The sequence below is a fragment of the Paenibacillus whitsoniae genome (assembly GCF_003955665.1).
Taxonomy (GTDB): Bacteria; Bacillota; Bacilli; order Paenibacillales; family NBRC-103111; genus Paenibacillus_E; species Paenibacillus_E whitsoniae.
In genome coordinates this window covers 1-57,671 of the sequence record NZ_RXHU01000017.1, presented here as the reverse complement: position 1 = coordinate 57,671, position 57,671 = coordinate 1, and the positions used below count along the sequence as shown (strand labels likewise).

At 50.1% G+C, this 57,671-nt stretch carries 41 protein-coding genes and 2 pseudogenes (1 of these 43 running past the window's edge); 38 read left to right on the top strand and 5 right to left on the bottom strand.

The genetic code is table 11. The features are described from left to right. The 8 genes from EJQ19_RS06765 to EJQ19_RS06730 all read left to right on the top strand — a co-directional run. Positions 1-239: the 3' portion of a VWA domain-containing protein gene (locus EJQ19_RS06765; RefSeq protein ID WP_126140442.1), read on the top strand. 973 nt of this gene lie to the left of the window's left edge; 239 of the gene's 1,212 nt are visible here — the last part of the coding sequence; its start codon lies beyond the left edge, outside the window; the stop codon is at positions 237-239. 147 nt (positions 240-386) lie between these two features. Beyond that, positions 387-1,613 (top strand): macrolide family glycosyltransferase, encoded by a 1,227-nt coding sequence (locus EJQ19_RS06760; protein ID WP_126140441.1) that lies wholly within the window; start codon positions 387-389, stop codon positions 1,611-1,613. Between the two features lie 70 nt (positions 1,614-1,683). Then, positions 1,684-2,763 carry an acyltransferase domain-containing protein gene (locus EJQ19_RS06755; RefSeq protein WP_126140440.1) on the top strand — a complete coding sequence of 360 codons (1,080 nt, stop codon included), beginning with the start codon at positions 1,684-1,686 and terminating at the stop codon, positions 2,761-2,763. A gap of 294 nt (positions 2,764-3,057) precedes the next feature. Beyond that, the gene (locus EJQ19_RS06750) at positions 3,058-4,062 is read left to right on the top strand and encodes a helveticin J family class III bacteriocin (protein ID WP_126140439.1); all 1,005 of its coding nucleotides are present in this window, start codon (positions 3,058-3,060) and stop codon (positions 4,060-4,062) included. Between the two features lie 88 nt (positions 4,063-4,150). Further along, positions 4,151-5,065, top strand: a complete 915-nt coding sequence (locus EJQ19_RS06745) for a DMT family transporter (RefSeq protein ID WP_126140438.1) — start codon at positions 4,151-4,153, stop codon at positions 5,063-5,065. Between the two features lie 165 nt (positions 5,066-5,230). Then, positions 5,231-5,518 carry a hypothetical protein gene (locus EJQ19_RS06740; RefSeq protein ID WP_126140437.1) on the top strand — a complete coding sequence of 96 codons (288 nt, stop codon included), beginning with the start codon at positions 5,231-5,233 and terminating at the stop codon, positions 5,516-5,518. Then, positions 5,515-5,946, top strand: a complete 432-nt coding sequence (locus EJQ19_RS06735; RefSeq protein ID WP_126140436.1) for a hypothetical protein — start codon at positions 5,515-5,517, stop codon at positions 5,944-5,946. Before EJQ19_RS06740 ends, EJQ19_RS06735 begins: the two co-directional genes overlap by 4 nt. Before the next feature lie 81 nt (positions 5,947-6,027). Continuing rightward, on the top strand, positions 6,028-8,283 hold the full coding sequence (locus tag EJQ19_RS06730) for an ATP-binding cassette domain-containing protein (RefSeq protein ID WP_126140435.1): 2,256 nt from the start codon (positions 6,028-6,030) through the stop codon (positions 8,281-8,283). Between the two features lie 166 nt (positions 8,284-8,449). Here EJQ19_RS06730 and EJQ19_RS06725 read toward each other — a convergent pair whose 3' ends face one another. Further along, positions 8,450-9,271 carry a helix-turn-helix transcriptional regulator gene (locus EJQ19_RS06725; RefSeq protein ID WP_241242771.1) on the bottom strand — a complete coding sequence of 274 codons (822 nt, stop codon included), beginning with the start codon at positions 9,269-9,271 and terminating at the stop codon, positions 8,450-8,452. 158 nt (positions 9,272-9,429) lie between these two features. Between EJQ19_RS06725 and EJQ19_RS06720 the strand changes: the two genes are divergently transcribed. The 17 genes and pseudogenes from EJQ19_RS06720 to EJQ19_RS06645 form a co-directional block, all read left to right on the top strand. Continuing rightward, on the top strand, positions 9,430-10,716 hold the full coding sequence (locus EJQ19_RS06720; RefSeq protein ID WP_126140434.1) for a Gfo/Idh/MocA family oxidoreductase: 1,287 nt from the start codon (positions 9,430-9,432) through the stop codon (positions 10,714-10,716). 92 nt (positions 10,717-10,808) lie between these two features. Beyond that, the gene (locus EJQ19_RS06715; protein WP_126140433.1) at positions 10,809-11,783 is read left to right on the top strand and encodes a LacI family DNA-binding transcriptional regulator; all 975 of its coding nucleotides are present in this window, start codon (positions 10,809-10,811) and stop codon (positions 11,781-11,783) included. 77 nt (positions 11,784-11,860) lie between these two features. Continuing rightward, the gene (locus EJQ19_RS06710; protein WP_126140432.1) at positions 11,861-13,189 is read left to right on the top strand and encodes an ABC transporter substrate-binding protein; all 1,329 of its coding nucleotides are present in this window, start codon (positions 11,861-11,863) and stop codon (positions 13,187-13,189) included. Between the two features lie 39 nt (positions 13,190-13,228). Then, on the top strand, positions 13,229-14,116 hold the full coding sequence (locus EJQ19_RS06705) for a carbohydrate ABC transporter permease (protein ID WP_126140431.1): 888 nt from the start codon (positions 13,229-13,231) through the stop codon (positions 14,114-14,116). After that, a complete protein-coding gene (locus tag EJQ19_RS06700; protein WP_126140430.1) occupies positions 14,109-14,939 on the top strand; it encodes a carbohydrate ABC transporter permease in 831 nt (276 codons plus the stop codon). Before EJQ19_RS06705 ends, EJQ19_RS06700 begins: the two co-directional genes overlap by 8 nt. Before the next feature lie 18 nt (positions 14,940-14,957). Beyond that, positions 14,958-16,757: an amylo-alpha-1,6-glucosidase gene (locus EJQ19_RS06695; protein WP_126140429.1), complete on the top strand. Its 1,800-nt coding sequence runs from the start codon at positions 14,958-14,960 to the stop codon at positions 16,755-16,757. Positions 16,758-16,768: 11 nt separating this feature from the next. Next, positions 16,769-18,601, top strand: a complete 1,833-nt coding sequence (locus tag EJQ19_RS06690) for a right-handed parallel beta-helix repeat-containing protein (protein WP_164716359.1) — start codon at positions 16,769-16,771, stop codon at positions 18,599-18,601. 43 nt (positions 18,602-18,644) lie between these two features. Then, positions 18,645-20,600 (top strand): right-handed parallel beta-helix repeat-containing protein, encoded by a 1,956-nt coding sequence (locus EJQ19_RS06685; RefSeq protein WP_126140427.1) that lies wholly within the window; start codon positions 18,645-18,647, stop codon positions 20,598-20,600. Positions 20,601-20,668: 68 nt separating this feature from the next. Then, positions 20,669-22,216, top strand: a complete 1,548-nt coding sequence (locus EJQ19_RS06680; protein ID WP_126140426.1) for an FAD-dependent oxidoreductase — start codon at positions 20,669-20,671, stop codon at positions 22,214-22,216. A 75-nt stretch (positions 22,217-22,291) separates the two neighbouring features. Continuing rightward, the gene (locus EJQ19_RS06675) at positions 22,292-23,398 is read left to right on the top strand and encodes an alanine racemase (protein ID WP_126140425.1); all 1,107 of its coding nucleotides are present in this window, start codon (positions 22,292-22,294) and stop codon (positions 23,396-23,398) included. Positions 23,399-23,423: 25 nt separating this feature from the next. Beyond that, positions 23,424-23,816, top strand: a complete 393-nt coding sequence (locus tag EJQ19_RS06670; RefSeq protein ID WP_126140424.1) for a RidA family protein — start codon at positions 23,424-23,426, stop codon at positions 23,814-23,816. A 25-nt stretch (positions 23,817-23,841) separates the two neighbouring features. Next, positions 23,842-25,164, top strand: a complete 1,323-nt coding sequence (locus tag EJQ19_RS06665; RefSeq protein WP_126140423.1) for a M20/M25/M40 family metallo-hydrolase — start codon at positions 23,842-23,844, stop codon at positions 25,162-25,164. Then, positions 25,161-26,648, top strand: a complete 1,488-nt coding sequence (locus tag EJQ19_RS06660) for a M81 family metallopeptidase (protein ID WP_126140422.1) — start codon at positions 25,161-25,163, stop codon at positions 26,646-26,648. The genes EJQ19_RS06665 and EJQ19_RS06660 overlap by 4 nt, the downstream gene beginning before the upstream one ends. Then, positions 26,635-27,945: an aspartate aminotransferase family protein gene (locus EJQ19_RS06655; RefSeq protein ID WP_126140421.1), complete on the top strand. Its 1,311-nt coding sequence runs from the start codon at positions 26,635-26,637 to the stop codon at positions 27,943-27,945. The genes EJQ19_RS06660 and EJQ19_RS06655 overlap by 14 nt, the downstream gene beginning before the upstream one ends. A gap of 15 nt (positions 27,946-27,960) precedes the next feature. Then, positions 27,961-28,719 carry an SDR family NAD(P)-dependent oxidoreductase gene (locus EJQ19_RS06650; protein ID WP_126140420.1) on the top strand — a complete coding sequence of 253 codons (759 nt, stop codon included), beginning with the start codon at positions 27,961-27,963 and terminating at the stop codon, positions 28,717-28,719. A gap of 540 nt (positions 28,720-29,259) precedes the next feature. Then, positions 29,260-29,418, top strand: a pseudogene (locus tag EJQ19_RS32440) (zinc ABC transporter ATP-binding protein); the annotation flags it as partial. A gap of 3 nt (positions 29,419-29,421) precedes the next feature. Next, positions 29,422-29,921, top strand: a pseudogene (locus tag EJQ19_RS06645) (metal ABC transporter solute-binding protein, Zn/Mn family); the annotation flags it as partial. 86 nt (positions 29,922-30,007) lie between these two features. On the opposite strand, the gene EJQ19_RS06640 reads toward EJQ19_RS06645, so the two are convergent. After that, positions 30,008-31,420, bottom strand: a complete 1,413-nt coding sequence (locus tag EJQ19_RS06640; RefSeq protein WP_241242770.1) for an MFS transporter — start codon at positions 31,418-31,420, stop codon at positions 30,008-30,010. 140 nt (positions 31,421-31,560) lie between these two features. Here EJQ19_RS06640 and EJQ19_RS06635 point away from each other — a divergent pair, with 140 nt between their 5' ends. After that, complete coding sequence (locus EJQ19_RS06635) at positions 31,561-32,529, top strand: AraC family transcriptional regulator (protein WP_126140419.1); 969 nt, start codon at positions 31,561-31,563, stop codon at positions 32,527-32,529. Between the two features lie 109 nt (positions 32,530-32,638). Continuing rightward, a complete protein-coding gene (locus EJQ19_RS06630) occupies positions 32,639-32,860 on the top strand; it encodes a hypothetical protein (protein WP_126140418.1) in 222 nt (73 codons plus the stop codon). 62 nt (positions 32,861-32,922) lie between these two features. Here the strand turns inward: EJQ19_RS06630 and EJQ19_RS06625 are convergent, their stop codons facing one another. From EJQ19_RS06625 to EJQ19_RS06615, 3 genes are read right to left on the bottom strand one after another with little or no spacing between them, the layout of a single operon-like run. After that, positions 32,923-33,900: a sugar ABC transporter substrate-binding protein gene (locus EJQ19_RS06625; RefSeq protein WP_126140417.1), complete on the bottom strand. Its 978-nt coding sequence runs from the start codon at positions 33,898-33,900 to the stop codon at positions 32,923-32,925. Then, positions 33,887-35,530 (bottom strand): response regulator, encoded by a 1,644-nt coding sequence (locus tag EJQ19_RS06620; protein WP_126140416.1) that lies wholly within the window; start codon positions 35,528-35,530, stop codon positions 33,887-33,889. The genes EJQ19_RS06625 and EJQ19_RS06620 overlap by 14 nt, the downstream gene beginning before the upstream one ends. Before the next feature lie 5 nt (positions 35,531-35,535). Next, positions 35,536-37,341 carry a sensor histidine kinase gene (locus EJQ19_RS06615; protein ID WP_241242769.1) on the bottom strand — a complete coding sequence of 602 codons (1,806 nt, stop codon included), beginning with the start codon at positions 37,339-37,341 and terminating at the stop codon, positions 35,536-35,538. Between the two features lie 256 nt (positions 37,342-37,597). Between EJQ19_RS06615 and EJQ19_RS06610 the strand changes: the two genes are divergently transcribed. From EJQ19_RS06610 to EJQ19_RS06560, 11 genes are all read left to right on the top strand, one after another. Continuing rightward, positions 37,598-38,629, top strand: a complete 1,032-nt coding sequence (locus EJQ19_RS06610; RefSeq protein ID WP_241242768.1) for an ABC transporter substrate-binding protein — start codon at positions 37,598-37,600, stop codon at positions 38,627-38,629. Positions 38,630-38,712: 83 nt separating this feature from the next. Beyond that, positions 38,713-40,221, top strand: a complete 1,509-nt coding sequence (locus tag EJQ19_RS06605) for a sugar ABC transporter ATP-binding protein (protein WP_126140415.1) — start codon at positions 38,713-38,715, stop codon at positions 40,219-40,221. 5 nt (positions 40,222-40,226) lie between these two features. Then, entirely contained in the window at positions 40,227-41,252 is a 1,026-nt protein-coding gene (locus EJQ19_RS06600; protein WP_241242767.1) for an ABC transporter permease, read from the top strand. After that, positions 41,245-42,207, top strand: coding sequence for a galactofuranose ABC transporter, permease protein YjfF (gene yjfF / locus EJQ19_RS06595; protein ID WP_126140414.1), 963 nt, complete (start codon positions 41,245-41,247; stop codon positions 42,205-42,207). The genes EJQ19_RS06600 and yjfF overlap by 8 nt, the downstream gene beginning before the upstream one ends. A 149-nt stretch (positions 42,208-42,356) precedes the next feature. Then, a complete protein-coding gene (locus EJQ19_RS06590; protein WP_126140452.1) occupies positions 42,357-43,400 on the top strand; it encodes an ABC transporter substrate-binding protein in 1,044 nt (347 codons plus the stop codon). Positions 43,401-43,730: 330 nt separating this feature from the next. Further along, positions 43,731-44,720 (top strand): S-layer homology domain-containing protein, encoded by a 990-nt coding sequence (locus EJQ19_RS06585; protein ID WP_164716358.1) that lies wholly within the window; start codon positions 43,731-43,733, stop codon positions 44,718-44,720. 98 nt (positions 44,721-44,818) lie between these two features. Beyond that, positions 44,819-48,298: a carbohydrate-binding protein gene (locus EJQ19_RS32795; protein WP_126140412.1), complete on the top strand. Its 3,480-nt coding sequence runs from the start codon at positions 44,819-44,821 to the stop codon at positions 48,296-48,298. A 75-nt stretch (positions 48,299-48,373) separates the two neighbouring features. Beyond that, positions 48,374-50,050 (top strand): S-layer homology domain-containing protein, encoded by a 1,677-nt coding sequence (locus EJQ19_RS06575; protein ID WP_126140411.1) that lies wholly within the window; start codon positions 48,374-48,376, stop codon positions 50,048-50,050. A 114-nt stretch (positions 50,051-50,164) separates the two neighbouring features. Beyond that, positions 50,165-54,754, top strand: coding sequence for a family 43 glycosylhydrolase (locus EJQ19_RS32950; RefSeq protein WP_126140410.1), 4,590 nt, complete (start codon positions 50,165-50,167; stop codon positions 54,752-54,754). 253 nt (positions 54,755-55,007) lie between these two features. Beyond that, positions 55,008-56,666 carry a spore germination protein gene (locus EJQ19_RS06565; RefSeq protein WP_126140451.1) on the top strand — a complete coding sequence of 553 codons (1,659 nt, stop codon included), beginning with the start codon at positions 55,008-55,010 and terminating at the stop codon, positions 56,664-56,666. Beyond that, the coding region (locus EJQ19_RS06560; RefSeq protein ID WP_126140409.1) for a GerAB/ArcD/ProY family transporter at positions 56,614-57,671 on the top strand (1,058 nt) is incomplete at its 3' end. The genes EJQ19_RS06565 and EJQ19_RS06560, both read left to right, overlap by 53 nt.

Below are 57,671 nucleotides of genomic sequence, written 5' to 3'. Positions count from 1 at the left end.
CGATGATTCAACGACTGGTCGACATGCATCAAGCCGGTGTAAAAACGCTTTGCTTGCTCGCTTTATCCGATCAAGGCGTTCCATCGTATGATGATGCGATTGCCAAACGGTTGGCGGGGCATGGCATTCCTTGCTTCGGCTGCTCACCGGATAAATTGCCGGAATTGATCGAGGGCGCATTGAAGGGATATGATCTCGTTCACTTGGCAGACAGGGTGAAGCATGGCAGTAGGGCGTAGCGGCTTGTAAGCGTGTGGCATGGCTTTGACAGTTAAACGATTCGATGATTTTGTATTGCCGCGTCTATTGCGGCTTTTTTTATTTTGAGATTTTCAAGTCTTGTACTATGATACGAAGTAGAAAAAGTTACTAAAGGAGCGATCGCATTGGCGCGTGTATTATTTATTAACGGCGGATCGGAAGGACATATCAATCCAACAATTGGCGTTGTGCAAGAGCTTGTTTCGCGCGGCGAAGAGGTTGTGTATTTTTGCATCGAGGCGTATCGCGAGCGCTTGGAGCAGGCGGGGGCTTTCGTCCGAACCTTTGATGATCAGAAATTTATCAAAGCGTTTATCTCAGGCGGCAGAAATTATGTGCTCGAAAGAGTCAACGGGCTTTTGCTTACAGCTGACATTGTAATCCCAAGCGTGCTTGAACAGATTGAAGGTGAGCATTTTGATTATATCATTCATGATGCCATGTTTGGCTGCGGACGGTTGTTGGCTCAAATCCTGAAACTTCCTGCCATTAATTCTTGTACGTCTTTTGCGCAGACGGAGGTATCCTTCGATCGTATGTTGGCATCGTTTTATTCACAGGTACCGGCAGACATTGTAAAACCGATAACTGATACTTTTCAAAGCTTGAAAATGATGGTCAAAGAGAAATACGAGGTGGAGATTCGCTCTCCGTATGAGGTGTTTTGCAATCCTGCCCCGCTTACCATCGTGTATACGACAAAAGCTTTTCAACCGGAAGGGGAGACATTCGACGCTTCCTACCACTTTGTAGGGCCATCTCTCTCGCAGCGCTCGGTGGCAGGCGCTTTCGACTTTACAGCCATCGAGGGAAAAAAACCTATTTACATTTCGCTCGGGACCGTCTTTAACCATTCCCTTGATTTTTATAAGCTTTGTTTCGAGGCTTTTGGGAACACGGATCATACGGTTGTCATGTCGATCGGAGATAAAGTTCGCCTTGCGGATATAGGGGACATACCCGAGAATTTTATCGTCCACAATTATGTTCCGCAAATTAAAATCCTCCAATCTGCTAAATTATTTATTACGCACGGCGGCATGAATAGCACCCATGAAGGACTTTATTACGGTGTTCCGCTTCTAATCCTCCCGCAAAGCGCGGACCAGCCAGTGATAGCGCGGCAGGTTGCCGATCTTGGCGCAGGTATCGTTTTGCAAATGAACGGCTTGACTGCTAATCAATTGCGTGAAGCTGCAGACCATGTACTGGGCTGCGCTACTTTTGAGCAATCCGCCACCCGACTGCAAGCGTCCTTGCAACAATCAGGCGGGGCTCGTCAAGCGGCTGACCAGATTATCGAGTTTTGTAAATCGAACCTGTACAACAAGGGCACCGGCAAATTCATTTGACGAGCCTCTGATTATCCTGTATGTTCGAATAGAGCTACCTATCAAGTAAGATCAACAGGAGGAATCACGCATGGATCGGGCCTATATCATCAAAATCAACGAATATTTGCAGATTGATCCATATAATTTGGATTTGATTCTCCAGTGTTTTGATGAGATTCAGAACTCGGAGTTTTTGAAAGAGCAGCTGGCTATTGCTCGGCATCAAATTTTTGTAGAGAATCTCTATGATTTATCCGATGAGGTGAAAGCGAATGTGGCAAGTCACCTGCAAGGAGCCAACTTTTTCCCGCTAATTGTGCTGCTGGACAAATTCGATGACGTTCTCGCGTTTTACGAGAAACATCAGCTGCCTAGGGAAATCCTGGTTCATACGTTCCTCGACGTGAACTTGTGGATTCGCGGGTATAACGATCGAAACCACAAGGATGGATTTGAAGAACTTCGCTGGTTGAAAATCCATTTCAAAAATGAAATTTTCAGAGTGGGGCGTCTGCAATTTATTTATAAGAAGAATTATTTGAAAGCCAACGTGTATACCCATAAATTAACCGGTGAAACGGTCATTATTCCGCATGATCTCTCGGCATTTGACGAGGAAGGGTTTGCCGCTTCATCCAGCACTGTGCAGTTTACGGCTCAGGTAAAGGAAACGGACGAGGCGATTTTTTCAAATTGCGTACTGCAAGACGGTGTGATGATCAAGCAGGATGTGGCGCTTGCCAAATCGGACTACGATCTCTTTTTGGGTGAAAACGATTATGTATTGGATGTCCATATACCGGGCTACGAACCGCTAGACGTGGAGAAATGCAAGGAGTCGCTGGAACAGGCTTTGACGTTCTATCAAACCTATTTCAGCGATTATACGTACAAAGCTTTCGTATGCGATTCATGGCTGCTCGCCCCGCAATTCAAAGAAATGTTGAGTGCCGACAGCAATATCAATAAATTCGCTTCCCTGTTTACACTCGTCACCGGAGCAGTGAGAAGCTCATCATTCTTGTTCTTCGTATTCAGAACGACAGACCCCGATTTGGAGAAATTGCCGAGAAAAAGCAGCCTTCAAGAATCGGTTTATCAGTATCTCAAAAATAACAAAAGTCTATCTGTGATGAATGGATTTATTCCAATCTACCCATCCAAGTAGACCGCCAAATATTCCTTGACTTCCGCAAAATGAACTGTTAGCATGAACATGTAAACGCGTGATAAGCGCTTACATATTTGCTTTAACTGAATACAATGTGACGGTTGGAGTCCATGAGATCACCCGAACAATGAGATGCGCTCGCTTACGAGCCTGTCCGTTGGTTCGGGTTTTTGTTTTGTTCGCGTGGACGCTTCCGCCATGGGAGGGAGGCGCCGGCTCGGCTGTAAGGCCAGCAGCAACGAACGTATTGGATCAAGATGAACATCTTTGCATGACAAAGGAGGAATCGATATGGTTCAAGTTCAAGCATTGCGTACTGTTAAGTCTGTTAAGAGAAGAAACTTGAAATGGCTTGCATCCGTTTCCCTTGCGCTTCTCCTGTTTCTATTGGCAGCTTTGCCCGCATTTGCGGCAACGCCCGAGAAGACGGTGAATGCCTCTGCAACGCTCGCCTATAACCTCAAAGGGCTCAATCACAACGCCGCCGTTCAGAAAGCGTACATTGCCTCCACGTATGTATACGTAACCCAGCGATCCGGGGGGACGTGCTATCTGTCGAGACTGCTGATCAACGGGAGCGATGCCACCTATGTGGACGAGATGACCATTACCAATGCCGGCCACTGCCAAACGCTGGATATGTACACTTACAATGGGATCAATTACTTTTATTTTAGTTCAAAAGCGGATGACACAACGTCCTATTACTGGTCGCTTCAAGTGGCAAGGCTGCAATACTCGGCTGGCGCGACCTATGATTATACTGATCTGCATAGGTTCACCTACTTGAACTATGCGAACCAGACCGGCACAAGCTTAGGGAAGACATACCGTGTCGATGGCGGCGGCAACAGTGAGTATACCATTTTTCGCGTACAGACCGAAGAAGGCACGGTTACTTGGTCCATTTACGATACGGTTGCTTTGAACCAACTGCTGGACAGTAACGAGCTGGTTCAGCTGAACAGTACAGCGGCCAAAAGCGCATGCGTCTACACCTTCACCCAGTCGGGCACCGACATTATCAGGCCGAACGGATCGTTCCAAGGTCTTGATATGCTTAGCAGCACGAATATCTATACGTCCGGCGGCGCGGAAGGCAATACACCGCAGATTGCCAAGATGTCCAATACAGGAGCTTACAAAGCTCTTGTCAGTATTACGAATGTCGGGACCCACGAGATTGAAGGCGTACAAACCAAAAACAGTAACGTTTACTTTACCATCGTGACAGACCCCGTGAATAAAACGAATACGCAAAAAATATATTATGTACCGGACAGCGTCTTTGAATAAAGAGGAAAAAAGATCAGCTTGTCTCTGAACGTGACTGGCTTTACAATAAGGAGATTATAAAGCCAGACATCAAGGAGAACACAAGGAAATGTTAGATCGAAGCGTCATGTTTAAATTATGGGGTGTCTCCCTCCTCTGGGGAGGCAACTACGTGGCGAGCGCGTACATGCTGCGCGATTTCTCGCCGATTTTTCTTTCTTTTGCGCGATTGGTTGTGATGTCGCTCTTTCTTATCTCGGTAGCGATGATCAATAAATCGATGAGATGGCCGAAGAAACGCGAGTGGGGGCTGCTACTGATGGCCGGCATAACTGGAACGCTGATCAATCAGCTGTTTTATTTCACCGGTCTGAAGGAGTCGACGGCAGGCAACGCGGCATTGATCATCGCCCTGGCGCCAATCGCGACGACTCTTCTGTCACGGATCTTCCTCAAGGAGATGATCACTGGGCAGAAGCTGGTCGGCGCGATTGTCGCGCTCATCGGCGTCATTTGTATTGTCCTGTATGGAGGCAAGCAGCTGGGCATTTCCCACGGCGACGTCTACTTACTTGCGGCCATGCTCGGCATGTCGATCAGCCTGCTGTTCATTCGCAAGCTGACAACGGCGATGACCTCGTACGAGGTGACCATTTACTCTACCGTAATCGGCACCTTGCTCATGTCGCCGGCCGTCGCGGTTGAAGCGATGAATGGCGGTCTGCATGCCAGTCACCGGCTGTTCACCTGGCTGCTCCTCATCTGCGTGGCAGTCATTGGACAGGGGCTTGCCGGCTTTTGGTGGAATCAAGGCATCGCTGTCGCCGGGGCATCCATGAGCGCTATGTTTATGAACATTCCGCCTTTCATTGCCATTATCGTCAGCCATTTTGTGCTTGGCGACCCGATCCTGCTGGCACAGCTTGGCGGGGGGATTCTCATTCTTGCAGGCGTTGCGATTACCAATATGAAGCGGCGGCTGCCGCACGAACCGAAAGCAGGGCTCGGTGTTAAGGGCGCTTAGAATAAGGGAAGCGGATCGGCACTGCATAGACATCGCTGTCTATGCAGTGTTTTTGTTTACTGAATGCAATGAAATCATCCCTGAACATGCGCAACCTTTCCGCTCAATATAGCGTTAAACAAGAGGGAAAGTGATTAAAATATTGACGGGAGGTGCGAGCCGATCATGAAAAAGAAGATTATACTTGTAATAACGCTGGCACTAGGCATAGGAACGATGGGCTGGGGTGAACACTTCGCCTTAGCGATGCCAACGGATGCAAACACCGTGAAAGCCAACACAATTACAATATTTGAAGATACGCCATTGCTCGGCAATGACGGGACTACAGTCGGGATGCTTGGCCCCCAAACCGTTGAAATCCTTAAGACGAGCCAAAGAAGAGTAGGGCATGGGGAAGGATATTTGTACCTATTTATCAGATCTCCTCTTGGCTTGGCAACGTGTGGATGATGCCATTCAATGCGGCTATCGGTCAGCCCGTTGCTGCTCAATCGAATCTGGAATTAATGGGCGTGGAACCGATATATTACGATCCGGGGCTTACAAAGCCAACCTGGATTCAATTGGCTCCACAAACCGTCAAAGTAAAATCAACTTGGGGGAACCGTTATCTGATTGACACGCCGAATGGCGACAGGTGGATCTCTCCCCGTTACGAAGCTCTATATGGCGTAGAGAAAGTGAAGGTAGAGGTACAGCTCCAAAGTGAGACGAAATTGGTTCGTTCTCCTTCGGGTTTGGAAACGGGCGCTTCGTTGAGTCCCCAGAAAGTAACGGCGAATGAGGTATGGCAGTACTGGTATCGTATCGATTCGTGGCTCGGGCCAGTCTGGTTCAAGCATTCTACGTCGGATACGGCTGACAAGCAGTCATACTAACGATGGTGTACGCTTCTAAGCACATGAATGCTATAATGGAAATATATGCAAATATGAACACTTTCGGAAGGATGTTTAAGGATGAGCGAATCGAATCAGGCCTTTATCGTCATATCAGGTGCGCGGGAGAACAATCTTAAGAATGTTTCCCTGCGCATTCCCAAGCGGAAGATCACGATCTTCACGGGGGTATCCGGATCAGGAAAATCATCGATTGTCTTCGATACGATCGCGGCAGAGTCCACCCGCTTGCTGAATGAAAATTTCAGTATGTTCGTCCGCAATTTCCTGCCTCGCTATCCGCAGCCGGATACGGACGCGATTGAGAACTTGAGCATGGCCGTGATTGTTGATCAGAAACGGCTGGGCGGCGGTTCTCACTCCACGATGGGGACGATTACCGATATTTCCCCGATTCTCCGACTTCTCTTTTCCCGCATAGGTCAGCCTGCCATCGGTGGTGCCAACATGTTCTCGTTTAACGATCCGCAGGGGATGTGTCCCGAATGCAACGGGCTCGGCCGCAGACTGGGCGTCGATATGAGCAAGGCAGTGGACAAGTCCAGGTCGTTGAATGAGGGAGCGATCCTGCTGCCGGATTATGCTGTGAACAGCTTCGATTGGACGATGATCGTGCAGTCGGGTTCCTTCGATCCGGATAAGAAGCTGAGTGATTATTCGGATGAGGAGCTGGAACAGCTGCTGTATGGCAAAGCGAGAAAAGTAGAGGTGGAATTCGCCGGTAAGCCCATCAATATCACTGTGGAAGGCATCATCGAAAAGTTCACAAACAAATATATCAAGCGGGATGTGAAGACGATGTCGGAGCGCACACAGCGAGCTGTTGCTCCGTACATCACCGAAGGGCCTTGCTCCAGCTGCCGCGGGGCAAGACTTAGTGCGGCCGCGCTCAATTGCAGGATCCAGGGACGCAACATTGCGGAGCTGTCCTCCATGGAGGTTGGCGAGCTCATCCGCGTCGTTCGGGAGATTGGCGACCCAGTCGCGGCGCCGATTGTGAAGGCACTGACAGAGCGGCTTCAGCATCTGGTGGATATCGGTCTTGACTATTTGACGCTGGACCGCGAGACGGATACTTTATCAGGTGGCGAGTCGCAGCGAGTCAAGATGGTGAAGCATTTGAGCGGCAGTCTGGTGGATGTCACTTACATTTTCGATGAGCCCAGCGTTGGCCTCCACCCCCGTGATGTACACCGGTTGAATGGATTGCTGCAAAAGCTGCGCGACAAGGGCAATACCGTCATCGTCGTCGAGCATGATCCCGATGTGATCAAGGTGGCGGATCATATCGTGGACGTCGGACCTTACGCCGGCAGCCGCGGTGGGACAATCGTGTATGAGGGGAGCTTCGAGGGTTTGCTGGAGTCGGGTACATTGACCGGCACCCATATGAAGCGGCCGCTTCAACTGAAGCCCGTTGGCAGACAGCCGTCCGGCAAGCTGTCCATCAAGGACGCCCAGCTTCATAATCTGCAGAACGTGAGTGTCGATATTCCAACTGGGGTGCTAACTGTCGTGACAGGTGTTGCCGGCTCTGGGAAAAGTACGCTGATTAACGAAGTGTTCCTCAGCCAGCATCCAGATGCGATCGTCATTGATCAATCGGCGATAGGCGTATCCACCCGCTCGAATCCTGCCACCTACACAGGGATTATGGATGATGTGCGCAAGGCGTTTGCTTCCGCAAATAAGGTAAGCCCGGGCTTGTTCAGCTTCAACTCCAAGGGAGCTTGCGACAACTGCCAGGGATTGGGCGTTGTCTATGCCGACCTTGCCTTCCTCGACAGCGTGAAGCTGCCATGCGAAGTATGCGGAGGCAGACGGTTCAAGGAAGAGGTGCTCGCGTACAAGCTGAACGGCAAGTCTATTGCCGAAGTGCTGGAGATGACGGTGGAGCAGGCGTTGGAATTTTTTGAACTGAAAGAGGTTGTACGCAAGCTCCAGGCGATGAGCGATGTAGGGTTGAACTATATTACGCTCGGCCAGCCGCTCAGCACGCTCTCGGGCGGGGAGTGTCAGCGCATCAAGCTGGCGAGCGAGCTGCACAAGAAGGGCAGCATCTACGTGATGGATGAGCCGACGACCGGTCTGCATATGTCCGACATCGGTCATCTTCTTGAAATTATGAACCGCATAGTGGACGCCGGCAACACGGTAATCGTTATTGAGCACAATCTGGAGGTGATCAGCCACGCGGATTGGATCATCGATATGGGACCGGACGGAGGCAGCAAAGGCGGGCAGGTCGTGTTTGAAGGCACGCCTTCGCAGATCATCCATGCGGAACTTTCGATCACAGGGAAGTATTTGAGGTAATGGCAGAGAGCCCACACCTTGTCAAAGGATGTGGGCTTCGCTATGCGGACGTCTTTTGGCAAATAGCCTTTGGGCGCTGAACGGATTGTTGAGTGTATCCAGTATGAGATGGCTGATGCCAAGTGCTTGGGCTTTTCCTTCTAAGCTCCCATCGCCAGGATGACGCCTATTGTCCGATCCGTTTAGCTGTCTTTCGGTAATCGAGCGGGTTCGTTTTGGCGATTTCCTTGAAAACACGCCCGAAGTGGCCGATGTTCTCGTAACCGACGCGTTCGGCGATCAGGGTAACCTTCCAGTCCGTCTCCCGGAGAAGACGCTGCGCTTCGTTGATCCGGATGCTGTTGACATATTCGACGAAGGAGAATCCGGTAACGCGCTTGAACATGCGGCTGAGATGATAAGGGGAGATGAAATGCTGCTTGGCGATGGATTCCAAGGATAGAGGCTCGCTGAAGCTGCCGTTAATGTCCGCGACGATGTCGGCGATTTTTTTATGGGCCGGGCTCTCGTGTTCAAAGTCGGTGCCGCTTCCGCGGTTCAACCGGCGTGCACACCAGATGAGCAGGCTAGCCAGCTGCGCCTGCAGCGCCGTTTCGGAGCCGGGAAGCGCATCATTCGCCTCCTTCAGCATCTCAAACAACAGCGATTGCACCCATATCCGATCTTGAGGGGGGACGGTGAGCAGCCTGATTTTCATCCGAAACGGTTCGAACAACAGCGGTTGATTGAAATGTCGCAGGAAGCCGTCGGCGAAATTGATCAACACACGCTCATGGTTGGGCAGACGCGTGTCGCCCGTTTTGTGGAGCTCGTATTTATCGATGAAAACAAGATCGCCTTCACGAATTCGGTAGGTCAAGTCTTTGATAAAATAGGTCCGTTCCCCATTAATCAAGTAATAGATTTCATATTGCTCGTGAAAGTGGTATTTATGCATCGTGTAGAAGCCGTTTCGTTGATGATGGTGGATGAACATATCCTTCTGCATATGAGCTCCCCTCCTTTTTCCTAACTATAGCACGACCCTCTTTACAAATGCGCAAAAAATGCGAAGAAATTGCCATAGATTCGCAAATATTCAGCAGAAAGGGGGCATTTATTGCGTTACAATGAAGGCGTTACACCAAGTGAAAAGGAGAAGAGGCCATGAGGAAGAAAAAGTATGCACTGGTCGGTACCGGCGGACGCGCCGAATTTTTCTATGGAGCTCTCGCCAGCGGGTTTCGCGATCGTACCGAGCTTGTCGCCTTCTGCGACATTAACGCTGTCCGACTATCCTATGCGAACCGGCTGCTCAGAGAGAAATACGCTCACCCCGAAATTCCTGTCTACGGCGTAAACGAATTTGATGCGATGGTAGAGAAAGAGAAGCCCGACACCATTATCGTGACGACGATAGACAGAGCGCACCACACGTATATTATTCGTGCAATGGAGCTTGGCTGCGATGTCATTAGCGAGAAGCCGATGACCGTTGACGAGGTCAAGTGTCAGGAAATCCTTGATGCTGTGAAGCGGACCGGGCGCAGTCTACGGGTTACCTTTAACTACCGCTATGCGCCGCATAACTCACGAGTTAGGGAGCTTATAGAGGATGGCGTGATCGGCGATGTGCATTCCGTTCATTTTGAATGGTTGCTCAGCACAGAGCATGGTGCAGATTATTTTCGCCGTTGGCACAGGGATAAACGCAACAGCGGAGGGTTGCTCGTTCACAAATCGACGCATCATTTCGATCTGGTTAATTTCTGGCTGGGCACCCGCCCGCAATCGGTATTCGCCTTGGGCGGTCTGATGTTCTACGGTCGCGAAAATGCAGAACGCAGGGGCGTCACGCAGTTTTACCAACGAGCGCATGGCAGCGAGACGGCGAAGAACGACCCGTTCGCGCTTCATTTGGAATCCAACGCACATTTGAAGGCGTTGTATCTGGATGCGGAGACCGCAGACGGCTACCAGCGGGACCAAAGCGTTTTCGGCGACGGAATTAGTATCGAGGATACGCTGGGCGTATTGGTGCGTTACGAGAATCAGGCGATACTCACGTATTCGCTTAACGCCTATCAGCCTTGGGAAGGATTTCAAGTCGTCTTTAACGGCAGCAAAGGGCGAATGGAATTGAAGGTGGTGGAACGCTCCTACATCAACTCGGCAGGGGAAAAGGAAGAGGAGGGCGCACTTTCCTACAAGCAGTTGACGGTTCAGCCCATGTTCCAAAAGGCGTATGAAGTCGAAATTGAGGAACGAAGCGGAGGTCATGGCGGCGGAGATCCGATATTGTTAAATGATCTCTTCGGAGAACCTGAGCCTGATCGCCTGAATCGTGCTGCTTCTCATGTCGACGGAGCCTTATCGATCTTAACTGGGATCGCCGGCAATGTTTCCATGCGAACCGGACGACAGATCGGAATCAAGGATATAGTTAAATTTTAACTTTTTTATGGATTTGTATTCCTATTTACGAACACGTGTAATATACTTAGAAACAGAATAGACATGTGTAGGTTGAAAGGAAGCCGCAATCCATGAAAGTAACCATTAAGGATATCGCCCGTGCAGCTGGCGTGAGCCATCCCACAGTATCGAAGGCTCTCAACGGCTCACCGGGCGTCAGTCAAGCCGTCCGTCAAAGAATTCTCAGCATTGCCGAGCAGATGAACTACATACCGAATCAAGCTGCGAGAAGACTGGCCGACAAGCAGACCCAGACCATCGGGCTGCTGTGGCCGAAGTCGGAAGCGCTGTTCTTCCATCACCTCAGCCTGCAGATTCAGCAGGAAGCCGCAAGACGGGGGCTCGACGTGATGATTTCACTTGCCGATCCGCCACGAGGCTTGCGAGCATTCAATGAGCACTTTGTTGACCGGATCATCTTCTGGAGTCCTCCGGGGTGGCAGCCGGACCTGGCATTCATCCAGCAGAAGGAGCTTTTTCACGGACGAATGCTGCTGATCGGCGGCGGTGCGCTAAAGGGCACACACCGGATCAGTGTGGACCGCAGCGGGGCGATTTATGAAGCCGTGCGCTACTTGGCGGCGAATGGGCACCGCAGAATTACTTTCATCGGAGATTCCCACGAGAAACAGCTAGGCTTTACCAAAGGCATCCTGGAACAGCGGATGGAGTATCATGAGCATTACGTGATTGCCGTGAAGGAGGGGGAACCGTTTCCCGAACAGCGGGTAGCGGCACTGCTCGATAGTTTAGATAAACCGACGGCCTTTATTGTCGATAACCAATCCTTTGCCTTCGGACTGCTTAAGCTTTTCAGAGATCGAGGACTTCGGATGCCGGACGATTATTCGTTAATCGTATATGACGAAATTCCTGAGATGCAGCGATTGGAGATTCCGGTAACGACGGTCGGCCCGCCGATTGGAAAGCTGGCTGCGCTTGCCTTGAGCATCATCGCTGGCAAAGAGCCGCAGGGACAAGACGATATGGCGGATATTGAGATAAAATGCGAGCTCCATGTGCGCAAGTCAACAGGACGCCTCTAAGCATGTTCAATTACGAACACGTGTAACAAACGCAAGATTGCCTTATTTCATTCGAACATTCTAAGGGAGGTTTTTGTATGAAAAGGTTCAAACTTGTTTCCGCTATCGTTTTGATCGCTTTTTCCGCTGCCGCATGCTCCTCGAAAACAGCAACGGATGCGCCTTCGTCCAACCCATCTAACCCTTCCAGTCCAGCTGCTGCAACAGCAGCTCCCGCGAAAGAAGTCACGCTCAAGATCGGCTTGCCTGGCAGCTATGACATCACAAGCAAAAAAATCATCGACGGCTTCCAGGCGAAATATCCCAATATCAAGCTGCAGATTGAAGAAGCGCCTTGGGCGGATTTTACAACGAAAATCGTAACGAATATCGCCGGCAATAACGCGCCGGACATCTGGCTCCAAGAGAATGCCGTGATTATCGGTTACGGGATGCGGGGCGTTGCCGAAAATCTCGAGCCCTACATCAAACGGGATTTGAAGACGGACGATTATATCGAATCCTTGCTGTCCGCCAAAACGCCGGACGGCAAAATTTACGGCATTCCGCACGGCGTCAATCCGAATGCGCTTGTCTATAACAAGAAAATTTTTCAACAGAACAATGTTCCTTTCCCCACAGACAACTGGACCTATCAAGATATGCTCGATGCCGCGAAAAAGTTGACGAAGGACACGGACGGCGACGGAAAGACGGACATCTACGGTTTCCAAACGGCGAGTTCGATTGCCCAAGGCTGGATTCCTTGGATCAAATCGACCGGAGGCTCGGCGCTTGATGCAGGGCTGACGAAGGCCACCTTTACCGACCCCAAAACCATCGAAGGCTTAACGCGCTGGGCCGACACGATCCTGAAGGATAAGATCAGCCCGACACGTGAGATGCAGACGAACCAGAACTATTTTCAAAATGAAAAAACGGCGATGACGTTCCTTCAGTATTCCGGTCAGGTCAACTTAAACAAAAACAAGCCTGATCTCGATTGGGACGTTGTGAAGGTTCCCATTGGCTTTGACGGCAAGCGATTCGTGCCAACGGTCGTCAATCAATGGCTGATCTACTCCAAAGCGAAGCCGGAAGCCAAGGAAGCAGCGTGGACATTTCTCAAATATTATTTGAGCGACGAAGCCCAAACGTTCTTATCCGAAAGCGGGGCCAGCCTGCCGGTGAAGAAAACGGTGCTGGCAGCGCTCGAGAAGTCGACCAGCAAACCGGCGAACAAACAAGCATTTACCAAAGGCGTTGAAGAGGCTGGAGGCACGCTGGATGAGAATCCGTCCTGGAATCAATGGCGCGCAGCGGCAACCCCGATCCTGAACGATATCCTTGACGGTAAGAAATCACCGGCGGATGGCGCGAAGGAAATTCAGCAAAAAGTGCAGTCTGTTTTGGACGAGAATAAATAAGCACGGACCATCGGTGGTCCGATCGAATGAGGTGTTTCGATGCGCAAACAAGGCTGGTGGGGCTTCGGCTTCACTCTTCCCTTTCTCCTGCAGTTGGCCGTCTTCTTCCTGTTTCCGTTCCTCTTCTCGTTTTATTTGACGTTCACGAAATGGGACCTGTTCAACGCGCCGCATTGGATCGGACTGAAGAATTGGTCGTCAATGGTGCAGAACGACGTATTCTGGTTATCCCTGCGTAACGTGTTCTACTTCGCTCTGCTATTCGTGCCGGGGCAGACCTTGGTCGCCTTAGTACTGGCGTATATGCTCAATCTGCAGATTCGAGGAAAGACTATTTTTCGCATGATCTACTTCTTACCGGTCATTACGCCGTGGGTTGCCGGGGGCTTGGTATGGCTCTGGATTTACAATAACGAATTCGGGATTCTGAATTGGATGCTGGAAACGCTGGGACTGGACAGCGTAAATTGGATTCGCAGCGAAAAATGGTGGCTCGTGATCGGTTCGATTGCGATCGTGAATGTTTGGAAGGGAGCCGGCTCTTCCATGGTCCTGCTGCTTGCGGGGATGCAAAACATTTCCAAAGATATTATGGAAGCCGCCCGAATCGACGGCGCCAACGGCTGGAAATATTTCACGAAAATTACGATACCCATCGTATCTCCCATGGTGTATATGGTCATGATTCTGTCGACGATTACGGCGTTTCACGCATTCGATGTATTTCTGGTCATGTTAGGCGAGAAGGGCGACATTAACTCGATTCACGACAGGAATATGGTGCCGAATATTCTTATCTACCGGGATGCATTCCTGAACGCAAAAATGGGCGCAGCTTCCGCATGGGCCTGGGGATTATTCGCAATCATTCTAGCCGTCACACTGTTCCAGAAAAAAATGGAGAAAAGGTGGGTCCACTATGAATAAACCGTCCGTTGGTCTACAGTGGACCGCTTATGTAGTCTTGATCGGCGGCACGCTGTTCATGTTAGTGCCGTTTCTACAGATGATCTCTACCTCTCTCATGAAGCCGGGCGATGAACTGACGCTGCCGCCGAAATTATGGCCAAATCCGTTCGAGTGGAACAATTATTATAAGGTTTGGGTTGAGGTGAATTTCGTCCGGTATACGATGAATAGTGTTTTAGTTACTGTGCTGGATATGATTGGGATGGTCGCCTCCTGTGCTTTGGTCGCATATGGCCTTGCTTTCTTTGAATTTAAAGGACGCAGCTTGATTATTGTGGCGATGCTGGGGACGATGATGCTGCCATCTCAGGTCACGATGATTCCGACCTATTTTATCTGGAAAGAGCTTGGCATGCTGAATACCTTATATCCGCTTTATTTGCGCAGCTTTCTGGGAGGCGCGTTCGGCATCTTTCTGATGCACCAGTTTTTCAAAACGCTGCCAAGAGAGCTGTACGATGCGGCATGGGTGGACGGTGCGAATCCCTGGACCATCTTTTACAAAATCTATATGCCGCTGACCAAACCTGCCTTATCGGCCCTGGCCGTGTTTACCTTTATCAGTTCGTGGAACAGTACCTTGGATCCGCTTATTTATTTACAAGACAAGAAGCTGTACACGCTGCCGCTCGGGCTTCTGTTTCTCCGCAACGAAGTGGAGAACAAAACACCAATGATTATGGCCGGTTCTGTGATTACACTGCTTCCGGTGCTGATTGTGTTTCTCTTCGCTCAGAAGCAGTTCGTGCAAGGTGTTGCATCTGCGGGACTAAAAGGATGAGTGGGAGGGGATAAGATAATGAAAGCTGACACGCGGACATCCAGTAGGAAGACGATGCCGAATATTTGGGGAGAGGGCGTGCTGTTTGCCTTTTCAGGGCTTGACGGAGAAACCGATACACAGTCGCAATTTGTTGCTACAGCAGGCACGGACGGCTATGATTTGCTCATTCATACGCCGACACGCCGGCTGCTGAAGCTTCGGCCAGCTGAGATCGGCCAAGTGCTGATCGCTACAGGGGATGTACTCCTTGCCGATACGGCAGGGGGCGAGATCATGATGACATATGCAGACTGGCATACGCTGATCGGTCGTCTGCCTGAGGACAGACCAGCGTCCTTGGAATTTGTCGACGACGGCGATGCTCACAAGGCTGAGTTGATTGTGCGAATGGAGCCTTGCTCCGACGGAAGCACGCTAACGATCACGGAGGATTGCACGAATGGGGATGTCATCGTATTGCTGCTCGCAGCGGATGAACGAACCTGGTCTCTTGCTTTCGGGAAGCATGCAGCAGAAGCGACGAATCGCGCGATCAGCGCCATCCGGCTCGACTGGCAGCAGGTGATGGAGGACCGCCTTTCCATCTACAACAAGCTGCCTGAGCTAAGCGATCCTGCCAGAGCCAGGTTATTAAAAAAATGCCTGAGTGTCATGAAAGTGAATACGTTGTCTGCCGAGGGTTCTATCGACCACCTATGGTCGACACCGGACCGGGTACCGCACAGAGCGATGTGGTTATGGGATTCCGTCTTTCATTCCTTCGCCATGAACCGGATAGATCCCGACAGCGCTTGGCTGTTCCTGCGGAGCGTGCTGGAAACCCAACGCAGCGACGGCATGATTCCGCACATGAGCAAAGTCGACGGTACGGCTTCTCCGATTACCCAACCGCCGATTCTCGCTTGGGGCGTTTGGGAAAATTACCGGTATACGCAGCATCGGGCCGATTTGGCGTATGCGCTGCCCCGTCTGGAGCGGTATATGACGTGGATCCTGGCGAACCGGGACAGCAATCGGAATGGGCTTCTGGAGTGGATGATCGAGGGCAACCCGCTGTGCCGGTCCGGCGAATCCGGCATGGACAATTCTCCGCGATTCGATGAGGCGATGCTGCTGGATGCTGTAGATTTCTCCTCCTACGCAGCCGCCGATATGACGTATATGTCCTTGATTGCGGAAGAGCTGGGAGACAAAGAGCGTTCGTTGCGGTGGTCTCGTCAATCGGCTGCGATGTCGGTAACGATTCAGCGTCAACTTTGGGATGAGGAAGACGGGTTTTACTATGATCTTGCCATGGATGGAAGCCGATCGAAGGTGATGGCGGTAAGCGGTTTCATGCCCATGCTGCTGGAAAATATGCCTGCAGCGAGGACGGGACGGCTGCTCGCGCTGCTGCACGACCCGCAGTATTTTGGCACACCGCTGCCTGTCCCTAGCACCGCCGTCTCCGAGTCTGCCTTTTGCACGGATATGTGGCGCGGACCGGTATGGATGAGCACGAATTACCTGGTGATAACAGGTCTGCGCAAGCAAGGAAAGGAGGAAGAAGCCAATAAGCTGGCGGAGAGAACCATTACTGCTGTGCAGGGCTGGTATGAGCGGTATGGCGTGATTTTTGAATATTTCGATGCCGAAGACAAAATGCCGCCGCCTGCTTGCAGTCGGAAAGGGCCGCCTTTGAAACGTTATGATCTTCGTAAGAAGATCGCCACGATTCGCGATTTTCACTGGTCGGCCGCATTGATCGCCTGTCTGCTCCTGGATGTTCAAACACCCATGAAACGAACCGCGTATATCCGCAATTCTACCTTGTAGGAGGGATGATGATGAGGGATTCTGAGCTCCACGATGACAAGCTTCAAGAGACGCAAAAGAAGCAGCAGCCCGAAATAATCGCGCAGGAAGAAGAGAGCGGCCAATCCCGTACGATGACTCGAAGAAACTTGCTCGCTGTGTTGGGCGCAGCAGGACTCACGGCAGCAGCCGGCGGGACGCTCATGAGTTTCGTGGGATTGCCTGCAGCAGCGGCAGGAAACTCGGTGAACGCCAATGTTTACGGGCAGCAAGGGCTTAATCTGTTAACCGCAAGCGACCCGGGCTGGGTCAATGTGCTAGACTACGGAGCCGCCGGTGATGGGACGACGGATGATACCGCAGCTTTTCAGTCGGCTGCCGCTGCCGGTAAGCCGATGATCGTGCCTAGAACAGCATCCTACTATAAGCTGAGTGGTCCTGTGTCACTGTTGGACTCGATCATCGGAATTGGTATGCCCGAGCTTCGGATGGACGGCCCCGATGGTACCGATCTTAAACGCATGCTGCTCATCCAGAACTACCAAGGCGGCGGATTGCATGTAACAGGGCTGAACCTGAACGGCGGTTATACGGCCGGCACGGCGAATGAGCAGTCTCATCTGGTTAGAATTGCGAACTCCGTCAATGTCTTCATTCATCATAATGTTTTGCAGGCTCCTTATGGCGACTGCGTTTACGTTGGTTCTGACTATCTTGCACCCAGTGAGAATGTGCATATTCTCGACAACGTGCTTAGCAATCCCAGGCGATGCGCGGTTGCAGTCGTTTCCGGGCGAAAAGTCTGGATTGATGGCAATGTCATCAAGGATCCGTTTCCTTATGTGGCCACGATCGATCTGGAGCCGAACAGCGCTTCTTCAGGTTCGGATATCGTGGAAGATATATGGATTACGAACAATGAGTTCTACAGTGAAATTTATTTTATAAATTCTTACAATCCCAATACTGCCTATTCGAATAAACGCATCACGATCGCCGGTAACAAGGGGAGAGCGAGATATTTCTTCCGTTGCAATAGCGCCCCGTCCATCACTGAGCAGGTGACCATAAAGGGGAACGAATTTTACGGCTCTGTCTCCGATGCCCGCATGATCCAATGCACCAATGTGACGAAGGGACTCGAAATCAGCGGAAATCGCGATTATGCGACAGGCGCCGCAGGCTGGAATATTGGGAACACGGAAGCCCCGGTCGTCTCCAGCAACCGGATTGAGTCGCAGCGTGCCATTGCCGTATCGTTTACCAACTGTTCTTCCGTGCAATTCACTGATAATCTCATCAAGGATATCAACTCCTCCAACGGGGCGGTTCGGTTTGCAGGTCCGCAGGCAACCGGCCGCCATCTCATCGCCGGCAATCAGCTGGTCAATATCGGCAGCGTAGGCTATTGGTTCGGCGGTGTGGTTACGGAGACGTTATTTGACGGCAATGTGACGGAATGTGCTGGAAAATGCGTGCAAATCGATACGGCAGCTGCAGGCTCTGACATTCGAATCACACCTTCCAACCTATTCGCAGGCGCAGGAACTCCTGTGTACGGAGGGTCAAACCTCAAGGCATGGATGACACCAGAAATCCAGACGAAGGACACTGTCATTGGATGGGGGGCAGCCTCGCCTGTCGCGGGTACATGGAAACGCGGCACCATCCTGTGGAACGTTCAGCCTTCTGCGCTGTCCCCGGTCGGCTGGGTATGTGTTGCTGACGGCACCCCAGGTTCATGGGAGCCGATCGGATCGGCGGGAGCGCTCAATGGATCGTCATTGAAACTAAAATCCCCAAATGGCAGCTTATTTATCGTCGCTGTGACCGACGCAGGTCAACTAACTGTCACTCCGGCTTAAGAAATAGGGGCAAGATCAACATATTTCTGGGAGGGTTTAGGGTATGCGAAACCAACAGACGAATCCAAAGGATGAAGTTGCAGAAGTATCCGATAAAGACCTAGCAGGATCAGGAGTGAAGATTAACCGGAGAAAACTGCTTGCTTCCCTTGGAGCGGCGGGGGTCACCTTTGTCGCAGGGGGGCTGCTGAGCAGCCGATTCCAAGGCGTAGCGGAAGCGAATTCGGTTACGGAGAACGTGTACGGTTCACTAGGCGATAAATTAAAGCTGCCCGATTTGCGCAATCTCGATTTTTGTCTAACTGTGTCGATGAACGAGCTTCGAACCACCGCAGATTTGCTCCCTGATGCTGCCTATCTCGTCACGGATGCGGGGAAAGAAGGCTGGTTTCTGCTCGATACGACAGACACGACATCAGCGGATAATTCGGGGACCGTTGTCGTGACTGCGAAAGGGCGAAGATTTAAGCGGATATATGGTGAAACTGTTGTGCTCACATGGTTCGGTGCTGTTGGTGACGGCGTGACGGCAGAAACACAGGCGCTGCAGAATGCGCTGAACGCCGCTGCCGGCAAGCGGCTGTATATTCCGAAACAGCGAGGCCGTTATTATTTGTCCGGTCAACTGTCCGTGCCGAGCAACATCGTCATCGAATTCGAACCCGGCACGGTCATTCAAGCCATCGACACCTTGAATAAAAAGTCGCCTTACGAGCGGCTAATTCGCATTAAGAATGTGAAACAGGTCCGCATCATCGGCAACGGAGCTACGCTCCAGATGAACAAAGCCGCCTATAGTTCGGGAGAACAAGCGCATATTTTTGATATTAGCGGGTCGGAAAACGTCGTCATCGAAGGCATTCATGCGAACGACAGCGGCGGAGACGGATTTTATATCGGCAATTATGAATCGACGCAACCGTTCTGCAAGGATATCGTCCTTCGGCAATGCACAGCAAACAACAACCGCAGGCAGGGACTTTCTGTTATTAGCGTAGACGGTTTGCTGGTCGAGGGCTGCAGATTCACAAATACGACGGGTACCGCTCCGAAAAGCGGCGTCGATCTTGAGCCTAACAACAATTCAGGCCAAGACGTTCTGAAAAAAATCCGGTTCGTCGATTGCACAGCCGAGGGCAACGTCGGGAGAGGCTTTCTCGTGACGCTTCACCGGATGACGGCTGCGAATGAGCGGGTCGACATTACCTTCGAGCGCTGCCGCACGAAAGGCAATTCATTCGGCAGCTCGGTCAATTACGGCGGGGAAGGCACGCAAGCAGTCAAGGGGGAGGTCACTTTTCTAGATTGCATGGCTGAAAATGAACAGTACGCCGGGTTTTCGGTCTTATCCAGCTCCCCGGAAAGTGTGAAAGTGTCCTTCGTACGCTGCAGGGCGGTCAATTGCAATACGGTGAATGCGCCGGAAGACCCGTACGGTTTCGGTTCGTCATTTATAGTAACGACGGTGCCACAATTCCCTAGAACAGCGATCGGCAATGTTGAGTTTGTGGAGTGCGCTTCGATCGATGAGCGGTCGGCTCCCTTAATTGTACGCGGATATTCGGTGAAAAAAAATAGCGCGGAAGCGATTCGAAACATCCGATTTGTCAACTGTACGGCAAAAGGAGGGATGCAGCGTCTGCTGTATGTAGATCCGGCCGCAGACCAGGTGTTCGCAAATCTGTCCCCGCAGCCCGAGCTGGCCTTGGCGTCCGCTGCAGCGATTGATCCGGGTGCAAATGGACATCTGATCACAAATACAGGCGCCTCCGGTGCTTCCGTCTACGCGCTGCCGACGTCCAGAAAGGGACAGCAATTCACGGTTACGGTGGAAACGCCGTATTCGGTTAAGCTGACGCCGCAGCCCGGCTCGTCGATCAGGACGCCGGCCGGTCTCAAGGCCGAACTCGTATCCGCGAATCCCGGCGATTTGGTTACCTTAAAGGGGCGGTCGGACGGCAACTGGGATATCGTCGGGGTTGTCGGCGAATGGTTTTGATGCCGCTAGGCATCGCGGAGCAAGGCATCATACAGCAGGAGATAATGCGAGAAGGAGATAGATAGAAGATGGCTGATTTTAGTAAATTAACGTACTACGCACCGCAATCACCGACAGAGGCACCCAAGCAAATCGAAACGGACCTGTGCATCTACGGCGCCACACCGGCGGGAATCGCCGCCGCCGTTCAAGCCAGCCGGATGGGCCTCCGCTCCCTTATCGCGGAATTTGGCACGCATCTTGGCGGGATGACCGCAAGCGGGCTGGGCCGTACGGATGCCGGAAGCAAGGAGGCGATCGGCGGCATTTCCCGTGAATTTTACCGGACACTTGGCAAGCATTATGGCAGTGAAGAGCCGGACGGAGCCGCCTGGGCCTTTGAGCCGCATATCGCAGAGGCGATTTTTCACGAATGGTTGGAACGTGCGCAAACGCCTGTTTATTACAATCAACATCTGGATTCGGTCGACATGAAGAACGGCAAAATCATCCGTATGCGGATGGAAAACGGCAATACCTTTGCAGCCTCTATCTTTATTGACGCTACGTACGAAGGAGATCTGTTGGCACGGGCGGGCGTGTCCTACCATGTCGGCCGTGAAGCCAACGTGGTTTACAAGGAAACACTAAACGGGATTCATTTCGGGCATCCGAAACATAATTTTTATGCCTGGATCGATCCATACCGCATCGAAGGGAAGCCGGACAGCGGATTGCTTAAGGGCATCAGCGATGAAGCACCGGGTTTTCAGGGGCAAGGCGACCGCAGTGTGCAGGCCTACAATTTCCGTATTTGCCTGACGAATGTTCCGGACAATCGAATCGCTTTCCCGGAACCGCCGAATTACAATCCCGACCGGTTTAAACTGCTGTCCCGATACATCCGTGCCGGCGTGTGGGATGCGATGCAGTTAAACAAAATCATGCCCAGAGGCAAGTCGGACCTTAACAACCGAGGCGCCATCTCCACCGATCATATCGGCGCCAACTACAACTGGCCGGAGGGGAGCTATGCCGCACGCGAGGCGATCTTTCAGGACCATGTCAACTACAATCTGGGCATGCTCTATTTTCTCGCCAATGATGAATCGCTTCCGGCCAAAGTTCGTGCAGACGCACGGCAATGGGGACTGCCTGCCGACGAGTTCGTCGAGACCGGCGGTTGGCCGCACCAGCTCTATATCCGAGAAGGGCGTCGCATGATCTCGGATGTCGTGATGACCGAGCATCACTGCCGGAAGTATGCCGTGACGCAGGATTCCGTCGGTCTGGCCACGTACACGATGGATTCCCATAACTGTCGAAGGATTGTGCTCGACGGTCGATGCATCAATGAAGGCAATGTGGAAATCAGCCCGACGGGTCCTTATCCGATTTCCTATCGCGCGATCGTCCCCAAGGGGGAGGAATGCACGAATCTGATCGTGCCGGTTTGTTTGTCCTCCTCGCATATTGCGTATGGGTCGATTCGGATGGAGCCCGTCTTCATGATTCTGGGGCAATCTGCGGCGACAGCAGCAGCGCTTGCTATGGAAGCCGGCTGCGCCGTACAGGAAATCGACTACTTCAAACTCCGCGAACGACTTGAGCTGGACGGACAAGTGCTGCATGCCTAGCTCAACGTTGCGAGCAAGCTGCCTGACGCTTGTACATCGTCAGGCTTGCCATGCTGAAAGGAGGAGGCTGCTTTCATGACCAAATCACTCAATATTGCGGAGCTCGAGACGCCGGCAGTGCTGATCGATCTGGATGTGCTTGAACGAAATATACAGGAGACGGCGGAACTGGCCAGGCGTGCCGGTGTGAAGCTGCGGCCGCACTTCAAAACGCACAAAAGCGTATGGATTGCGCGCAAACAGATCGAATACGGCGCATGCGGTTTGACGGTCGCCAAGCTTGGGGAGGCGGAAGTGCTTGCCGATGCCGGATTCGATGATCTATTGATTGCCTTTCCGCTTGTCGGCAAAGCCAAGCTCGGCAGGCTGCGCGCGTTGATCCAGCGCGGAATTAAGGTGACCGTCTCCACGGATCATGCGGCCGTCGCTGCCGGCATCTCCCAAATCGGGGAATCCTTGAATTGCCGAATTCCGCTGTATGTCGATGTGAATACCGGCTTGAACCGCTGCGGGAAAGAGCCAGGTGAAGAAACGGCGGATTTGGTCCGACATATTGCGGCCATGCGTGGTGTCGAGGTGCGCGGCCTGATGACCCATGGTGGTCATGCCTACGGTGCCAAACAACTGAGCGAGCTTAAGCAAGTGGCCGACGACGAGGTCAAAGGCCTTGTTCAAACGAAACAGCTTCTTGAGAAGTCGGGCATTCCCATCCCCGAAATCAGTGTTGGATCGACGCCGACCTCCAAGTTTATCGCGGACCAAACGGGTGCGACAGAGACAAGGCCGGGTGCTTACGTTTTTGGCGACATCTCGCAACTGGAAATTGGTTCCATTTCGAAGAATGAGCTTGCAATGAGCATCCTAGCCACCGTTGTAAGTATGCCTCGGCCGGGTACCGTCATCATTGACGCCGGCTCCAAAACGTTCAGCGCCGACGTCAATCCACACCGTCCAGGATACGGCTTTTTGAAAAACAATCCGTCCGTCTACATCGAACGCCTTAGCGAAGAGCACGGGATCGTCAAAGTTCCCGAAGATGTACGTTATGCGATTGGTGACCTTGTGGAATTCATACCTAACCATTGCTGCACCGTAACGAATTTGCATGATCGCTTACACGGGGTACGTAAAGGGAAGGTTGAGCGGCTGATTACCGTCGATGCCCGCGGGCGTATTCAATAATTATATTGCAGAGAGGCTGATTTCTATGTCGAAAGCGATTTACGTTTCTCAAGCACCGCAATTTCCGCTGCCTTTCTCTCATGCCGTTCAAGCGGGGGATTTCGTCTATATATCCGGTCAAGTTGGTGTAGATCCCGTTACGCGGGAGGTGGCCGGGCCGACGATTGAAGCACAAACCCGTCAGTGTCTGAACAATATCGAAATCATCTTGAAGCAGGTAGGCCTCACGTTGGACCATGTTGTAAAAGCGAATGCTTATGTCAGCAAAACGGAGGATTTTCCCGCGTATAACCGCACCTATGCCGAAGTGTTCCGACAGCCTTATCCGGCAAGAACGACCGCGCCGGTCGATCTAGGCGCCTATCTGGTTGAAATCGACGTTGTCGCGTACGCTCCGCGTAAAAGAACACAAGATTAAGTAGACGCCTGGGAGGGGGAGCGGTATGGAACGCGATCAATGGTCGGAAGCCATCCGCGAATGGGTGGAATCACATCGAGAGGAGGCTGTCGCGCTAGCAGCTGCACTCGTACAAATACCGAGTGTCAATCACCCGCCGCATGGGGATGAAGCTGAAATGCAGCGCTTTGTCGCCCGCTGGCTGCAAGAGGCAGGGGCTTCGGTCGATATGTACCTGCTTGACGATGTCCCCGGCTTGAAGGAGCATCCTGCCTATATGGCTGGCAGAGTGTATAGGAATCGCTCCAATGTATCGGGGAGCTTTTGGGGTGGATCTGGCCGGTCACTGCTCTTTTCCGGACATGCGGATACGGTGTATGAGGGCCATGAAGTGTGGAAGTACCCGCCTTTTGGCGGTGAGGTGCATGACGGCTATCTGTACGGTCGCGGCGCTTACGATATGAAAGGCGGCATGGCGGCCGCGATGATGGCGGTGAAATGTCTGCTCTCGCTGAACGCTCCGATTGCAGGGAAGGTGCATATCGAAAGCGTCGTCGATGAAGAGCACGGTGGCGCGAACGGTTCGCTGGCCGGAAGACTGCGAGGACTGCAGGCCGATATGGCGATCATTCCCGAGCCGTCCAATATGCGGCTGTACACGGCCCATCTAGGCGGTGGTATTTGGAAGGCGACGTTCGTAGGAAAAAGCGGGATCGGTTTCTCGGGGGAGGAGCTCGTGAGCGCGCTGGACGCAGCGGTCGAGTTCGCCGCCTTGCTGAAAGCATTTCGTGAATATCGCTGGGGCACGATGATCGCCCATCCCTTATGGGAAGGCAAGCGAAAGCCCGAGGTGACGCTGCTCAGCCTTCACTCCGGCGATGGGAGTCGAGAGCTGCAAGAGAAACTGCCTGCAATGGGCGAGCTGAATTTTTGGATTGAAAGCTATCCGGGCGTGTCCGGAGATGAAGTTTTGGATGAATTATGGGCATATTTCGAGGCGCACTTGCTTCATTATCCCACGCTCGCCCAATGCCGCCCGCAGATCAAGCCGTTGATTCGTTATTTAAGCGGCAGTGAAATGCACAGGGATAGCGGCACGGACAACTTTCTGCGGATCGTCGCCAGTACCGGTGAGAGGGTACTTGAAGCCCCGATCGCCCCACCGGAGGGCGCACCGTTCGCTTGCGACGGCTTTATGTTTAATTTATACAGCAGTACGCCGGCTCTCATCTTGGGTCCGGGCGGAGCGAATGCCCACGCAGCGGACGAACGCCTCGATCTCGAATCCTACCATCGGTTAATTCGCTGGTATGCGGAAATCATTATGGATTGGTGCGGGATGACTCTCGTGAAAGGAGGAGTGGGATGAAAATTGCGGTAATCGGACTCTTCCATGAAACAAATACCTTTGCACCCGGCCTAACAGAATTAGAGGCGTTTCGCGCTGAATGGGTGACCGGCAACGAAGATTTTCTTAGACGATACTGCGGCACGCGCACTTCGATGGGTGGCGCGATCGATTCGATTGACGGCGAGAATTTGGAACTCGCCTGCGGCTTATACACCGGAGCAACGCCAAGCGGGATGGTTGCGGCGGAGGCTGCCGAGCGTTTGATCGCTTCAGTCGTCGGTTCGGTGGACACGACAGCGGACGGAGTTTTTGTCATTTTGCATGGCGCGATGGCCGCTGTGGGTTTTCCGGATGTGGAAGGTGAATTATTGCGGCGGGTGAGAGAACGAATCGGTGCGGAGAAGCCAATTGCCGCTACGCTCGATCTGCATGCGAACATAAGCCCGGATATGGTACGCTTCGCGAATATTCTCGTGGGCTTCGATACGTATCCCCACATCGATGCATACGAGCGAGCGGTTGAAGCCGTCCGCTTGCTGGGCCAGACAATGGAAGGCCATATCACGCCTACACTTGCGCTCGCTAAGCCTGGCATGCTGATTGTTCCTCAAAAGATGCTCACGCAGGAGGAAGGGCCGATGAAAGCGTTGATGGACCGCGCGTTTGCCATGGAGCTTGAGCCGAAAGTGCTGAATGTCACGGTGTCAGGCGGATTCCCCTACAGCGATGTGCCGGAGGCAGGGGTAGCCTTCGTGGTGACGACCGATCACGATCTTGCCTTAGCGAAGAGCTATGCCGAAGAGCTGAAACAGTTGGCCTGGGCATACAGGGAACGGTTCGCCCATGCGGATTTGCCTGTGGAGGCAGCGATAGCCCAAGCGATGGAGATCGCAGAAGGTCCGGTCATCCTGGTGGAGGGCTCGGATAATGTCGGAGGCGGGGCACCGGCAGATGCCACGCATACCCTGGTTCATTTGATCCATCCTCCTAAAAAGACCCTTGTCGTCATACGCGACGAAGAAGCCGCAGCAGCAGCGCACAATCTTGGGGTTGACGCTGTTTTCGACGGCAATATCGGAGGCAAAAGCGATCGCCTGCACGGCGAACCCGTACGGATTCAAGGTATCGTTCGAACGCTGTTCGATGGCAAATATTCGCATACCGGTCCTTATATGACCGGACAGCGGGCGGATATGGGGAAAACGGCGGTCATCGAGGCAGGTTTGTTAACAATCGTGGTCACGGAGAAGCGAACGCCCCCATGGGATCCGGGCCATATCCTTTCGGTAGGGCTGCGAGCCGACGATTACCATGTGATTGTCGTCAAATCGGCCGTTGCTTGGAAGACGGCCTTCGGCTCCATCGCCAAAGCTGTCGTCTCTGTCGACACGCCGGGCTGCTGCAGCGCCAATCTATCCCATTTTCGATATCAACATCTTCATCGTCCTATCTTTCCATTGGATTCATCCACCCAGGGAGGTACATCGTATGTTCACCTATGAACGTTCCAAGATCAGCTATGAGCGAGCAAAGCAGCATCTTGCCGGTGGCGTCGCCAGCTCGCTTCGCGCTTCGATGAAGCCGTTTCCGTTATATGCCGATTCAGCCAAAGGCGCCCGCCTGCAGGATATAGACAATCACACCTACATCGACTACTTACTGGCTTACGGACCGCTTATTCTCGGTCATGCGCACGACGGACTAACGGAGTCCATTTTATCTTCGATGCGCAAAGGGTACACGTATGGCCTGCAGCACGAGGGTGAAATTGAGCTAGCGGACCTGCTGGTAGAAGTGCTCCCTTGCGCGGATAAGGTCGCCTTCAGCGGCTCCGGCACCGAAGCCGTCATGCTGGCGCTGCGGCTCGCCCGTGCCCATACGGGGAAAAGCAAGATCGTCCGCTTCCATGGACATTATCATGGCTGGTCCGACGCGATCTTTACCTCCTTTCCGGGAGCAGGATTAGGCGCTTCGGTCGGCGATGGGGAAGGCGCAACCGTTTCTCCGGGGACGAGTGGACAAAGTGCCAACAGTCTGGACGATGTCATCCTGCTTCCATGGAACGATCCGGAAGTGTTGGCATCGACGCTTCGAAGCCGGTCCGGCGAAATTGCCGCCGTGATTTCAGAACCGGTGATGTGCAATTCGGGCTGCCTTCAACCCAAACCCGGTTATCTGGAATTGATCCGACAGTTAACAAACGAACTGGGGATCGTCTTTATTTTGGATGAAGTCATTACAGGGTTCAGGTTAGGGCTCGGTGGTGCGCATGGCCGGTTCGGCATTAAGCCGGATCTGGTTACCATCGGCAAAGCGATGGGCGGCGGCATTGCGATCAGCGCGGTTGCCGGCTCCAATGCGTTGATGAAGCTGATCGATACTTCGGCCGTCAATCATTTGGGCACATTGAACGGGAACGGGGTAGCTACTGCCGCTGCGCTGACGACTATCCGTGAGCTGGCTCAACAGAATGGGGCGGCTTTCAAACGGATGGAGGAGCTGTTTGTCACCTTATCCGCCGGTATTCGCGGTTTGCTGAGCAAGCACGGGATTCCAGGCGTGGTCAACCAATGCGGCCCCGTCTTACATATGATGTTTATCGATGAGCCGGAGGTCGCGGACTTTGACACATTCAATAAGCGAGATGCGGGCAAGTATGCCCGTTTTGCCGAACTCATGCTTAGCGAAGGCGTACTGCTTCGTCCGAACGGCCTGTGGTACATTTCGACGGCTCACAGCCTAACAGATATAGATGAAACACTGCTTGCTGTTGATCGGGCTTTAAGTCAACTGGAGTAAGGGAGGAGCACGTACATGCGGCTCAAGCATAAAGTCGCCTTAGTAACAGGGGGAGCGAACGGTATCGGCCGTGCGGTGTCCCTGCGTTTTGCCAGGGAAGGCGCGAAGGTGGCGCTTGCAGACATCGATCCGAAGGCGCTGGAGGAAGTCAGCGAGTTGATACGTGCAGCAGGTGCGGAGGTGCTCTGGGTTCTTGCTGACATTCAACAAAAATCCGAGGTTGACGCCATGCTCGAGAAAGCGATCACCCGATGGGGCAGGCTCGATATTGTTGTCAATAGCGCAGGCGTTTGCAGGCCGGCGCCTTTTCTCGAAATGACAGAGGCAGATTGGGAGTTTCATATGAACGTGAACCTGAAGGGCGCCTTCCTTGTCTCGCAACGTGCGGCGAGGGAGATGGTACGGCAGGGAACAGGCGGGTCCATCATTCAGATGTCCAGTGTGAACGGCCTCGCAGCTGAATCGCACCAGGCTCACTATAACGCGTCCAAAGGCGGATTGAATTTGCTCACGATGTCGATGGCACTGGAGCTGGCAGAGCATGGCATTCGTGTCAATGCGCTGTGCCCCGGCTTTATCGATACGCGGTTGACGAGGCCGCTGATTGACAATCCGCAATCGATGGAGACGTATGTGAAAACAATTCCCCTGCAGAGGGTCGGCCAGCCCGATGATATTGCCGATGCCGCGCTGTTCATGGCGAGCGACGAGTCCCGCTATATGACGGGACATTGCATGGTGATCGATGGCGGTCAGATCATTAAGTTGTCATAGGAATTCGTCCCGACTGGCGATTTATTCTTAATGAATCCTACTTTCGGTTTGCGGAACTACACGCCGCTATTTCATAGAATCTCATAAATTTTAGCCAGGAAGCGGAACGAGGCGACTTATTCGGGCTCCGAGCCGTCCTTTTAGTTAAAATGGCCCAAATAAGTGCTCCTCGTTCCCTTAACGACAAAAATGAGCCGTATTTTTGAAAATAGCGTCATTACGATCCTCTTCCTACGAAAAAACGTGCGAACCTCATTGCCAGTTCCAGGTCTTCCACAATGGCCATCGCTTCATAAATCCCCGCCTGAAAGGCATTAGCGGCTAGGCTCCTTCGTCGTTGGAAGATATATGCCTATTCACATCGTTAAAATTACGCATAGAAGGAGGGGGAGATCTCTTGCTTATTGCCTCTTTACATGAAGTCGACTTCGGCTATCGGGACGTTCCTTGCATTCAACAGGCCAGTCTGGAAATTCAATTTTGGGAGTTTGTCGCCATAATGGGCCTAACGGCGCAGCAAAGTCAACGCTGCTTAAGCTCATGCTGGGGCTGCTCAAGCCGTGGCGAGGCGAGGTGTATCTATCAGGCCATAATGAGCGAGGAGGGCGGTTAAGCGTCGGCTATGTGTCGCAGCAGCTCGCAGGCTTTAACAGTGGGTTTCCGAGCACGGTATATGAATTTGTCCGCTCAGGCCGCTATCCGCTGGACCCTGTCTTGGCACAGAAGGAAGTCGATACGATCGCAGCTGGCTTGTCGCAAGCTGATCCTGTACATAGAGACGATTATCGTAAAAATGCCGATGCCTACATCGCGAAGCTGCAAGAGCTGGACACTTCCTTCCGAACAAGTCTCGCCGCCGTGAAACACAAAGAATTTGTCACCCAACACGCCGCATTCGGTTATTTAGCTAAATCGTACGGATTAACGCAGGTGCCTATCGCAGGCTTATCCCCAGAGGAAGAGCCGGCACCCGATAAAATGGCCGATATTATCCAATTTGCCAAGCAGAATCAGGTGAAAACGATCTTTTTCGAAACGTTAGTCGATCCTAAGGTCGCGAAAACGATCGCGAAAGAGATCAATGCGAAGACCGCTGTGTTGAATCCGATTGAAGGGTTGACAAGGAAATAAAGAATAATCTCGACTATTTGGCGGTGATGACCAGCAATCTGGAAGCTTTAAAGAAAGCTTTAAATGAATAGATTAAGCGACATGAAGATCCTGGATGAGTTTAACGAAGCGTATCACCCTCCTGAGGCCTTCCTCTAGCTTTTGCGGCGGTCAAAGATTATTTTTCTGGAAGTGCTGATGTACGAAAAGCTTGGCGTGCCGGAAGAAAACAGAGAAGCGTCGCTACAAGGGCTGCTGTTATAAATAGTACGGATCCCAAGATGGCGTTCGATACACCGTGTGCAAATTGCATCTTGGAAGGTTGATCCGTATGAACCGCTACATGAAACACACTTATGAGCACAGCCAAGCCTAGCGAGGAACCGCTTTGATGCGCGACATTGATCAAGCCCGAAGCAGCACCGTTATCTTGAGGGTCCACATCTGTGAGTCCTAGTACGGTAAGCGGTTGGAAAACCATGCCGGCGCCAATGCCCATGATGGTCAAGAGAATGAACATTTGCGGAAAGAACTGGGCTTGCACGGTGACGATTCGGCTCATCCAGAGTGTGCCAATGATGGCAAGCAGCAAACCGGCCATCAACACTTTCCTATTTCCATAACGCTGCACCAATCCTGGTATAAGATACATCATCCCGAACTGGGCGACCGTAAATGGCAGGAAGGCTAAGCCGGCTTCAAGCGAACTGAACCCGAGGACGTTCTGCAAAAACTGAGGGATAAAGAAAAAGAGTGAAAAATTTCCGCCTACCATGAGGAACCTTCCTAGATAAGCCCCGGACCGCTGGCGGTTCGCAAACAATCGGAGAGGGATGATGGGTTCAGCAGCGCGAGATTCAATAAGAACGAATGCTGCTAGCAGAACAATCCCGGCTGCAAATGAAATCCATGTTTCGGGTTTCCCCCATCCGCGATCAGCAGCTTGAACGAAACCATACACCAACGCGCTCATGCCGAATACGGAGACAATTGCACCTCCAAGATCGAAACGTCCGGCCCGCGTGCCTGTTTGCTGAATAAACCTGTGTACCATAAAGAGCAAAGCAATCCCAATGGGGACATTGATAAACATCCCTACGCGCCAGGAAATAAAATCTGTGAAAAATCCGCCAAGCAAGAGGCCGACACTGCCTCCGCCAGCCGAAACCGCGCTGTACATTGCGATCGCTTTAGCGCGTTCCTTGGCCTCTACAAAACTCGCTGACAGCAGGGCAAGTGCAGCAGGAGTTGCCAAAGCAGCAGAAAAGCCTTGAAATGCACGGGTGACAAGCAAAAATTCGGCTGTCGGCGACAAGCCTGCCAGCATGGAGGCCAGCGAAAATAAGCCAATGCCGATAAGCAGCATTCTTCTGCGCCCCAAAAGATCCCCTGCTCGGGCACCGAGCAACAAGAAACCCCCGAACGGTAAAATATAGGCATTTTGGACCCAAGTCAAACTGGTTGCCGACATCTGTAACGCTCGGCCGATTTGAGGGATCGCTGTTACCATAATGGAGGCGTCAAGCACAACGATAAGCTGACAAGCGATAATGATAGTTAAGATGATCCATTTCGTTTTCTTCATACTCATGTTCCTTTCCAACTCGTTATATCGTGTTTCTATAGCCTATTATGGATGGAGTTGGTGGAAGGAAGTAGACCATTTCTGCAGAATAATTGCCTAAAGCTGCAAATTGCTGTAGAGTAGAGCAAGAAGGAGGAATGGAACGCATGCCGGAACAAAGGTTGGATCATCACACGATCCATGGAAAGAGTGTTTCAATTCATAAGAAAGCGCTGGATCAACTCATTGCCGCGGCGGAACGAATTGCCTTGGCAGAAGGACGGACACCGACCATGGTTCCGTTTCTTTCCATCGTCAGAAACAGTCGCGAGACACAGCGAAGATCAGGCGTTTTGACTCCTTCTTTTTGTCTGATCCTTCAAGGAACGAAGAGGCTTTACCTTGGTCAAGAGATTTTGCTTTATACTGCGGGTGACTATTTGGCGTCGCTGATCGATATACCGACTTCCGCTCAAATCATCGGAGCCACGGAGGAATCACCATATATCGGGCTTCGGATTGATTTAACGACAGAAGAAGTTGCTTCTGTGGCTATGGAAGCGCAAATCGTCACCAAACCAAGACAGAATGGCCTTGGAGCGGGAGCCTTCATCGGAAAAGCGGATGCCGGGCTGCTAGATATTTTTCTCCGGCTACTGAGGTTAGTCGATAAGCCTAAAGAAGCTCAATTTCTGTCCGAGCTGATCAAAAGGGAAATGATTTTTAACCTTTTATCCGGTGAATTTGGACACATGTTTTTTCAAAAAGCACTCTTTGATCAAAAGGCTGATGGCGTGGGTAAGGCGATTCAATGGATTAAAGATAATTACGAACGTTCGTTTACCGTTGAGGAACTTGCCAAATCCTGCAGGATGAGCACCTCCGGACTGCATCATAAATTCAAAGCGATTACAACAATGGGGCCTTTGCAATATCAGAAGCAGCTTCGCCTGCAGGAAGCCAGGCGCCTGATGCTGAGCGGGCCCATGGGGGCAACGATGGCAGCGTTGACGGTTGGTTATGAAAGTCCGTCACAGTTCAATCGGGAATACAGGAGGCTTTTCGGTCTTCCTCCTCTGCAAGATATTAAATCGTTGCGAAAATCATCATCCGCACTGGGATTCGAGGATAGTTAAGTGACAACAAAAATATCCACTTTCCCCATAAATAATTCCATTCAACTCACCCCCCTCAATCCACTATGATGAAGATATAAATGTTATCTAGTCAGAGAGGGGCAGGGCAATGGAAAAGAATGTGGATATCGACATGATTCAGATTCAAGAAAAGCATCAGTATACGGTTTGGACTCGGGTACATGCACAACATGCAAAAGGGTTGGTGGAGACCATGAAAGCCAGGTTGATTCAGGACAACGGACTTTCAGATGAAAGCAATCTGATTTTCATGCTGTACGCGTTTAAGCGTGACAATGTGCTGATGCTTGCGGCGGATCAACAGAATTGAGCAGAGAAAAGCGGCAGTATACACGTTCGGTGTACGCTGCCGCTTTTCGTGTCCAATTCTGTCTAGTAGGTACCTTCAAGCGCTGTTTGGGTTACTTCTTGAAATCCGGTATTCGTGATTTCGGACACCTCGCTGTGGTTGGAGCCCGCGAGTAACTTCTCAATTATTTTATTTCCCCACATATGCTCATTCTCTGAAATTACGGAATGGATTTGTCCGTTTAACAGCGCCTCTTTCACTTCGGGGGTCATGCCGAATGTCAAGGCAAATCGTTTTAAACCTTGCGATTTCCAGACTAGAATGGCATTTGAACTGGAAATAACATCCAAGGCGACTAGCGCATCAAAATGAGGATGTTCCTCAATCAATGTTTCCAAGTCTGAAATGGCATTGTCGTTATTCCCCTCGTTGTACCGGGTTTCCAGCACCTGAATGTCCGTTTTGGTTTTGAGATACTCGAGCATCCCTGCAAGCCGGCTGGTCTGCTGAATGGAACCGGCTTTGCTTCCCTCGACCATAATCATTCCTTTCCCCTTTAGGGTGCGTTCAACGATTTGTCCCATTAGCATGCCTTCATTGAAGAAGCTGCTTCCGATGAAGGAGGAGCGCTTGCTGCCCGGCACATCCGATTCAAAGCAAATGACCGGGATACCGGCCAGCACAGCTTTGTTAATGTAGGGCTCAAGCGCAACGGGGTCAATGGGATCCAAGGCGATGCCGTCCACCTTTTGATTGATCATGTTCTCCATCATTCGGATCTGCTGCTCCAGGTTAATTTCATCGGGCGCCTTGACAACGAGCTGAATCGGATAGGGCTTGCTCGCGGCCTCAATAGACTCCGTAATCATTTCATAGAAAGGATGCGCAAGCGGGTAGATGATTCCGAAGGTCAGTCGACGATCGTGATTGCTGCTTGCCGTCTGCTCCGGATGTTGGGAAGCTGAAGGTGACATATCTGGCCCCGAAGGAGCGGAATCCTTGCACGCTGTGAGAACCAGAAGAAGTAGGAAGGTGCAAGCTGCCCAACTAGTGATTCTCATCCTCGGCGTCTCCTTTCCATAACTCCAGCGCCTCTTCGTTGATACTCTTCTTCCTGAAATCTTTTGGCGTCATCCCGGTTAAGCGTTTGAACAGATTTGAGAAATAATGGGGATCATTGTAGCCGATTAAGAAAGCAATTTCATAAGATTTGGAGGATGTGCTCTTCAGCAGCTCCATAGCTCTGCGAATCCGTACCTGTGTCAAATATTCGATAAAGGTTTGATTCGTTTCCTGACTGAAAATTCTGCTCAAATAGTTAGGGCTTAGACTGACGTACTCCGCTGCATCCTGTAAGGAAATCGTCTCTTTCTCAAAATTGGCTTGGATATATTCTTTGACTTTAAGAATCGTGTCGCTGTATTTGTCATAAACTCGGGAGCGCCATGTCCAAAATTGTTCAATTAATTTGACAAGGTAATCTGCGCATTCTTCCCAGGAATGTATGCCTCCAATTAATTGCTGGAACTGTGCCAAGTATTGTTCAGGCTCAGGCAGGTGTCTGTACATATCTTTATTGGAGCGAAAGGTTTCAATGGTCAAATCGTTTAACATGTAATACCCGAAAGGGGAGGAATGCCAATTGATTTCGCTTAAAGCAGCCGCATACTCACGTACAAAGGATTCGAGTTTGGCCGGCGTACCAATTTTCAAAAAGTCAATGAATGCCCCGCGATCCAGAAAGCGGGAAGCATCGGGAATTTCTTTTGTTGCCTCCCCGAGAATATTCCGGTTTTGGCGGGACAATCGGCGCCAATGGACATCTTCCATCGCATCCAGGAACGAAAGATGGACATTTTGCAGTCGATCTTGCACACTGCCGATACCGATGGAGACGGAAAGGGTATGCTTTTCTTCCGCCAGTTCTTTTTGCAGCTCCTGGAAAAAGCTGATTTCCTGTTTCAGAATATCTAACGTGTCTGCTTTAATAATCCAAACCTTTTCGTAGCGGCTGCGTTGAAAGCTCAAGTGTGCGCAGTCGGCTTTCAGTTGCAGACATTTGTCCAGCAGACGTTCGTTGCTTGCCGGAATCGTCTCTGAATCTGGGGGAAATGCTTCTGTTTCCCGAAGATCCAGTACGGTAACCGCATAATAGCGGGCTACGATGTTCAAATGAAGGGCGGCAGCATGATGCATCACTTCAGACGTGGTCATAAAGCCACTGCACAAATCATTAAGCAATTTGCTCTGAGTTAATGCTGCGGCTTCATTTTCTTTTTCTTTCAAGGCCTGCAGTTGATTCTTGACTTCTCGTTCCTTATCGATCACATTACTAACGCTATGCAGAACTTTGATCAGCTCAGCCGGACTGATCGGCTTCAGGCAATATTCATGCACCCCCGCCTGCATAGCCGCTCTGGCATATTCAAATTCCGCATGGCCACTGAGAATAATAATTTTCATATCCGGAAACTGGTTCCGCATAAGGCTGCTAAGCTCCAAACCGTTCATAAAGGGCATGAGGATATCGGTAATGAGAATATCCGGTTGAACTTGTTCAATAACGGGAAGGGCAACTTCCCCGTCAGAGGCATCGCCGCAGTAAATAAAGCCTTCCTTCTCCCAGTCGATGCAATCGCGAATTGTTTCTCTAATAATGATTTCATCGTCAACGAGTAAAATTTTCTTCATGCCTGTCACCCCCGCTCATTAGGTAATCGAATGGTAACAACGGTGCCTTCACCATCGATGCTTTCCACTTGTACCCCGTAGGACTCGCCATAATACAAACGAAGTCGTCGATGTACGTTATGCAAGCCGAAGCCGCCGGAAACTTCATTCCCTGTTTTTTCAGGAAAATGAGGATCCATTAACGCTGCTTGCAATTGTTGGAGCCTTTCTTCCGAAATGCCTTTCCCATTGTCTTTGACTATCATGGTAAAGCCTTGTGAATCATCATCAGGTCTTCCGACAATGTGAATCATCCCTTTGCCCCGTTTGTTTTTCAAACCATGGTACAGTGCATTTTCAACGATCGGCTGCAAGGTCATTTTGAGAATCGGCATGCTCATCAAGGTTGGATCCACGTCAATGTCATAATCCAGAATATCCCGATAGCGGATTTGCTGAATGGTCAGATAACTCTGGAGATGCTCGATTTCCATCTCCAGGGAAATGACGTCACGGCCTTTACTCAGGCTGATTCTGAATAGTTTGGATAACGCCATTACGAGCTGAACGACTTGCTCCTTTTTTTCGGATTGGGCAAGCCACAGGATCGAATCCAGTGTATTATACAGAAAATGCGGATTAATCTGCGCCTGAAGAGCACGCAGCTCAGATTTCTTAATCTCTTGCTGCTCTTTAATACTTTGATTGAGCAAGTCCCTGATTTTGCCGATCATGGTATTAAAACTATGGCCAAGATCAGCGATTTCATCGGTACCTTCGAGGGGGACTTTTGCCTCCAAATAACCGGATGCCGCCAATTGCATTTTATTTTTCAAGATGCGAACAGGACGAGTCAAACGAGTGGAAACGAAGAAATGCAAGGTGATCGCAAACAGAATGCTTAATAGTACGCTGACGATGATTAGTTTCCGAATGGAATTGGCTTCCTGAACGATTTCTTGCAAAGGGACGACGCCGATAATATTCCAGCCGGTTGAATGGGAAGGTACCGATAAAATGAAGTTAGGCTTCCCATTTGATATATCAATCGTCCCTGTGGACGGATTGCGAATGATCGAATTCATTTCTTCCTGGTTTGGCCGTTTGTCGGGGGACACCCGGGAAGGATTGAAAATGGGTTTGCCGGTATCATCTGCTACGAAGAAAAAACCTGTTTTCCCAACAGTGACATTGTCGCAAAAATCAGTGACGACCCGATCATCGACATCAATGATAATAAATCCAATGACCTCATGCGTGACTCGTTGTTTCACGGTTGAAACAATCGAAATAATATTGCGCTTCTTATATTGAAACCCGTCCAATGATGTGATGCTGGAAGCATCGTCTGGCGGTATATTTAAAATGGTTTCTGGATTTTTGATTAAATAATCGAAATGGGAGTTGTGCAGCAAATTGGTATCTAATTGAAAGACGCCTTTCCGTTCACTGATCCCACGTCCATACAAATTAATCATCGTGATATTGAGTACGTTATTGTATTGGTAGGTTTGACGATATGAGGACATCGTCTGCAAAATCTCACGCGCGTCCAGATTTGTGCTGCTTTGCGTGAATAAAAAGTGAAGGACGTTCGGATTCTTCTCCAGCTCAAGCAGATTCTTGATGTCGATAAAAACATTATCGAGGTTGCTGGATAATTGGTTAGCAAGCAGCATGGTGGCCGATTTACTGTTCGCCAATACGGTATTGTAAGATTTATTGTACGAAATAAGGCCGACAATAATTAATGGAAGGCATGTAAGAATCACAAACATCGTTAAAAGTTTGGCTCTGAGGCTAGACGTTATTTTATGAAAGATCGTCATCATAGCAGGTACCTTCCTTAGCATTCCATAGTCCAGCGGTTCCTATTTGAATTATGTATCAATCCATTTGAAAACGCAATCATCCGATAAAAAACTACATGTTTTGGATAAAAAAACAATGAAATCATTCTTCCATAATGAAAAGTGAATAATTTATTCCAACAAGTGCAAATGAAACTCCGTATACCCCGCTGTCGCTTCTCACCTATAATTTAGCTACACCGCTAACAACAAGGTGAAATAAAGGGAGGAAAGACAAATGACAATGAAAAAGACTTTCGGGGTAGTTTTAGCTTCTACAATGGTACTGCTCACGGCAGCATGCGGAAGCAGCACAACAACAAGCAAACAAACGACTGCACCGGCAACTGCGGCAGCAGCGGCAACAACGGCTTCTGCGGCACAGTCCGGCAAAAAAGTCACCCTAGGGTTTGCACAAGTCGGCGCGGAAAGCGGTTGGCGGACAGCCAATACGAAGTCCATTCAAGATTCCGCTAAGGAAGCCGGCTTCGATCTGAAATTCTCCGATGCGCAGCAAAAGCAAGAGAACCAGATTAAAGCGATTCGCACTTACATTCAACAAAAAGTTGATGTGATTGCCTTCTCCCCGGTTGTTGAATCCGGCTGGGATACCGTATTGAAAGAAGCGAAAGACGCAGGCATCCCGGTAATTTTGACGGACCGTGCAGTAGATTCCAAAGACACTTCGCTTTATAAAACGTTCATCGGCTCCGACTTCGTTGAAGAAGGCAGAAGCGCGGGCAAATGGCTTGTCGACAAGTATAAAGATACGAAAGATACCGTCAACATTGTCGAGCTTCAAGGCACAACAGGCTCCGCGCCTGCGAACGATCGTAAAGCAGGATTTGATGAAATCATTAAATCCAATCCGAACCTGAAGGTCATTGCGTCGCAAACAGGCGACTTCACTCGGGCGAAAGGGAAAGAAGTTATGCAGGCTTTCCTGAAAGCCAATAAGAACATCAACGTGCTGTATGCCCATAACGACGATATGGCGCTCGGGGCTATTCAAGCGATTGAAGAAGCGGGGCTCAAGCCTGGCAAAGACATCGTCATTATTTCCGTTGACGGCGTAAAAGATGGTTTCCAAGCGGCAAGCGAAGGCAAAATCAACTTCATCGTCGAGTGCAACCCGCTCCTAGGCGGTCAATTGATGCAGGCGGTGCGCGACGTGTTGGCTAACAAAGAAATTCCTAAACGAATTGTCACGAAGGAAGGCGTATTTACATCGGAAGATGCAAAACGTGAGCTGCCAAACCGTCAATACTAAGACGACTAAATAAAAAAGAGCTCGGCTGCTCCGTCGTTGCAGGCGGGGCGGCTTTCGCTTACATGTAGGAGAGGAGAGGCAGTATGAATCATAATGGGCCAGTCTTGCAAATGACCGGAATTCATAAGCAATTTCCGGGCGTTAAGGCATTGACCAACGTAAATTTCAGGCTTTTTCCTGGAGAAGTGCATGCTTTGATGGGTGAAAATGGTGCGGGTAAATCGACATTGATTAAAGTTCTAACTGGAGTCCATTCAATTGATCAAGGTACTGTGGCGTTGGAGAATACGCCCATTAAAATCAGCAGTCCTCTGGATGCACAAGTAGCGGGGATCAGCACCGTCTATCAAGAGGTGAACCTATGCGCGAACCTGTCGGTCGCCGAGAATATTTATATCGGACGTGAGCCTCGTCGTTTTGGTCGTATATTATGGAAGGATATGAATCACAACGCGCAGCAGCTGTTGAAAAAAAGAATGAATTTGGACATTGATGTCACGCAGCCGCTTCATGCCTATTCTGTGGCAGTTCAACAGCTGATCGCGATTGCAAGGGCGCTCAGCATCTCGGCGAAAGTGCTTATTCTGGATGAACCTACGTCCAGTTTGGATCGCGGAGAGGTTGTCCAATTATTTTCCGTCATGACCAGGCTGAAGAACGACGGCTTAGCCATTCTGTTCGTTACACACTTCTTAGATCAGGTCTACGACATTTCAGATCGCATAACCATTCTCCGCAACGGAGAATTTATAGGGGAGTACATGGCGAAGGAACTGCCCCGCATAGAACTGGTATCCAAGATGATCGGGAAGGAGCTGGATCAGCTTGAGGAAATGCCGAAAGGCGAGGCCGAATATCAAACGAACCGCAATATTTTAATGAAAGCATCTGCCTTAGGCAGAAAAGGTTCGATCGAGCCTGTCGATCTTACCATCCACAAGGGAGAAATCGTCGGACTTGCCGGGCTGCTGGGGTCGGGAAGGACGGAATTGGCGCGACTCTTCTTTGCCGCTGACAAAGCGGATCATGGTGAAATCGTGATGGAGGGGGAGAAGGCGGCGATCCATTCTCCGAGGCAAGCGATTGATCATAACATCGCATTTTGTTCGGAAAATCGGAAGACCGAAGGGATTATCGACGATTTGACCGTACGCGAGAATATCATCTTAGCCCTGCAGGCTTCTCAAGGCTGGTTTAAAACCATTTCACGAAAGCGGCAGGATGAAATAGCGGATGAGTATATAAAAGCACTGAATATTAATCCGCCGAATCCGGAGCATTTGATTAAAAATTTAAGTGGCGGAAATCAACAGAAAGTGCTGCTCGCGCGTTGGCTTCTGACAGATCCTAGCTTGCTGATTTTAGATGAACCTACCCGTGGCATAGATATTGGAGCGAAGGCTGAGATTCAGAAGCTGGTCTTGTCCTTGGCTCAAAAAGGGATGTCGGTTCTCTTCATTTCATCCGAATTGGAAGAAGTTCTGCGCGTTAGCCACAAGATTGTTGTCCTGCGCGATCGTCATAAGGTTCAGGAAATGACAGGGAGCGAAATCAGTCAGAAAAACGTCATGAAAGCAATTGCGGGAGGTTGAGCACGGTGGTGAAACATCATTTATTTTGGCCCTTAACATTTTTGGCGGCGTTATTAGTCTTTAATTTCATTTATTCGCCCGATTTCTTCTCGATACGGATGAGGGATGGACATCTCTATGGCAGCCTGATCGATATTCTTAATTTCGGCGCGCAGTTAATGATTGTCTCCATCGGCATGACGCTTGTTATTGCAGCAACAAAAGGTGTGGATCTCTCCGTCGGCTCCGTTGTCGCAATTGCCGGGGCGATTGCTTGCTTGAATATCAGCAAAGGCGACGGAAGTATCGCAAATGTGATCGTCGCTGTGGGTACAGCGCTGCTGGTTTCCATTGTGCTAGGCGTCTGGAATGGATTCCTCGTTGCCAGTGTGGGGATTCAACCGATTATCGCTACGCTCATCCTCATGGTTTCCGGTCGAGGGGTATCGCAGCTGATTACGAGCGGACAGATTATCACTGTTTCCAATCCGACTTACAAATTCATCGGGGCCGGGTCGCTACTCACGCTGCCTTTCTCCATTTTTATTGTCGCTATCGTTTTCCTCATCGCATTCCTATTGACCCGTAAAACGGCACTTGGCCTGTTTATCGAGTCGGTCGGCTGCAAACCGACGGCCAGCAGGCTTGCCGGTGTCAAATCCAAAACCGTCATGTTCTTCGTATACATGTTCTGCAGCTTGTGCGCAGGTGTAGCAGGGCTGCTGCTCAGCTCCAACGTATCCAGCGCCGACGGCAATAATGCCGGGCTGTGGGTTGAATTGGATGCGATTCTGGCGGTAGTCATCGGGGGAACTTCCCTTAATGGTGGACGCTTCTATCTTGGAGGCACGGTCGTTGGCGCGCTGATCATCCAGACGCTGACCACGACGATCTATATGATCGGCGTTCCGCCTGAAATTACGCTGGTTGTGAAAGCTTTTGTCGTCCTCATCGTCTGTCTGATTCAATCCGAAGCGTTCCGCAAATCGCTTGCCTTCCGTTGGAAGACGCGCAGCTACCCGGCAGAAAAGGAGGTCAAGCAGCATGCTTAAGAAGCAGCATATTCCAATCATGGTGACCATAGGACTTTTCTTTCTTATGTTTGCCATCGGTTCTTTTCGATACACGGGATTTTTCTCGCTGCAGGTTCTCATGAACTTGCTGATTGATAATTCCTTTCTATTAATTACAGCCATCGGCATGACCTTCGTTATTATTTCCGGCGGGATTGACTTATCCGTGGGTTCGGTCATTGCCTTGACCACCATGATCTCGGCGAGTTTGGTTCAGGCAGGCTGGCCGCCTGGTATTGTAATTCCACTGGTGTTAGTATTCGGTTCGCTGTTCGGATGGGGGATGGGCGCGGTTATTCATTACTTCAAAGTCGAGCCGTTTATCGTCACCCTCGCTGGCATGTTCTTGGCAAGAGGCTTATGCTACATCATTAGTATCAATACCATCACCATCGACAATGCCTTCTATACAAGCGTAGCTCAAACCAAAATCAAGCTGCCGGGCGGGAATTTCATCTCGATCAGCGTGATCATCGCCCTGCTTGTCGTTGCTCTGGGCTTCTATATCGCCCATTACACGCGATTTGGCAGAAATACGTACGCTTTGGGCGGAAGCGAGCAATCGTCCTTGCTCATGGGGCTGCCGGTCGGACGAACCAAAATGCTGATCTATGCGTTTAGCGGTTTTTGCTCATCGTTGGCCGGTGTTGTGTTTACCTTCTATATGCTCTCCGGTTACGGGCTTCACGCGATGGGGATGGAGCTGGATACGATCGCAGCCGTCGTCATCGGCGGAACGTTGCTAACGGGCGGAGTCGGTTATGTGGTTGGAACCTTCTTCGGCGTGTTGATCCAAGGCGTCATTCAAACGATTATCAGCTTCGAGGGCACACTGAGCTCGTGGTGGACGAAGATCGTGATTGGTATTCTGTTGTTCATGTTTATCTTTATGCAGAGGATGCTCAGCGAACGCAGCTGGTTAAAACGCAGCTAAGAAGAGGAAAAGAACATTCTTTGGCAAATGATGGGTTTGTCAAGCAATGTTCTTTTTTATTGATGTTTAGGAACGCAAACTATACAATAAAAACATTAAACGCTCGATCGGCACGAAGTTGAAAACCGAAAGGGGGAATGGCCGCTGTGATGGTAGTTCATCCCAAGCGCCTTTTCATTATGCTTGGCAAGCTGACCCTTGTGATCTTGACGCTCGTGGCTGTAATGGGTTGTCAGCAGGACGGAGGGACTCAAACTGCTGAACGTGTGGACAAGGGGCCCAAGGAATCGCTGGCTTCCACACCACTAGCTAGAGAGCCCGTACTAGGCTTCTCGCAGCTAGGATCGGAGAGTGCGTGGCGGTTAGCCAACACCAATTCCATCAACGAGGCTGCGAAGATCGCTGATATTCGTATGAGTTTTAACAATGCCGAGCAATCCCAAGAAAAGCAGATTGAGGCGATTCGGGAATTCGTAAAGCAAAAGGTTGATGTCATCGCCATTGCGCCTGTAGTGGAAACCGGTTGGGAGCCCATTCTTCGTGAAGTCAAGCAAGCGGGTGTTCCTGTTGTTATTATTGATCGCGATGTGGATGTTGCGGATCAATCCTTGTATGTGACGCACATTGGGTCCGATTTTTATGAAGAGGGGAAAAAGGCCGGCAAGTATCTCGTCGATAAATTTCCCAAGCAAAGCGCTCCGGTCGGGATTGTGGAACTGCGCGGAACGGAAGGCTCAACGCCTTCCATTGCAAGAGGCAAGGGACTTCGAGATGCCATTGCGGGTCGTAAGGATTTTCGTTTTTTGGCTAGCGAGAATGCGGATTTTACCTTTGTGAAAGGCAAGGAAGTCATGAAGAAGTTTTTGGTGGAGAAGGGAAAGGATATTCGGGTGCTTTATTCGCATAATGACGATATGACACTTGGCGCCCTGGAGGCGATCGAGGAATACGGTCTAGAGCCAGGGAAAGATATTGTCGTTGTCACGGTGGACGGTACCCGCAAAGCGCTGGAGAAGCTCAGTGAAGGCAAGATTAATCTGGTCGTGGAATGCAATCCGTTATTGGGGCCGAATCTGATTCAGGCGGTGAAAGAAATTGTCAAGGGAAATACACTGCCCAAACGAATTGTGACGTCCGAGAATGTATTTACACAAGTAACCGCAGCAAGTGAGATGGCATCTCGCACATATTGAGTCGGTCGTTCTGAATGATCCGAAAGCCTGGGAAAAAAATCCCGGGTTTTTCTATTCGTGTGAATAGGAAAAAAACATAAAATTACCCCTAAGGACGGCTAAAAAATCAACTTTTCTAATAAGAAATTACATCGTAATTTCAGGGTGTCGTAGTTATAATGAAAGCAATATGAAGAAGGGGACAGCTTGATGATGCGGTAACCTGGACGCATTCAGGATAGCGAGATACTGGAGTGGGAGCGGCATAACAGACTCTTTATTCATAGTTTTCCGATATTTATATTCATATATAATAAAGCGCTTTCAAAAATGTCAACGGAGGAGATTTGGATGAGAAAAAGTAAGGTGCCTTTCATCATGTATCTGATTGCCGTTATGCTAGTCGCTTGTGTACCTGGCGTCGCATTAGCCGACGGAGTTCCAACTTTCACACTAAGCACAGGCGCAGAAACGGTTGTTCCTAAACAAGAGCTTGAGATCTCTTTCACTGGAAGCAACTTGAAGGAGCTTTATGCCTATGAAGCATTGATTTCGTATGATCCTGATGTCGTCGAATTGGAAAAGGCGGATTCCAAAATAGAGGGCTTTTTTGTACCACCGAAGGCAAATGACGGAAAAATAACCTTGGCCTTCACAAAGGTTGGCCAAAAGGCAGGCGAGCAAGGAAGTAAAGTTTTAAGTACGATTTCCTTCAAGGGCAAGAAGCAAGGAGAAAGCAACATTAAATTAATATCCGTGAAGGCGCTGAAGCCTGATCTCACAGCAACCTTGGTTCGTTATGGAAGTACCTTTGCCGACCTTGAAGGCTATGAATGGGCTAGAAATGAAATTGAGGAGCTAGCGTCAGCTGGCATTATTAAGGGGACTTCGGCAATTACCTTTAGTCCAGGTGACAACATTTCAAGAGCCGACTTTATCAGTTTGCTGGTCAGAGCGTTACATCTTCACGCTGACATTGATGATAACTTCGATGATGTCACACAGTCTGATTATTATTATCAGGAGGTGGGAATTGCCAAAAAGCTAGGAATTGCCCAGGGAATGGATCTCTACCAGTTCGAGCCAAGAGTAAGCATATCCAGGCAAGATATGATGGTGGTTGCCGCACGAGCAATGAAAGTCGCCGGAAGACAGCTGGACGATGCCGCAACCGATTTAAGCGGCTTTCAAGATCCCGGCGAAGTTGCAGCTTATGCAGTAACCCCTCTAGCTCAACTCGTGAAGAAAGGCATTATTCAAGGGGACTACGGTAGGATTAAACCGAACGATACCGCTACGAGAGCAGAAGCTGCTGTCATCATCTACAGGATTATTCAATAAGCCGAGAGGAGGTGATTGCTTGTAGCGTGAATTGGGAAGAGCAGTAAATAAGGCTCAGTTGAAGTCATTTAATCAAGTAAGAAGGTGGAGGTTATTCTATGAAAATTTGGAAGAAGCTGATGGCAACCTCGATGGCAATCGCACTTGCCATCACATTAAGTCCAGTTACGGAACGGGCACAGGCTGCAACACCGACGCTAACGCCGGCGATGGCCAAAACGCCTGGAAACGCCAATCCGTTATTCACGCAAAAGTTTGGCGCAGATCCATATGCAATGGTTTACAACGGCAGAGTTTATGTGTATATGACCAATGACGTATTTGAGTATAATGCTGACGGAACAGTGAAAGACAATGGCTATGGATTGATCAATAAAATTACGGTTGTTTCATCCGACGATATGGTGAACTGGACAGATCACGGGGAAATTCTTGCGGCCGGTCCACAAGGTGCGGCCAAATGGGCAAACAACTCCTGGGCGCCGGCGGCTGCACATAAAACGATCAATGGCAAGGAGAAATTCTTCCTTTATTTTGCGGATAATGGAAGCGGCATAGGTGTGCTCACAGCGGATAGTCCGATCGGCCCCTGGACAGATCCACTTGGAAAGCAATTGGTCAGTAGAAGTACGCCTGGGGCTAGTGATGTGACTTGGCTTTTTGACCCGGCCGTACTGGTTGATGATGATGGAAGCGGCTATTTATATTTTGGCGGCGGTGTTCCGACAGGAAAAGATGCTGACCCGGGAACCGCACGTGTTGCCAAGCTTGGAGCGGATATGATCAGTTTGGATCTGACGGCTAGCGGCGGAACGCTAGGACGCATTAATCCGCCATGGTTGTTTGAGGATTCAGGTATCCATAAATACAACGGGAAATACTACTATTCCTATTGCACGAACTTCTCTGGCGGCCATCCGGCAAATATACCTACAGGGGCAATTGGCTACATGGTCAGTGACAACCCGATGGGGCCGTTTACTTTTGTTAAAACTATCCTGCCGAATCCTGCAACCTTCTTTGGCGTTGGCGGCAACAATCACCATGCGATCTTTGAATTCAACGGCCAGTGGTACGTCACTTACCATGCGCAAACTGTAGCGAAAGCAATGGCTGAAAGTGGTTTGTATCCGCAAATGGGCGGTCAATCGCATGGGTACCGCAACACGCATATTAATAAAGTTAGTTTTGATGCAGACGGTGTGATTCAGAATATTACGGGCGATTACTCAGGCGTTCCACAATTGAAAAATCTGGACCCTTACACGCGGGTAGAGGCGGAAACGATCGGTTGGAACGGCGGCATTTCTACGGAAACGACTACCCAACCGGGAGGCATGGTACCCGACGTCAATCTGGATGTAACCAGCATTAACGAAGGGGATTGGACAGCAGTTTCCAAGGTGGATTTTGGCGCAGGCGCAGGGACCTTTGCTGCGAATGTAGCCAGTGATTCCAATGGCGGAACCATTGAACTGCATCTGGACAGTGCAACTGGCGCCTTGATCGGCACGCTGCCCATTTCCAACACTGGCGGAGCGAATAGTTGGCAGGTAAAAACTACCAATGTTTCCGGCGCAACAGGCGTCCATGATCTTTATATGGTATACAGGGGAGCATCCACAGGCAATCTGTTCAAAGTGGATTACTGGCAGTTCGGACCCAAGAGTGCCGCTCATGATCTTGCGGCAATTAATGCGTCCATCGATAAACAAAAGATTGATACTGTTTTTGGCACCAATACCGCAACGATGAAGGTGACTGCAATCTACGCCGATGGAACAAGTGCAGATGTGACTGCGCAGGCCGTTGCGACACCTGCTCAAAACGGCATTGTCAATGTCAGCAACGGCGTTGTCACCGGTGTTGGCTATGGTACGACCAGTATCGATGTCAGCTATGGCGGAAAAACGGATACGCTGAATATGCTGGTTAAAGACTTGAACAGCGAACTGACAGTGAAGAACATTACGGTTAACAATGGTTCTGCTACGCTGGATGCGGGTAAGACAGCAACATTTAAGGTGACAGCGGAGTATATGGATGGACATACGGAGGATGTGACAAACACAGCAACGTATAGCAATCCAAATCCTGGCATTGCCGATGTATCCAATGGCACCATTACTGCCAAAGCAAGCGGAACAACGACGGTTACCGTAAGTTTCAAGGGAGCCTTGGGCGATGCTGCGACGGCACAGATCAGTGTAAGTGTCAATACGCCTACCGTCGTGGCAATTGAGGCAGAAGCGGCAGCAGAGAATACTGCAAATGCCTACGTTTATGGCACGGCCAATGGTCATACGTGGACGCTAGTTGACGGATTGTCCACAAAAGCGATGCAATTTACGCCAGACGATGGAACTTCTGTCACACCAGGCACGGATGCTGCCAGCCTAGCTGCCGGTTCCCGACTGAATTACAAGATCAACTTTCCGACAACAGGCACCTACAATATCTGGGTTCTTGCCAAGAGTCACAGCTTCCAAACGGACTCTCTCCACGTTGGAGTGGATAATTCCTATAAATTCACTTCCAACGGTATTCAGAACGTGAGCAACAGTCAGTTCAGATGGATCAATCTCAGTAATGGAGGTACGCTTGTAACTGGAGGCACGCCGCTCACTATCACCGCCGGTGTGCATGAATTGAACATATGGGGAAGGGAATCTGGCTTGATTATCGACAGAATCTATCTCACCACGAGCGGTGCAACGACAGATCCTGTATGGCCGGAGGCTAAAGCGGCGGCAGCCACCATTTCGGCAGACAGCAGCGTGAAGGCAGGAAGCAGTTTTACGGTGGCTGTAAGTCTGGATAACGTGACACAGAGTGTGTATGCGCAGGATATTACTTTGTCCTATGATGCCAACGTGTTTGACTATGTCAGTGGAGCAGGCGCGAACAGCAACATTCAGATTGTCACAGAGGACAAAGCGACGGCCGGCAAAGTGAGACTCATCACTGCAAGTATCGGAGGAGTGACGGGGCCTAGCACACCGGTACTGAACCTGACATTTAAAGTCAAAACCGGTGTTCAGAACACGACGGGAACCATTGCAGCAACTGGGGCCAAGCTCGGGATCGCTCCGGAAGGCACGGTTATCGATGCGACCCTGAGCAGCAAGAGCATTGCGGTAGGCAGTATTGAAATCGTCGTCGATAAGACGGCATTGACAGCGGCGATTGCGAATGCACAAAGCCTATACGATGCTGCAATCGTTGGTACGCTGCCGGGTCAATACCCGCAGGCGGCTAAAGATGCACTGGGTGTTGCCCTGAGCGCAGCCAAAGCGGTCAAAGATAGCCAGAATTCGTCGCAAGCCCAAGTTGACAGCGCAGTAACTGTACTGGGCAGCGCAGTGGATACCTTCAAAGCCGCAGCCGTGAAAGAAGTATCGGCAGACCTTAATAAAGACGGACACATTGATGTTGGGGATCTCGCGATGGTCGCTTACCATTATGGTAAAAATTCCACGAGCGCAGACTGGTCAACAGCTAAAGCAGCGGATATGAACAACGATAATAAGATCGATATTATGGATCTTGCGTATGTAGCCTCCAAAATCCTTAACTAAATCTTGTAAATTACTTGCATTCGTCGATGGGAGACAGATGTCTCCCATCCTAACTAACAATGAGGGATCGTGAAGATGAGACGTAAATTTCAATTTTTCCTCTTAGCGCTGATGTTCATGGTTACCCAACTTCCGATTTCGGCAGGAGCCCAAGTAACGGATCAATATGTACTACACGCTTCAGCTGCACGTGTTGAGGTGGGAGATCGTGTTTCGATTGCCGTAAAAGGCGAAGCACTCACCGATTTGTATGCGGCTGAAATGCAGATAATGTACGATGAACAGCTATTGGAATACACAGGCTACACAAGCTTCCTAGACAATCAGGCCTACGTGCATGAGCCGAAAGTGCAAGGAAATACGATCCGGCTTGTATTTACTTTAACAGGCAATAAGCCGGGGATCACAGGCGATAAAGATCTATTTACCTTTACGTTTAGAACTAAAAAAGTAGGGACGGCTTCTGTTTCTCTAAACGCATTGATGCCGATCGATAGCGCGTTAAATAAGACCAACGGAAGCATAGGCAGTGGAACAACTATAGCCGTTGTAAATTCGAATTCAGGTTCTCCCGGCTCTGGGTCTGGATCACAACCGTCGGGAAATCCGTCTTCGCCAAGCCATTCTGGCACATCCGTACTTCATTTTGATGCATCGCCAGATGCCCGAGGGGCCATCTCAATTCAAGCAGGGGCGAATGACCTCCTTGACGCGGGTAAGCATTCTACCGATGAAACGGTCACAGTCAGAATTAAATCTGGCGCCGAGGTAAAGAAAATTCAATTGAATTTGCCGGCGAAGCAAGTCCAGCAGCTTAGTTCCGATTCGGGGAAAATCAAGACGTTGAGTGTTGAGTCCGATCTTGCAGCGGTTACCATTTCTCGGGATATGCTTGATAACAGGACGCTTTCGGAAACTTCCAATTTGCAACTGTTGATCGAGAAAGTGGATAAGCAGCCTCTTTACGATGTGAACTTGCTGCTTGATGGCAGCCCGATCACAAGCTTTGCCCCCAAAAGTATTCAGGTCAATATCCCCTATGCACTGGGCTTGAACGAGAAGCCTTACCAAGTCGTTATTCATACGATAACGGAAGATGGCAAGGTGAAAATTGTCAGGAATGGTCAATTCGATGCCTCAACAGGCACAGTTCAGTTCCAGCCTGATCAATTGGGCAGGTACAAGGTGAGCCATGCCCAGGTTGATTTTCGTGACATGACCGGTTACGACTGGGCGAATGAGGCCGTATTCGGTCTGGCGGCTCGCGAAGTAATAAACGGTAGAAGCGAGGGCTACTTTATTCCGGGCGGAGATGTAACAAGAGCGGAGTTCGTGAAAATGTTGATGGGGCTCATCGACGCTGAAGATTCCTCAGCTACGGCTACATTTACAGACGTCCTTTTGGATGATTGGTCTTATCGTTCGATTGCTTCAGCCCAAAAACTTGGCCTTGTTCAAGGTAAAGATGACGGCAGTTTTGGTTCGAAGGATGAGATCAGTCGTGAAGATATGGCTGTCTTTATGTATCGGGCTTTAAACGCAAGGAAGTCTGGAACTGCTCACTCAACGCTCACTCCTGCGAAATTCCTGGATCAGGATCAGGTCTCATCTTACGCTAGGGATGCTGTTGCAGCTGTCCAACAAGCCGGCTTGATTGAAGGCGTATCAGAGGGATATTTCGATCCCAAAGGCAAATTGACAAGAGCGCAAGCTGCAGCGGTGATATACAGATTCTATCAAGCATTGCGATGATGAGGGCGCCAATGCGTTGAAATTGCATTCATTCAAAGACGAAGGGGGGGACGGTTGTCCCCCTTTCGATTTATACTTGTGAACATTTAGGTTCAAGAGGGGAGAAGTGAGGAAATGGGAAAAGAAAGAGACTTTGCAAGAGCCACTTTGACAATCCCCTTGTGTTTCAGTCTAATTGCAACATCCATGCTCGTTGCGCAAAATAGCGCCCATGCTGCTACCGTACCGACCGTTACGATAAATTACACCAGTGAGAAACAGGAAATTGACGGGTTTGGCGCTTCTAACGCATGGTCAACCGGCATTGTGCAAAATCTCGCGAATCCGGCACAGAAGGAAATCCTGGATGCACTTTTCAGCACCTCGAACGGCGCAGGGCTCAGTATGGTTAGAAATCGTCTTCCTTATGATATCGTAACCGAATCAGGCGTTTGGAATTGGAACAATTGGGACATTAACGGCACGACCTGGCTCTTTAATAAAGTGAAGTCGGATTATAATGTCAATCAATTTTTCACGACACCGTGGACGCCACCCCCTTTTATGAAATCTGGCAGTACAGGAACATACGGGGAAATCGGCGGAAAGCTGCGAACGGACAAATACCAAGCCTATGCTGATTTCTTGGCCGACTATGTAAACGGATTCAAGACCAACAAAGGCATCGATCTATCGGCAGTTTCTATCCAGAATGAACCGAACTGGGCGCCCAATTATGAATCCAGCACATGGACGGCCGATGATTTTCATAATTTCATCAAGGGTTATCTCAAGCCAACCTTTGCTCAAAAGGGCGTGAGCGCCAAATTAATCATGCCGGAGGGGCTTAATTTTAGCGAGGAGCTGGCTGTGCCTACATTACATGATGCCGATAGCAGGGAACGTGTTGATATTATTGGCGTCCATCAATACGCCGTCAATCCACAAGATCCTAATCTTGGCGCACAGTGGTTGTCCCAAACAAAGCAATACAACAAAAAACTGTGGGTGACGGAAGCGTCCGTAGGCGACCCCAATGATACAACGATCCGAGATGGCCTGTATTGGGCGAAAATGATTCATAAGGATATGACGGTAGCGGAAGTCAATGCATTTAACTACTGGTGGCTTTGGAATGCTACCAAAGACAGTGTGAATGCGATCGGAGATAAAGGCGCGCTGGTTACCCTGCATACCAATGACAGCGGTGCGGTTACAAGTTATGATTTCAATAAAAGGTTGTTTACACTTGGCCAGTACAGCCGATTTATCAGACCGGGGTATAAACGAATAGACTCGGATGCGGCACCCGCCCCTGGCATTTATACGACTGCTTATAAAGATCCGTCCAATGGAAAACTGGTTATCGTTGCCATTAATGACAATGACAGTGATACAGCACTGGCTTTTAACGTTACTGGCAAGGCCATTCGCTCGTATTCGATGTATAGAACATCAGCAACCGAAAATATAGCCAATTTGGGAAACACTTCTTTGGATGGGGCTTCAAATTTCCAAGCGACGCTGAAGGGTAAAAGTGTGACGACATTCTACGCGGATGTGTACACGCCAAGCGCCAAGAACCCAATCATTTGGGCGGATGTACCGGATGTTGACGTGATCAGGGTCAATGATACGTATTATATGACCAGTACGACGATGCACATGAACCCGGGTGTCCCTATTATGAAGTCGAAGGATCTCGTTAATTGGGAGATCGTGAATTATGTCTATGATATTCTCGCTGCCAATGATAAGCAGACGCTTTCCAATGGCCAGAATATATACGGTCAAGGTTCGTGGGCCAGCTCCATTCGATATCATAACGGCAAGTTTTATGTTGTGTTTGCCTCCAACGACTTGGGTAAAACGTATATTTTCCAAACGGCTGATATTGAAAAAGGCCCATGGGAGAAGTATGAGCTCGCCGGCGGCGTTTATCACGACATGTCCTTGCTCTTTGACGATGATGGACGCGTCTATCTCGTTTATGGCAGTGGCGCCATCAAGATTATTGAGCTTACTTCGGATGCGACAGCGATCAAAGCAGGCGGAATGAATAAAACGATCATTCAAAATGCAAGCGCTCCCGGAGGCTCTGGCGGTCTTGGAGCTGAAGGTTCGCACATTCATAAAATTAACGGTAAATATTATATCTTCAATATATCATGGCCTTCAGGGAGCATTCGTACGGAATTAGTCCACAGGGCTGATGCAATAGACGGCACCTATGAAGGTAAGATTGCCTTAAGATCGGGCAGTACTTCCAATAGTGCCGGTATCGCACAAGGAGGAATTGTTCAAGCTGCCGATGGAAACTGGTACGGTATGTTGTTCCAGGATTATGGATCCGTGGGTCGTATCCCTTACATCGTCCCGATGACCTGGAGTCAGGATGGATGGCCCGTATTCGGAGATGTGAATGATACCGGGATTCCTGCCTTACTTTCTAGATCCTGGGTTTCGTCGGATAGCTTTGATCAGAGAACAGGCAAAGTCGGGGCCTATCATACCGCAGTAGCAGGTGGAGAAAATGACGATAATGGCTCTAACCTTGCGCTTGTATGGCAGTGGAACCATAATCCGGACAATCGATTCTGGTCGCTTACCGATCGGCCGGGATATCTACGACTTACAACAGGAAGAACGAGCACGAGTCTGCTTGATGCCAGAAATACCCTGACACAAAGAACTTTCGGGCCGGAAAGCTCAGGAACGATCGCAATGGACGTCAGCCACATGAAAGATGGCGATTATGCGGGAATTGCCGCATTCCAGCAAAACTATGGATTTGTTGGTGTCAAAATGACGGGGACTGGAAAATCTGTTGTCATGGTGAACGGCAGTTCAGGCTCCGCTTCAGAAATGGCGAGTATCCCTCTCACGCAGGACATCATCTATTTAAGAACCGAGCTTGATTATAAGAATAGGACTGACAAAGCGAATTTCTATTTCAGTCTGGACGGCGAGCGTTGGGCCGCTATCGGAAATACACTTCAGATGTCGTATACGCTGCCGCATTTCATGGGCTATCGTTTTGCTCTGTTCAATTATGCAACCAAATCTACAGGCGGTTACGTTGACTTTGACTATTTTAACGTAAACGATAAGTTGACAGGTTCGACCTATGATACAAGCTTAAAATCTCTTCAAGTAAATCAGGCGCAAGTACCAGGGTTCAGTCCAAGTACTTTCAGCTATACCTTGGATGTTCCTCCGGGATCAACCCCACCGAGTATTACCGCAGTGCCGAACGATCCTAATGCAAATGTCACGATCACGCAAGCAACTGCAGTACCGGGCAAAGCGATCGTGACGGTTAGCGGGGGAGGTATACAGACCGCGATTTATACGATTAATTTCAATTCGCCTACCTTCATGGCAATTGAGGCAGAAGCGGCAGTAGAGAATACCGCGAATGCCTACGTTTATGGCACGGCCAATGGTCATACATGGACGCTAGTTGACGGATTGTCCACAAAAGCGATGCAATTTACGCCAGATGATGGTACTTCTGTCACACCAGGCACGGATGCAGCCAGCCTAGCTGCCGGTTCCCGACTGAATTACAAGATCAACTTTCCGACGACAGGCACCTACAATATCTGGGTTCTTGCCAAGAGTCACAGCTTCCAAACGGACTCTCTCCACGTTGGAGTGGATAATTCCTATAAATTCACTTCCAACGGTATTCAGAATGTGAGCAACAGTCAGTTCAGATGGATCAATCTCAGTAATGGCGGTACGCTTGTAACTGGCGGCACGCCGCTCACTATCACCGCAGGTGTGCATGAATTGAACGTATGGGGAAGGGAATCTGGCTTGATTATCGACAGAATCTATCTCACCACGAGCGGTGCAACGACAGATCCTGTATGGCCGGATACTAAGGGAGCGGCAGCCACCATTTCGGCAGACAGCAGCGTGAAGGCAGGAAGCAGCTTTACGGTAGCCGTTAGCTTGGATAACCTGACGCAAAGTGTATATGCCCAAGACATCACCTTGTCTTATGATGCCAATGTGTTTGACTATGTCAGCGCGGCAGGCGCGAACGGCAACATTCAGATTGTCACCGAGGACAAAAGGGCGGTCGGCAAAGTGAGGCTCCTTGCGGCAAGCATCGGAGGGGTAACCGGGGGGAGCACACCGGTGCTGAATCTGACTTTCAAAGTCAAGGCCGGTGTTCAGAACACGACGGGAACCATTGCAGCAAGCGGGGTCAAGCTCGGGATTGCTCCGGAAGGAACAGTTATCGATGCGACCCTGAGCAGCAAAAGCATTGCGGTTGGCAGTATTGATATCGTCGTCGATAAGACGGCATTGACAGCAGCGATTGCAAATGCACAAAGTCTGTACGACACAGCTGTAGTCGGTACGCTGCCGGGTCAGTACCCGCAAGCTGCCAAAGACGCATTGAGCGCTGCCCTCACCGCAGCCAAAGCGGTCAAGGATAGCCAGAATTCGTCGCAAGTCCAAGTTGACAGTGCAGTAACCGTGCTGGCTAACGCAGTGGATACCTTCAAGGCGGCCGTCGTGAAAGAAGTATCGGCAGACCTGAATAAAGACGGACACATTGATGTTGGTGATCTCGCGATGGTCGCTTACCATTATGGTAAAAATTCCACGAGCGCAGACTGGGCAACTGCTAAAGCAGCCGATGTGAACAACGATAATAAGATCGATATTATGGATCTCGCGTACGTGGCAACCAAAATACTGAATTAATTCATGTAAATAGGCTAGTTATCGTCGATGGGAGACACATGTCTCCCATCTTTTCTATCATGTGGAAGTAAAAGAGAGATAACCATTTGCATGCATAAAATCTTAAATATAGCTAAAAATACATCCAAGGAAATGAATGGAAAACGAAACCCTACAATGATCATAAGCATACTTACAGGAGGAAATGGGGATGGCGATTTGGAGTTGGTATAAGCTGCGGTCAAGACATGGAGCCCGAAGTCAACATCCTCAGATGGCCCCCCGAAAAGTACCGCCTGCTCATCATCAATTAGATGCGAAAGAAGAGGAAAGGGTCAACAGCCAGCTCGAAGTAACGTTGGCATTCGTTCAGAAGATACTCGGTGAAAATGACGATTTTATTATACGTCGATTGTGCATGTTTGGTAATCAACCGGCTGTCGTCATGTATTTTCCAGACTTGATCGATAAGCAGTACATGAACGATCACATTTTAAAACCATTAATGGCAACGTCATCTTTGGATTACAATATAGCCGTAAGCCGTCCAATGAAGGAGTTTCTTTTGAACGATACACTGTATGCGTGTGAAGGAAGAACAGAAACTCATTTGCATGAAATCATTCAAGCTATTGTGGAAGGAAATACCGTTCTCCTAGTTGACGGGGTTGCAGATGCGTTTGTTTTCAGTACACGCCATGTTGATAAACGGTCGATCACACAGCCGGAAACGGAACAGGTTATCCGTGGAGCCCGGGAAGGCTTTATCGAAATGCTGGGTACCAATTTGGCCTTGCTTCGCTATCGGCTTCCAACGCCAGATTTGAAGGTAAAAACGATTCGAATCGGACGTATTACGAAATCCAAAGTGGCGCTTTGCTATATCGACGGCATTGTGAATCCAGCACTCGTAGAAGAAGTGTTCAGACGCTTATCCTTAATTGATATAGATGGCGTTCTGGACGTTGGGTACCTGGAACAGTTTATCGAGGACAACCATTTATCCCCATTTCCGCAAATTCAGAACACGGAACGACCCGATAAAGCGGTCGCCAATCTTCTGGAGGGCAGGGTTGTCTTGCTCGTAGACGGATCCCCGTTTGCGCTCATCCTGCCTACGGTATTCAGTCAATTTTATCAAACCGTCGAGGACTACTCTGAACGGTATCTTCTCGTCAGTTTCATCCGGTTGGCACGGTTGGTTGCGCTGATTTTCTCACTGATTTTCCCGTCGTTATATGTGGCCCTGATTTCGTTCAATCCGGAGCTGATCCCTACCGAATTTGCCGTAGCAGTAGCGGGAGGCAGAGCAGGAGTACCTTTTCCGTCCGTCATTGAAGTATTGATCATGGAGATCTCCATGGAAGTATTAAGGGAAGCGACACTGCGGCTGCCGCAGCAAGTCGGCGGAGCGCTCTCCATTGTTGGCGTACTTGTCGTAGGACAGGCAGCGGTCGCAGCAGGATTTATTTCTCCGATCACGGTTGTTATCATCGCCCTGACCACGATCGGTTCTTTTGCCACACCCGCGTACAATGCAGCCCTTGCTCTCCGGTTGCTGCGCTTCCCACTTGTGATTTTATCAGGCATATTCGGTTTATACGGGGTGATGATCGGATTAATTCTGATTGCCAACCATATGTTGTCCTTAAAATCGTTTGGAATTCCTTACATGAGTCCGGTAGTGCCAGGGAATTTTCAAGGGATGAAAGATACGCTCGTACGGCTGCCGCTCTGGTTCATGCCCAAGAGACCCGCATTATTGCAACCCCCAAATGCCACTCGTCTTGGAGAAGAAACGAAAAAAAACATTAAAAATGATGTCCCAATTAACACCTTAGACCCATCGAAAGCCAGAAATCCAAGGAGGCATGAAAACGATGGAACATTCTCGCCAGATCACGGTCATTCAAGCGGCGATCATACTGATTAGCACAATTATTGGCGTGGGCGTATTAGCCCTTTCGCTTTTCGCTGTCCGAGCTGCGGATTCCGGAGCGCCTCTTGTAACTTTACTGGGTTTTCTGGTGGGGTTATTAGGCCTATGGCTGTTAACAAAGCTTGGCATGCGATTTCCTACGCAATCCATTATTGAATACAGCGAGGACTTGATTGGTAAATGGGCGGCACGCGGCTTTAGCATCTTGATTATCATGTTTTTTTGCTTGCTCACAGCGCTGGCGTCACGTGAATTCGGGGAAGTTGTTGTGACTTCCGTTTTAACCAAAACACCGCTGGAGGTGACGGTCATCGTCATGCTGCTGCTTGCAGCGATTTCCTCTCGTGTAGATATTACGACTTTTACGTACTTTCACCATTTTTATTTCCCGGTTATCGTATTTCCTGGACTCCTGATTGTCGTGCTTTCCCTGAAAAATGCACAATTAATCAACCTCTTGCCCCTTTGGGGAAATGAACCCAGCGGTCTGTCAGGGGGGATTCTTACGATGGCGGCTTTATTTCAGGGCTCTTTTGTCATGACCATCGTGATTCCTGCGATGAGGCGGCCGGAAAGAGCCATGATTGCCGGGTATATAGGGATGGCAATCGCCGGGTCACTCTATTTCCTCATTGTGATTGCTACGGTTGGCGTATTCGGAGCTGAGGAAATAAAAAAATTAGTATGGCCTACCTTGGAATTAGCCAAGACGACATCACTGCCCGCCAATATCCTGGAGCGCTTGGACGGTGCATTTCTTGCAGTGTGGGTGACGGCTGTGTTTACGACATTGTTGTCTACGTATTATTTAGCTATTTATTTCTCAACACAGCTGCTTCGCCTTCGAGACCATAAAATGTTCGCCTTTTTCCTAATTCCTTTTATTTACGTTATTGCCATGCTTTCACCTAATTTGATGCAGATGTATGAAACCATTCAAATTGTCGGTCGCTGCGGGCTATTTTTCACCATTGCTTATCCATTCTTTTTATTTATTGT

Coding starts and splice junctions, on each gene's coding strand:
- EJQ19_RS06660 (WP_126140422.1), top strand. CDS start 25,161: ATGAAAATTGCGGTAATCGGACTCTTCCATGAAACAAATACCTTTGCA.
- EJQ19_RS32795 (WP_126140412.1), top strand. CDS start 44,819: ATGAAAATTTGGAAGAAGCTGATGGCAACCTCGATGGCAATCGCACTT.
- EJQ19_RS06695 (WP_126140429.1), top strand. CDS start 14,958: ATGAAAGCTGACACGCGGACATCCAGTAGGAAGACGATGCCGAATATT.
- EJQ19_RS06705 (WP_126140431.1), top strand. CDS start 13,229: ATGCGCAAACAAGGCTGGTGGGGCTTCGGCTTCACTCTTCCCTTTCTC.
- EJQ19_RS06625 (WP_126140417.1), bottom strand. CDS start 33,900: ATGAGAATCACTAGTTGGGCAGCTTGCACCTTCCTACTTCTTCTGGTT.
- EJQ19_RS06585 (WP_164716358.1), top strand. CDS start 43,731: ATGAGAAAAAGTAAGGTGCCTTTCATCATGTATCTGATTGCCGTTATG.
- EJQ19_RS06685 (WP_126140427.1), top strand. CDS start 18,645: ATGCGAAACCAACAGACGAATCCAAAGGATGAAGTTGCAGAAGTATCC.
- EJQ19_RS06730 (WP_126140435.1), top strand. CDS start 6,028: ATGAGCGAATCGAATCAGGCCTTTATCGTCATATCAGGTGCGCGGGAG.
- EJQ19_RS06725 (WP_241242771.1), bottom strand. CDS start 9,271: ATGCAGAAGGATATGTTCATCCACCATCATCAACGAAACGGCTTCTAC.
- EJQ19_RS06575 (WP_126140411.1), top strand. CDS start 48,374: ATGAGACGTAAATTTCAATTTTTCCTCTTAGCGCTGATGTTCATGGTT.
- EJQ19_RS06650 (WP_126140420.1), top strand. CDS start 27,961: ATGCGGCTCAAGCATAAAGTCGCCTTAGTAACAGGGGGAGCGAACGGT.
- yjfF (WP_126140414.1), top strand. CDS start 41,245: ATGCTTAAGAAGCAGCATATTCCAATCATGGTGACCATAGGACTTTTC.
- EJQ19_RS06590 (WP_126140452.1), top strand. CDS start 42,357: ATGGTAGTTCATCCCAAGCGCCTTTTCATTATGCTTGGCAAGCTGACC.
- EJQ19_RS06665 (WP_126140423.1), top strand. CDS start 23,842: ATGGAACGCGATCAATGGTCGGAAGCCATCCGCGAATGGGTGGAATCA.
- EJQ19_RS06690 (WP_164716359.1), top strand. CDS start 16,769: ATGAGGGATTCTGAGCTCCACGATGACAAGCTTCAAGAGACGCAAAAG.
- EJQ19_RS06655 (WP_126140421.1), top strand. CDS start 26,635: ATGTTCACCTATGAACGTTCCAAGATCAGCTATGAGCGAGCAAAGCAG.
- EJQ19_RS06720 (WP_126140434.1), top strand. CDS start 9,430: ATGAGGAAGAAAAAGTATGCACTGGTCGGTACCGGCGGACGCGCCGAA.
- EJQ19_RS06635 (WP_126140419.1), top strand. CDS start 31,561: ATGCCGGAACAAAGGTTGGATCATCACACGATCCATGGAAAGAGTGTT.
- EJQ19_RS06630 (WP_126140418.1), top strand. CDS start 32,639: ATGGAAAAGAATGTGGATATCGACATGATTCAGATTCAAGAAAAGCAT.
- EJQ19_RS06735 (WP_126140436.1), top strand. CDS start 5,515: ATGATGCCATTCAATGCGGCTATCGGTCAGCCCGTTGCTGCTCAATCG.
- EJQ19_RS06640 (WP_241242770.1), bottom strand. CDS start 31,420: ATGAGTATGAAGAAAACGAAATGGATCATCTTAACTATCATTATCGCT.
- EJQ19_RS06745 (WP_126140438.1), top strand. CDS start 4,151: ATGTTAGATCGAAGCGTCATGTTTAAATTATGGGGTGTCTCCCTCCTC.
- EJQ19_RS06605 (WP_126140415.1), top strand. CDS start 38,713: ATGAATCATAATGGGCCAGTCTTGCAAATGACCGGAATTCATAAGCAA.
- EJQ19_RS06715 (WP_126140433.1), top strand. CDS start 10,809: ATGAAAGTAACCATTAAGGATATCGCCCGTGCAGCTGGCGTGAGCCAT.
- EJQ19_RS06710 (WP_126140432.1), top strand. CDS start 11,861: ATGAAAAGGTTCAAACTTGTTTCCGCTATCGTTTTGATCGCTTTTTCC.
- EJQ19_RS06620 (WP_126140416.1), bottom strand. CDS start 35,530: ATGAAGAAAATTTTACTCGTTGACGATGAAATCATTATTAGAGAAACA.
- EJQ19_RS06610 (WP_241242768.1), top strand. CDS start 37,598: ATGACAATGAAAAAGACTTTCGGGGTAGTTTTAGCTTCTACAATGGTA.
- EJQ19_RS06615 (WP_241242769.1), bottom strand. CDS start 37,341: ATGATGACGATCTTTCATAAAATAACGTCTAGCCTCAGAGCCAAACTT.
- EJQ19_RS06755 (WP_126140440.1), top strand. CDS start 1,684: ATGGATCGGGCCTATATCATCAAAATCAACGAATATTTGCAGATTGAT.
- EJQ19_RS06750 (WP_126140439.1), top strand. CDS start 3,058: ATGGTTCAAGTTCAAGCATTGCGTACTGTTAAGTCTGTTAAGAGAAGA.
- EJQ19_RS06670 (WP_126140424.1), top strand. CDS start 23,424: ATGTCGAAAGCGATTTACGTTTCTCAAGCACCGCAATTTCCGCTGCCT.
- EJQ19_RS06565 (WP_126140451.1), top strand. CDS start 55,008: ATGGCCCCCCGAAAAGTACCGCCTGCTCATCATCAATTAGATGCGAAA.
- EJQ19_RS06680 (WP_126140426.1), top strand. CDS start 20,669: ATGGCTGATTTTAGTAAATTAACGTACTACGCACCGCAATCACCGACA.
- EJQ19_RS32950 (WP_126140410.1), top strand. CDS start 50,165: ATGGGAAAAGAAAGAGACTTTGCAAGAGCCACTTTGACAATCCCCTTG.
- EJQ19_RS06675 (WP_126140425.1), top strand. CDS start 22,292: ATGACCAAATCACTCAATATTGCGGAGCTCGAGACGCCGGCAGTGCTG.
- EJQ19_RS06700 (WP_126140430.1), top strand. CDS start 14,109: ATGAATAAACCGTCCGTTGGTCTACAGTGGACCGCTTATGTAGTCTTG.
- EJQ19_RS06740 (WP_126140437.1), top strand. CDS start 5,231: ATGAAAAAGAAGATTATACTTGTAATAACGCTGGCACTAGGCATAGGA.